The sequence below is a fragment of the Rhodanobacter sp. LX-99 genome (genome assembly GCF_018599185.1).
Lineage (GTDB): Bacteria > Pseudomonadota > Gammaproteobacteria > Xanthomonadales > Rhodanobacteraceae > Rhodanobacter.
Genome location: NZ_JAHFVL010000001.1, coordinates 224153 through 280789, shown reverse-complemented (window position 1 = coordinate 280789; position 56637 = coordinate 224153). Strand labels below are relative to the sequence as shown.

At 67.1% G+C, this 56637-nt stretch carries 45 protein-coding genes and 1 pseudogene (2 of these 46 only partly in view); 21 read left to right on the top strand and 25 right to left on the bottom strand.

Going from position 1 to position 56637, the window contains the following annotated elements:
- The 3 genes from KK131_RS01270 to KK131_RS01260 form a co-directional block, all read right to left on the bottom strand.
- Positions 1-2594 carry the 5' portion of a 2-oxoglutarate dehydrogenase E1 component gene (locus tag KK131_RS01270; RefSeq protein WP_214554714.1) on the bottom strand. It extends 247 nt beyond the left edge of the window, so 2594 of the gene's 2841 nt are visible here — the first part of the coding sequence; its start codon is at positions 2592-2594; the stop codon falls past the left edge of the window.
- A 300-nt stretch (positions 2595-2894) separates the two neighbouring features.
- A complete protein-coding gene (locus tag KK131_RS01265) occupies positions 2895-3845 on the bottom strand; it encodes a GNAT family N-acetyltransferase (protein WP_214554713.1) in 951 nt (316 codons plus the stop codon).
- Positions 3842-5038 (bottom strand): cupin domain-containing protein, encoded by a 1197-nt coding sequence (locus tag KK131_RS01260; protein ID WP_214554712.1) that lies wholly within the window; start codon positions 5036-5038, stop codon positions 3842-3844. The genes KK131_RS01265 and KK131_RS01260 overlap by 4 nt, the downstream gene beginning before the upstream one ends.
- A gap of 204 nt (positions 5039-5242) precedes the next feature.
- Between KK131_RS01260 and KK131_RS01255 the strand changes: the two genes are divergently transcribed.
- The 4 genes and pseudogenes from KK131_RS01255 (at position 5243) to KK131_RS01240 (ending at position 11353) form a co-directional block, all read left to right on the top strand.
- Positions 5243-7048 (top strand): assimilatory sulfite reductase (NADPH) flavoprotein subunit, encoded by a 1806-nt coding sequence (locus KK131_RS01255; protein ID WP_214554711.1) that lies wholly within the window; start codon positions 5243-5245, stop codon positions 7046-7048.
- 76 nt (positions 7049-7124) lie between these two features.
- Positions 7125-8825 (top strand): annotated as a pseudogene (cysI, locus tag KK131_RS01250) (assimilatory sulfite reductase (NADPH) hemoprotein subunit); the annotation flags it as partial.
- Positions 8822-9544, top strand: coding sequence for a phosphoadenylyl-sulfate reductase (locus KK131_RS01245; RefSeq protein WP_214554708.1), 723 nt, complete (start codon positions 8822-8824; stop codon positions 9542-9544). The pseudogene cysI and the gene KK131_RS01245, both read left to right, overlap by 4 nt.
- Before the next feature lie 54 nt (positions 9545-9598).
- Complete coding sequence (locus KK131_RS01240) at positions 9599-11353, top strand: bifunctional sulfate adenylyltransferase/adenylylsulfate kinase (protein ID WP_214554706.1); 1755 nt, start codon at positions 9599-9601, stop codon at positions 11351-11353.
- Here the strand turns inward: KK131_RS01240 and KK131_RS01235 are convergent.
- Positions 11321-12355, bottom strand: coding sequence for a LysR substrate-binding domain-containing protein (locus tag KK131_RS01235; protein WP_214554704.1), 1035 nt, complete (start codon positions 12353-12355; stop codon positions 11321-11323). The two genes, KK131_RS01240 and KK131_RS01235, sit on opposite strands and share 33 nt — an antisense overlap.
- 322 nt (positions 12356-12677) lie before the next feature.
- Between KK131_RS01235 and cysG the strand changes: the two genes are divergently transcribed.
- Positions 12678-14147, top strand: a complete 1470-nt coding sequence (gene cysG / locus KK131_RS01230) for a siroheme synthase CysG (protein WP_214554702.1) — start codon at positions 12678-12680, stop codon at positions 14145-14147.
- Positions 14148-14216: 69 nt separating this feature from the next.
- A complete protein-coding gene (cysK, locus tag KK131_RS01225) occupies positions 14217-15158 on the top strand; it encodes a cysteine synthase A (protein ID WP_214554700.1) in 942 nt (313 codons plus the stop codon).
- A 250-nt stretch (positions 15159-15408) separates the two neighbouring features.
- On the opposite strand, the gene KK131_RS01220 is transcribed toward cysK, so the two are convergent.
- Positions 15409-15792 carry a helix-turn-helix domain-containing protein gene (locus KK131_RS01220; protein WP_214554698.1) on the bottom strand — a complete coding sequence of 128 codons (384 nt, stop codon included), beginning with the start codon at positions 15790-15792 and terminating at the stop codon, positions 15409-15411.
- Positions 15793-15950: 158 nt separating this feature from the next.
- Between KK131_RS01220 and gstA the strand changes: the two genes are divergently transcribed.
- Positions 15951-16568: a glutathione transferase GstA gene (gstA, locus tag KK131_RS01215; RefSeq protein ID WP_214554695.1), complete on the top strand. Its 618-nt coding sequence runs from the start codon at positions 15951-15953 to the stop codon at positions 16566-16568.
- A gap of 202 nt (positions 16569-16770) precedes the next feature.
- Here gstA and KK131_RS01210 read toward each other — a convergent pair whose 3' ends face one another.
- Positions 16771-17571, bottom strand: a complete 801-nt coding sequence (locus KK131_RS01210) for a methyltransferase domain-containing protein (protein WP_214554693.1) — start codon at positions 17569-17571, stop codon at positions 16771-16773.
- Between the two features lie 238 nt (positions 17572-17809).
- Positions 17810-19177: an adenylosuccinate lyase gene (gene purB / locus KK131_RS01205; protein ID WP_214554691.1), complete on the bottom strand. Its 1368-nt coding sequence runs from the start codon at positions 19175-19177 to the stop codon at positions 17810-17812.
- Positions 19178-19421: 244 nt separating this feature from the next.
- Between purB and KK131_RS01200 the strand changes: the two genes are divergently transcribed.
- Positions 19422-20801 (top strand): class II fumarate hydratase, encoded by a 1380-nt coding sequence (locus KK131_RS01200; RefSeq protein ID WP_214554689.1) that lies wholly within the window; start codon positions 19422-19424, stop codon positions 20799-20801.
- Positions 20802-20891: 90 nt separating this feature from the next.
- On the opposite strand, the gene KK131_RS01195 is transcribed toward KK131_RS01200, so the two are convergent.
- From KK131_RS01195 to KK131_RS01175, 5 genes are read right to left on the bottom strand one after another with little or no spacing between them, the layout of a single operon-like run.
- Complete coding sequence (locus tag KK131_RS01195; protein WP_214554687.1) at positions 20892-21596, bottom strand: YggN family protein; 705 nt, start codon at positions 21594-21596, stop codon at positions 20892-20894.
- 32 nt (positions 21597-21628) lie between these two features.
- Positions 21629-22594, bottom strand: a complete 966-nt coding sequence (locus tag KK131_RS01190; RefSeq protein ID WP_214554686.1) for an ABC-2 transporter permease — start codon at positions 22592-22594, stop codon at positions 21629-21631.
- The gene (locus tag KK131_RS01185) at positions 22591-23448 is read right to left on the bottom strand and encodes an ABC transporter ATP-binding protein (protein WP_214554684.1); all 858 of its coding nucleotides are present in this window, start codon (positions 23446-23448) and stop codon (positions 22591-22593) included. The genes KK131_RS01190 and KK131_RS01185 overlap by 4 nt, the downstream gene beginning before the upstream one ends.
- Positions 23445-23819 (bottom strand): GntR family transcriptional regulator, encoded by a 375-nt coding sequence (locus tag KK131_RS01180; protein ID WP_214554682.1) that lies wholly within the window; start codon positions 23817-23819, stop codon positions 23445-23447. Before KK131_RS01180 ends, KK131_RS01185 begins: the two co-directional genes overlap by 4 nt.
- A gap of 2 nt (positions 23820-23821) precedes the next feature.
- A complete protein-coding gene (locus tag KK131_RS01175) occupies positions 23822-24163 on the bottom strand; it encodes a hypothetical protein (RefSeq protein ID WP_214554680.1) in 342 nt (113 codons plus the stop codon).
- Between the two features lie 264 nt (positions 24164-24427).
- On the opposite strand from KK131_RS01175, the gene KK131_RS01170 reads away from it, so the two are divergent.
- Entirely contained in the window at positions 24428-25213 is a 786-nt protein-coding gene (locus KK131_RS01170) for an SDR family oxidoreductase (protein WP_214554678.1), read from the top strand.
- A 228-nt stretch (positions 25214-25441) separates the two neighbouring features.
- Here KK131_RS01170 and KK131_RS01165 read toward each other — a convergent pair whose 3' ends face one another.
- Positions 25442-27109: an amidohydrolase gene (locus tag KK131_RS01165; protein ID WP_214554676.1), complete on the bottom strand. Its 1668-nt coding sequence runs from the start codon at positions 27107-27109 to the stop codon at positions 25442-25444.
- Between the two features lie 141 nt (positions 27110-27250).
- Entirely contained in the window at positions 27251-27835 is a 585-nt protein-coding gene (locus KK131_RS01160; RefSeq protein WP_214554674.1) for an FMN-dependent NADH-azoreductase, read from the bottom strand.
- A gap of 111 nt (positions 27836-27946) precedes the next feature.
- Here KK131_RS01160 and KK131_RS01155 point away from each other — a divergent pair, with 111 nt between their 5' ends.
- From KK131_RS01155 to KK131_RS01145, 3 genes are all read left to right on the top strand, one after another.
- Complete coding sequence (locus tag KK131_RS01155) at positions 27947-28921, top strand: LysR substrate-binding domain-containing protein (RefSeq protein ID WP_214554672.1); 975 nt, start codon at positions 27947-27949, stop codon at positions 28919-28921.
- Between the two features lie 61 nt (positions 28922-28982).
- Entirely contained in the window at positions 28983-30125 is a 1143-nt protein-coding gene (locus KK131_RS01150; RefSeq protein ID WP_284731457.1) for a pyridoxal phosphate-dependent aminotransferase, read from the top strand.
- A 2-nt stretch (positions 30126-30127) separates the two neighbouring features.
- Positions 30128-30928 carry an amidohydrolase gene (locus tag KK131_RS01145; protein ID WP_214554668.1) on the top strand — a complete coding sequence of 267 codons (801 nt, stop codon included), beginning with the start codon at positions 30128-30130 and terminating at the stop codon, positions 30926-30928.
- Between the two features lie 66 nt (positions 30929-30994).
- Here the strand turns inward: KK131_RS01145 and arsC are convergent, their stop codons facing one another.
- The 4 genes from arsC to KK131_RS01125 are packed head-to-tail and all read right to left on the bottom strand — an operon-like array spanning position 30995 to position 34741.
- Entirely contained in the window at positions 30995-31339 is a 345-nt protein-coding gene (gene arsC / locus KK131_RS01140) for an arsenate reductase (glutaredoxin) (RefSeq protein WP_214554667.1), read from the bottom strand.
- 32 nt (positions 31340-31371) lie between these two features.
- Positions 31372-32898 (bottom strand): pseudouridine synthase, encoded by a 1527-nt coding sequence (locus KK131_RS01135; protein WP_214554665.1) that lies wholly within the window; start codon positions 32896-32898, stop codon positions 31372-31374.
- Positions 32895-33758, bottom strand: coding sequence for an SMC-Scp complex subunit ScpB (gene scpB, locus KK131_RS01130; protein WP_214554662.1), 864 nt, complete (start codon positions 33756-33758; stop codon positions 32895-32897). Before scpB ends, KK131_RS01135 begins: the two co-directional genes overlap by 4 nt.
- Before the next feature lie 50 nt (positions 33759-33808).
- Complete coding sequence (locus KK131_RS01125; protein WP_214554660.1) at positions 33809-34741, bottom strand: ScpA family protein; 933 nt, start codon at positions 34739-34741, stop codon at positions 33809-33811.
- Positions 34742-35631: 890 nt separating this feature from the next.
- On the opposite strand from KK131_RS01125, the gene KK131_RS01120 reads away from it, so the two are divergent.
- Complete coding sequence (locus tag KK131_RS01120; protein WP_214556615.1) at positions 35632-36000, top strand: PilZ domain-containing protein; 369 nt, start codon at positions 35632-35634, stop codon at positions 35998-36000.
- Between the two features lie 71 nt (positions 36001-36071).
- Here the strand turns inward: KK131_RS01120 and KK131_RS01115 are convergent, their stop codons facing one another.
- Positions 36072-37757 (bottom strand): long-chain-fatty-acid--CoA ligase, encoded by a 1686-nt coding sequence (locus KK131_RS01115; protein ID WP_214554657.1) that lies wholly within the window; start codon positions 37755-37757, stop codon positions 36072-36074.
- Positions 37758-37899: 142 nt separating this feature from the next.
- Between KK131_RS01115 and KK131_RS01110 the strand changes: the two genes are divergently transcribed.
- Entirely contained in the window at positions 37900-38346 is a 447-nt protein-coding gene (locus KK131_RS01110; protein ID WP_214554655.1) for a hypothetical protein, read from the top strand.
- A gap of 77 nt (positions 38347-38423) precedes the next feature.
- On the opposite strand, the gene acnA is transcribed toward KK131_RS01110, so the two are convergent.
- Positions 38424-41165, bottom strand: coding sequence for an aconitate hydratase AcnA (gene acnA, locus KK131_RS01105; protein ID WP_214554653.1), 2742 nt, complete (start codon positions 41163-41165; stop codon positions 38424-38426).
- Between the two features lie 255 nt (positions 41166-41420).
- On the opposite strand from acnA, the gene KK131_RS01100 reads away from it, so the two are divergent.
- The gene (locus KK131_RS01100) at positions 41421-42371 is read left to right on the top strand and encodes a LysR family transcriptional regulator (protein WP_214554651.1); all 951 of its coding nucleotides are present in this window, start codon (positions 41421-41423) and stop codon (positions 42369-42371) included.
- 53 nt (positions 42372-42424) lie between these two features.
- Here KK131_RS01100 and typA read toward each other — a convergent pair whose 3' ends face one another.
- Both typA and KK131_RS01090 read right to left on the bottom strand, forming a co-directional pair.
- A complete protein-coding gene (gene typA / locus KK131_RS01095; protein WP_214554649.1) occupies positions 42425-44251 on the bottom strand; it encodes a translational GTPase TypA in 1827 nt (608 codons plus the stop codon).
- Between the two features lie 151 nt (positions 44252-44402).
- Positions 44403-45800, bottom strand: a complete 1398-nt coding sequence (locus KK131_RS01090; RefSeq protein WP_214554647.1) for a GntP family permease — start codon at positions 45798-45800, stop codon at positions 44403-44405.
- Positions 45801-45955: 155 nt separating this feature from the next.
- On the opposite strand from KK131_RS01090, the gene KK131_RS01085 reads away from it, so the two are divergent.
- From KK131_RS01085 to KK131_RS01070, 4 genes are all read left to right on the top strand, one after another.
- Positions 45956-48241 carry a TonB-dependent receptor gene (locus KK131_RS01085; protein WP_214554645.1) on the top strand — a complete coding sequence of 762 codons (2286 nt, stop codon included), beginning with the start codon at positions 45956-45958 and terminating at the stop codon, positions 48239-48241.
- A gap of 75 nt (positions 48242-48316) precedes the next feature.
- Positions 48317-49354: a PHB depolymerase family esterase gene (locus KK131_RS01080; RefSeq protein WP_214554643.1), complete on the top strand. Its 1038-nt coding sequence runs from the start codon at positions 48317-48319 to the stop codon at positions 49352-49354.
- 139 nt (positions 49355-49493) lie between these two features.
- Positions 49494-52802, top strand: a complete 3309-nt coding sequence (locus KK131_RS01075) for a PAS-domain containing protein (RefSeq protein ID WP_214554640.1) — start codon at positions 49494-49496, stop codon at positions 52800-52802.
- Positions 52802-54358, top strand: a complete 1557-nt coding sequence (locus tag KK131_RS01070; RefSeq protein WP_250887203.1) for a tetratricopeptide repeat-containing sulfotransferase family protein — start codon at positions 52802-52804, stop codon at positions 54356-54358. Before KK131_RS01075 ends, KK131_RS01070 begins: the two co-directional genes overlap by 1 nt.
- Positions 54359-54456: 98 nt before the next feature.
- Here the strand turns inward: KK131_RS01070 and KK131_RS17590 are convergent, their stop codons facing one another.
- Positions 54457-54555, bottom strand: coding sequence for a LuxR C-terminal-related transcriptional regulator (locus KK131_RS17590; RefSeq protein ID WP_345777233.1), 99 nt, complete (start codon positions 54553-54555; stop codon positions 54457-54459).
- A gap of 119 nt (positions 54556-54674) precedes the next feature.
- Entirely contained in the window at positions 54675-55169 is a 495-nt protein-coding gene (locus KK131_RS01060; RefSeq protein ID WP_214554638.1) for an Sbal_3080 family lipoprotein, read from the bottom strand.
- A gap of 169 nt (positions 55170-55338) precedes the next feature.
- Here KK131_RS01060 and KK131_RS01055 point away from each other — a divergent pair, with 169 nt between their 5' ends.
- Entirely contained in the window at positions 55339-55635 is a 297-nt protein-coding gene (locus tag KK131_RS01055) for a helix-turn-helix transcriptional regulator (protein WP_214554637.1), read from the top strand.
- 41 nt (positions 55636-55676) lie between these two features.
- On the opposite strand, the gene KK131_RS01050 is transcribed toward KK131_RS01055, so the two are convergent.
- Positions 55677-56336: a response regulator transcription factor gene (locus KK131_RS01050; protein WP_214554636.1), complete on the bottom strand. Its 660-nt coding sequence runs from the start codon at positions 56334-56336 to the stop codon at positions 55677-55679.
- Positions 56337-56488: 152 nt separating this feature from the next.
- Between KK131_RS01050 and KK131_RS01045 the strand changes: the two genes are divergently transcribed.
- Positions 56489-56637 carry the beginning of a 3-hydroxybutyrate oligomer hydrolase family protein gene (locus tag KK131_RS01045; RefSeq protein ID WP_214556614.1) on the top strand. The gene runs 1645 nt beyond the window's last position, so the window shows 149 of its 1794 coding nt (coding positions 1-149); the start codon lies at positions 56489-56491; its stop codon lies beyond the right edge, outside the window.

Below are 56637 nucleotides of genomic sequence, written 5' to 3'. Positions count from 1 at the left end.
AGTTCGGCGCCGACTTCGGCACGCGGGAACGGGTACAACTGTTCGACGCGCACGATCGCCACGTCGGCCAGTCCACGCTTGTCGGCTTCCTCCAGCAGGTCGTAGTAGACCTTGCCGGAGCACAGCACGATGCGCTTGACCTTCTTCGCCGCCAGCTCGCGATGCTCGCCGATCACCAGCTGGAAGCTGCCGTTGGCCAGTTCGTCCAGCGTGGACACCGCCAGCTTGTGGCGCAGCAGCGACTTCGGCGTCATCACGATCAGCGGCTTGCGCGCGGCGCGCAGCATCTGCCGGCGGATCATGTGGAAATCCTGCGCCGGCGTGGTCGGCACGCAGACCTGCATGTTGTCCATCGCGCACAGCTGCAGGAAGCGTTCGAGGCGCGCGGAGGAGTGCTCCGGACCCTGGCCTTCGTAGCCGTGCGGCAGCAGCAGCACCAGGCCGCACAGGCGGTTCCACTTCGCTTCGCCGGAGCTGATGAACTGGTCGATCACCACCTGCGCGCCGTTCGCGAAGTCGCCGAACTGGGCTTCCCAGATGTTGAGCGTGTCCGGATCGGTGGTGGAGTGGCCGTACTCGAACGCCATCACCGCTTCCTCGCTGAGCAGCGAGTCGATCACCTCGACGTCGGCGCCCGCGCGCACGGTGGCCAGCGGCATGTACGTGTGGCCGTCCTTCTGGTCGTGCAGTACCGCATGGCGGTGGAAGAACGTGCCGCGGCCGGAATCCTGGCCGACCAGGCGCATGTCGTGGCCGGCATCGACCAGGGTGGCGTAGGCGAGGTTCTCGGCGAAACCCCAGTCGGCGGGCAGCTCGCCCGCGGCCATCTTGCGGCGGTCGTCGTAGATCTTCGCCACGCGCGCCTGCAGGGTGAGGTCGGCCGGCAGGGCGAGGATCCGGCTGGAGAGTTCCTGCAGCTTCTGTTTCGGTACGCTGGTGTCTGTCGGCGCCGACAATTTGCCGCCGATGAACTTCGCCCAGTCGACATGGCCGTCGCGAACCGGCGCCGGATCGAGTTCGGTCATCGGCGCGCCGGCTTCCAGCCGCTCGCGATAGGCTTCGAACTGCTTTTGCGCGTCGCCTTCGGCCAGCACGTTCTCTTTCACCAGCTGCTGCTGGTACAGGTCGCGCGCGGTCGGACGCTTGCGGATGATCTGGTACATCACCGGCTGCGTGGCGGCCGGCTCGTCGGCCTCGTTGTGGCCGTGGCGGCGGTAGCAGACCAGGTCGATCACCACGTCCTTGCGGAACGTCTTGCGGAATTCGTACGCAAGCCGGGTCACCAGGATCACCGCCTCCGGGTCGTCGCCGTTCACGTGCAGCACCGGCGCATTGACCATCTTGGCCAGGTCGGTGCAGTACATGGTGGAACGGGCGTCCTGCGGATTGGAGGTGGTGAAGCCGACCTGGTTGTTGATGACGACGTGCAGGCTGCCGCCGATCTTGAAGCCGCGCGCCTGCGACATGTTGAACAGTTCCATGTTCACGCCCTGGCCGGCCAGCGCGGCGTCGCCGTGGATCAGCACGGCCATCGACTGCGTGTGCGCGGTGTCGCGGCGGCGGGTCTGGCGCGCGTGCACCGAGCCGGTCACCACCGGGTTGACGATCTCCAGGTGCGACGGGTTGAACGCCAGCGCCACGTGCACGCCGCCCTTGGGCGTCTTGACGTCGGCGGAAAAGCCCATGTGGTACTTCACGTCGCCGGAGTGGGCCGGGTCGTCGGGGTGGTCGAAGCGGCCCTCGAACTCGTCGAACAGGGTCTTCGGCGGCTTGCCCAGGATGTTGACCAGCACGTTGAGGCGGCCGCGATGGGCCATGCCGATCACCAGCTCCTTGATGCCGTTGTCGCCGGCGGCGCGCACCACGTCGTCGAGCATCGGGATCAGGCTGTCGCCGCCTTCCAGCGAGAAGCGCTTCTGGCCGACGTACTTGGTGTGCAGGTAGCGCTCCAGGCCTTCGGCGGCGGTGAGGCCGTCCAGCACGCGCTGCTTGCCGGCCTTGTCCAGGCCGCTCCGGCCGCTGGCCTGTTCGAGCCGGCTGTAGATCCAGTTGCGCTGCTCGTGGTTGCTGATGTGCATGAACTCGGCGCCGATCGTGCTGGCGTAGGTCTTCTGCAGGCGGCTCAGCAGTTCGCGCAGTTTCAGGCGCTGGCCGCCGCCGGCGTAGTTGCCGGTATCGAATTCGGTGTCGAGGTCGGCGTCGGAGAGGCCGTGGAAGGCGAGGCCGAGGTCCGGCGCCGGCATCTTCTCGGTCAGGCCGAGCGGGTCGAGATCGGCGGCGAGGTGGCCGCGCGAACGGTAGGCGGTGAGCAGGCGCAGCACGCCGGCCTGCTTGCGCGCGTGCTCGTCGCTCATCGGCACGGTGTCGACGCCGTTGTGGCGCTGCTTTTGTGCGGCCTCGATACGCGCAATGGCCGCGGCGTGGGAGACGTCTCCCGACTCGCGGCCCTTGAAGCTTGCAAAGTAATTGGCCCATTCGGCAGGTACTGCCGAGGTATCGGCCAGCCAGGCGTCGTAGAGCGATTCGACGTAATCGGCGTTGCCGCCAGCGAGTTGGGAGGAGTCGAAGAACTCGCGGATCAGGTTTGTAGTCACGTCACCACCGGCAGGGAAAGGATGCTTGCAGCCATCCGTGTGACCTTTGAAGTCGCGGTTTCCGGTCGGTTTTCAAGCCCGACAGGCCGCTTGTACGGATGACTGGGGAGAATCCGGACGATTATAGCCTTTGGCTGCTGCAACGCGGCAACCCGCGGGCCGTCCGGAATGGTCTGCCGGCGGGCATTTCAGACGATGGTCTAACGAGCATTTCGTCGCAGGCAGTGGTTTCATGCGCTTTGTCGCGGGCGCGGGCGGCCAGGCAGGCGAAAACTCCGGGCCAGCTGCGGTTCAGTCGGCTCAGATGCCCAGCGCCTGCAGCTCGCTGGCCGGTTCGGCGCGCTCCCACACGTCGTCGAAGTGCTGTTGCAGCGGCGCCTGGCTGGCGCGGTCGTGGCGGGCGGCGCGGCCCTGCGCGCGATCCGCCTCGGGCAGGAACAGGTAACCGCCGGCGTCGTTGAGCAGGTAGGCCGAGATGTAGGCCAGGTCGGCTTCCTCCACCGGCGTGCGGATCCGGATCGCACTGGACAGTCGCTGCGCCAGCGCGACCAGCCGATGATCGCTGCGCAGCGCGGCCGCCGGGTCGTGCAGCAGGATGCGGATCTGCGCGCCGTGGCCGGAGATCGCGATGCGCCGCAGTTCGGCCAGCTCTTCCGCGCTGGCGTAGGCGTCGTTGCCCAGCTGCGGCAGATGGATGGACAGCCGGTGCCGCGCGTCGCGCAGCAGTCCCAGTCGCGCTTCGGCAGTCTCGCCGCGCGTGCCGGCGGGCAGTATGCCGATGTCGCGCAGCGGTTCTGCTTCGTCGGTATCCGCGAGCAGGGTCAGGCGCATCGCCCGGTGCGGCAGGCCGGCGTCCTCGAACTCCTCGCCGTACGCGACGAAATCCTCGCGCTCGTAGAAGCCGATGGCGCTGACCTGGGCATCCAGCGCCACTTCCGGCCAGCCCTGCGCGCGGGCGCGGGCGACCAGTTCGCGCAACAGCGCCACGCCGACGCCGCGACCGCGCCACTCCTGCAGCACGGCCATGCGGCCGATCTTGTGTGCCGGCGTGAGCCGGCCGCAACCGATCGGCCGGCCGGCGTCGTCGCGCGCCAGCACGTGCCAGCAATCCCCGTCGAGCCCGTCGCGCTCGCGCTGTTCGGGCACGCCTTGTTCCTGGATGAACACGGTGCCGCGCAGGTCGAGCAGGGCGGTGCGCTGGTCCTCGCGTGACCAGTCGGCGACCTCGACGTGGAAGTCCTGCAGCTTCATCGGCGCCGGCGCGGCTTGCGCGGCAGCAGGTGGCCGTCGTTGACCAGGGCCAGCAACAGATGGCGTTCGACCGCGTCGAGCTTGCGGTCGACATGGAGCGCGCGCTGTCCGCACAACTGCTGCGCCAGCGCGGGCGTGGCGGGGTAGGCGTGGCCGCTGGCGTACAGCGTGCAGGCGGACTTGCCGCGGCTCCACGCCAGCCGCGACCAGGGATGGCGCAGCAGCTGCGCGCCGGCGTCGAGCTGTTTGGCCAGCGCGGCCTCGCCCAGCGGTTTTTCCGGCGGCGCCGGCGTCTGCGCGTTGCGGTAGCGCGTGATGAAGCGGCCGAACCAGTCGCGCAGCATGTCGTCGCGCAGGGCGGCGGCGAACGGCAGCGCATCCTTCAGGCGCTCGATCGCGGCGCGGTCGATCTCGCCGGTGGCGGTGGCCGGCTTCAGGTCCGGGTCGGCGTAGCGCAATTCTTCCGGCAGGTGCTCGGCGATGAAGTCGGCCAGGTCGCCGGTCAACTCGGCCTGCGACGGTGCGCGCATGCCGACGGAGAACGTCATGCACGGGCCGCCGAACGCCACGCCGTCGTGCGGCACGCCCGGGGGGAGGTACAGCATGTCGCCCGGTTCCAGCAGCCACTCGTGGGTCGGCTCGAAATGGACCAACTGCTTGAGCTCCACGTCGTGGTGGAACGCCTTCGGCGCCAGCGGATCGTCGCTGATCGCCCAGTGGCGCTGGCCCAGGCCCTGCAGCAGGAACACGTCGTACTGGTCGACGTGGGCGCCGACGCCGCCGCCGGGCTCGGCGTAGGAGACCATCACGTCGTCCACGCGCCAGCTCGGCAGAAAGCCGAAGTGCTGCAGCAGGCCGGCGACGTCCGCGTCCCACTTGTCGACATCCTGCACCAGCAGGGTCCAGTGGCTGTCCGGGGTCCTGGCGAAGTCGGCTTCGCTCAGCGGACCGGAGTTGACGTGCCAGCGGTCGCGCTTCTCGTCGTGCACGATCAGCCGGGCCAGCGCGGCCGGTTCGCAGGCGAGGCCGGCCAGGTCGTCCGGCTGCAGCGGTGGCTGGAAATCGGGGAAGGCATTGCGGATCAGCAGCGGACGTTTCTGCCAGTAGTCGCGCAGAAAGCGGGCGGGCGGCATGCCCAGCGGCTGCCTGGCGGAGCCGCGGACTTCGATCGGAAAGGAGGCTGGTTTGGTCATTCGCGCATTGTAGCCGCGCCGGGCGGCGGCGGTGGCGACAGACGGGCCTTGCCCCGGCAACAGGGTCGGCCGGGACGGCCACCCCGCGCCGGCAACCGGAACATAAGGCGGCGGCATAAGCACATGCCGACAGATCCTTTCCCATATGCCGCGTTAAAAAATAATTTGGACGTCAAGCCGTATAGACGTCCAAACGGAGATAACGTGAATTCTGTCGTTGCACCGGACCTTTCCTCAGCCACTCCAGCCGCGGAGAAGCTTGCCCGGCTGGCCCGGGAGCTGGACGGGTTGACCGCGGCCCAGCTGTACTGGGTCGCCGCGTGGAGCGCGGCGCAGGCCGAGCAGGCGCAGCGAGGCGGCCCGGCGGCCATCGCGCCGGCGGGCAAGGCGGCCGAGCGGCTGAGCATCGTCTACGGCAGCCAGACCGGCAACGCGAAGCGCATCGCCGGGCAGCTGGCCAGCCGCAGCGAGGCGGCCGGCCTGCCGGTGCGGCTGCTGCGTGCCGATGCCTATCCGCAGCGTGAGCTGGCGCAGGAACGCCACCTGCTGCTGGTGATCAGCACCCAGGGCGACGGCGAGCCGCCGGACGATGCACGCGGCCTGTTCGAGTTCATCACCGGCAAGCGTGCGCCGAAGCTGCCGGCGCTGCAGTTCGCCGTGCTGGGCCTGGGCGATTCCAGCTACCCGCAGTTCTGCACGATCGGGCGCCGGCTCGATGCGCGGCTGGCCGAGCTGGGCGCCACCCGCTTCAGCGCATTCGGCGAGGCGGACGTGGAGATCGAGGCGGTCGCCGCGCCGTGGACGGAGCAGGCGCTGGATCGGGTCCGCGAATTGCTGAAGCAGGTCGGCCCGCCGGCACGGGTGACCCCGTTGCATGCCGTGCCGAGCCGCAGTGCGTATTCCCGCGAGCAGCCGTTCGCCGCCGGCGTGCTGGCCAACCAGCGCATCGTGGGACGCGGCAGCGTGCGCGACGTGCGCCATGTCGAGTTGTCGCTGGAAGGCTCCGGCCTGCATTACCAGCCCGGCGATGCGCTGGGCGTGTGGCCGCGCAACCCGCCGGCGCTGGTCGAGCAGTGGCTGGAGGTTCTGCAACTGGACGGCGCGCAGGAGGTCGCCCACCAGGGCCGCACGCTGCCGCTGCGGCAATGGCTGGATCGCGAGCGCGAGATCACCCGGCTGCATCGCGGCTTCATCGCCGCGCTGGCGGCCGCCGGCGGCCACGATGCATTGGTCCAGTTGCTGCAGCCGGAACAGTCGACACAACTCGCCGCCGTGCTGGCCGACGACCAGCCGATCGACCTGCTGCGCCGCTACCCGGCGACGTGGCGGCCCGAGGCCTTGCTGGCCGCGCTGCGGCCGCTGGCCCCGCGGCTGTATTCGATTGCCTCCAGCCCGAAGGCGGTGGGCGAGGAAGTACACCTGACCGTGGCCGTGGTCGACTACGAAGCGCACGGCAGTGCGCATTGGGGCGCGGCTTCGGCCTTGCTGGCCGCGACCGCCGAGGACGGCAGGTTGCCGGTCTTCATCGAGCCGAACGAACGCTTCCGCCTGCCCGCCGACGACTCGCGCGACATCATCATGATCGGCCCGGGCACCGGCGTGGCGCCGTTCCGTGCGTTCGTGCAGGAGCGCCGCGAAAGCGCCGCCACGGGCCGCAACTGGCTGTTCTTCGGCAACCGCCACTTCGCCAGCGACTTCCTCTACCAGGTGGAGTGGCAGCAGGCGCTGCGGGACGGCTCGCTGCACCGGCTCGACCTGGCGTTCTCGAGAGACACCGAACAAAAAACCTACATCCAGCAGCGCCTGCGCGAGCAGGGCGCCGAGTTGCATGCGTGGCTGGAAGGCGGCGCGCATATCTATGTCTGCGGCGACTCCAAACACATGGCGCGCGATGTCCACGCCGCCCTGGTCGACGTGGTCGCGGTCCACGGCGGCCACTCCTCCGAGGCGGCGCAAGCCTGGCTCGGAGAACTCCTGCAACAGGGCCGCTATGCCCGCGACGTGTACTGAGATTTATTTCTGCGTTCATCCGTGAACGCGAGAGTCAAGAAGCGGCCATCCATGGCCGCACTCTTCAGAAAAGCACCCCATGACTTCTCATCTCGAACATATCAAGGCAGCCAGCCGCCATTTGCGCGGCACGATCACCGAAGGCCTGGCCGATCCGGTCACCGGCGCGATCGGCGACGACGACACCAGGCTGCTGAAGTTCCACGGCAGCTACCAGCAGGACGACCGCGACCTGCGCGAGGAGCGCCGCCAACAGAAGCTGGAGCCGGCCTACGCCTTCATGCTGCGCGCGCGCCTGCCCGGCGGCGTGGTGACGCCGGCGCAGTGGCTGGTGTTCGACCGCATCGCCCGCGACTACGCCAGCGGTTCGCTGCGCATCACCACGCGGCAGACGTTCCAGTGGCACGGCATCATCAAGCGCAGGCTCAAGCCGACCATCGCGGCGATCCACGATGCGCTGGCGACCACGATCGCCGCCTGCGGCGACGTGGTGCGCAACGTGGTCAGCACGGCGAACCCGATCGAGTCGGCCGCGCATGCCGAGGCCTACGCCTGGGCCACGCGGCTGTCCACCGAACTGGCGCCGAAGACGCGCGCGTACCACGAGATCTGGCTGGACGGCGAGAAGCTGCATGGCGACGCTCCTCCCGTGGAAGAGCATGAACCGCTGTACGGCGCCACCTACCTGCCGCGCAAGTTCAAGATCGGCCTGGCGATCCCGCCGCTCAACGACATCGACGTGTTCGCGCAGGATCTGGGCCTGATCGCGATCATCGAGCAGGGTGAGCTACGCGGTTTCAACATCGCCGTCGGCGGCGGCATGGGCGCCACCCATGGCGACGCCAGCACCTATCCGCGGCTGGCCAGCGTGATCGGCTTCGCGGCGCCGGAGCAGCTGTTCGGCGTGGCCGAGGCGGTGATCGGCGTGCAGCGCGACTGGGGCGACCGCGCCGAACGCCAGCACGCGCGGCTGAAGTACACGCTCGATCGCCACGGCCTGGACGTGTTCAAGGCCGAGCTGGAATCGCGTCTGGGTCATGCGCTGGCGGCGCCGCGCGCGTACCGCTTCGAACACAACGGCGACCGCTACGGCTGGGTCGAGGGCCATGACGGCCGCTGGCATCTCACCTTGCATATCGAGTCCGGCCGGCTCGCCGACACGGGCGAGCGGCGCTGGCTCAGCGGCCTGCGCGAGTTGGCCCGGGTGCACGCCGGCGACTTCCGCCTGACCTGCAACCAGAACGTGATCGTGGCGAACGTCGCCGCGCACGATCGCGGGCGCATCGACGCGATCGTGCGCGAGTACGGCCTGGACGGCTATGCGAAACAGAGCGCGATCCGCCGCCACGCGATCGCCTGCGTCGCGCTGCCCACCTGCGGCCTGGCGATGGCCGAAAGCGAACGCTACCTGCCGTCACTGCTGCCGCGGCTCGAAGCGCTGCTCGAGCACCACGGCCTGAGCGACGCGCCGATCCTGCTGCGCCTGTCCGGCTGCCCGAACGGCTGCTCGCGGCCGTACCTGGGCGAGATCGCCCTGGTCGGGCGCGGTCCGGGTCGTTACGACCTGCGCCTGGGCGCGGACTTCAGCGGCCAGCGCTTGAACCAGGCGTATCGCGAGAACGTGGACGAGGCGGCGATTCTCGCCACGCTCGATCCGTTGCTCGCGCGCTACGCCGCCGAACGTGCGGATGGCGAGGGCTTCGGCGATTTCCTGCTGCGCGCCGGCATCCTCGCGCCGCTGCCGTCGCGGCGCATTCCCGCCGAGCTGGTTGCATGAGCGCTGCGCTGCTCGAACAGGCGCCGCACGAGCCGCAGGCGCTGGCGGAATTGAACGCCATGCTGGCCCGGCTCACCGCCGAACGCCGGGTGGCCTGGGCGCTGGAACACGTTGCCGGCGAGCACGTGCTGTCGTCCAGCTTCGGCGCGCAATCGGCGGTGTCGCTACACCTGGTGACGCGGCAGCGGCCGTCGTTGCCGGTGGTGCTGATCGACACCGGCTACCTGTTTCCCGAGACCTACCGCTTCGTCGACGAGCTGACCGAACGGCTCGCGCTGAACCTCAAGGTGTATCGCGCGCCGCTCAGCCCCGCCTGGATGGAAGCGCGCCATGGGCGGCTGTGGGAGCAGGGCGTGGCCGGGCTCGATCGCTACAACCGGTTGCGCAAGGTCGAGCCGATGCAGCGCGCGTTGGCCGAGCTGGGTGCCGTCGGCTGGTTCGCCGGCCTGCGCCGCGGGCAGTCGCGCAGCCGTGCGGCGATCGAGTTCGCCGGGCACCGCCACGGTCGCTGGAAGTTCCACCCGCTGGCCGACTGGAGCGATCGCGACGTCGGCCACTACCTCGCGCGCCATGGCCTGCCGTACCACCCGCTGTGGCAGCAAGGCTACGTCTCCATCGGCGACAGCCACACCAGCCAGCGCTGGGAGCCGGGCATGGACGCCGAGGACACCCGCTTCTTCGGGCTCAAACGCGAATGCGGACTGCACGGCATCGCGTAACCCGACGGCCATCGCGCCGCGATGGTTTTCTCCCCCGACCGGACTATCGACACCATGAGCCACACCGCACTTGCTCCGAACCACGATCTTGCCGCCGACGCCCTGATCGCTCCGCACGGCGGGGTGCTGAAGGAACTGTACCTGCCGCCCGCCGAAGCCGAGGCGCTCAAGCTGCGCAGCGCCCGGCTGCCCGGCGTGGACCTCGATACGCGCCAGCTGTGCGACCTGGAGTTGCTGCTGAGCGGCGCGTTCTCGCCGCTGGAAGGCTTCCTCGGCCGGCGCGACTACGACCGCGTGGTGGAAGAGCTGCGCCTCGCCGACGGCACGCTGTGGCCGATCCCGATCACGCTCGACGTCAGCGAGGAATTCGCGGCGCAGCTGTCCACCGGCAGCGAGGTCGCGCTGCGCGACAGCCAGGGCGCACCGCTGGCGGTGCTGGAAGTGCACGACGTCTACTGGCCCGACCGCCTGCACGAGGCGAAGCGCGTGTTCGGCAGCACCGACCGCCTGCACCCCGGCGTGGCCGAACTGCTCGATCGCACCAGGCCGGTGGCGCTGGGCGGCCGCGTGCGCGGCATCCAGCGGCCGGCGCACTACGACTTCGGCGAGCTGCGCGATACGCCGCGCAGCCTGCGCGAATGGTTCGCAGCGAACGGCTGGAGCCGCATCGTGGCGTTCCAGACGCGCAACCCGATGCATCGCGCGCACCGCGAGCTGACCCTGCGCGCGGCGCAGCAGGCCGGCGCCAGGCTGCTGATCCAGCCGTCGGTCGGGCGCACCAAGCCGGGCGACGTCGACCACTACACCCGCGTGCGCTGCATCCGCGCGCTGCTGCCGCAGTACCCGGCCGACAGCGTGAAGCTGTCGCTGCTGCCGCTGGCGATGCGCATGGGCGGCCCGCGCGAGGCGCTGTGGCACGCAATCATCCGCAAGAACTACGGCGCCAGCCATTTCATCGTGGGCCGCGACCATGCCGGCCCCGGCAAGGATTCGCACGGCCAGCCGTTCTACGGGCCGTTCGAGGCGCAGCAGTTGCTGGAAAGGCACCAGGACGAACTGGGCATCCGGATCGTGCCATTCCCGGCGATGGTCTACGCGGCGAACCGCGATGCCTATCTGCCGTCGACCGAGGTGACCGCGGAAGACGAGGTGCGCGACATCTCCGGTACCCAGCTGCGCCGGCACCTGCACGAAGGCAGCGAGATCCCGGCCTGGTACAGCTTCCCCGACGTGGTGAAGATCCTGCGCGAGCGTCACCCGGTGCATGCGCCGCGCGGCTTCGCACTGTTCTTCACCGGCCTGTCCGGCGCCGGCAAGTCGACCATCGCGCAGGCGGTGATCGCGCAATTGCTGGAACACACCAGCCGGCCGGTGACCGTGCTGGACGGCGACGAGGTGCGCAAGCACCTGTCGCGCGGACTCGGCTTCTCGCGCGAGGATCGCGCCGCCAACGTCACCCGCATCGGCTACGTGGCCAGCGAGATCGTGCGCCACGGCGGCATCGCGGTATGCGCGCCGATCGCGCCGTATGCCGACGCCCGCGCCGAGTCGCGCGCGCTGGTCGAGGCGCATGGCGACTTCATCGAAGTCCACGTCGCCACTTCGCTCGAAGTGTGCGAGGCGCGCGATCGCAAGGGCCTCTACGCGCAGGCGCGTGCGGGCAGGATCGCCCGGTTCACCGGCATCAGCGATCCGTATGAGGTGCCCGAGCAGCCGGAACTGCGCATCGACGGCGATGCCGCCGAGCCGGTCGTGCTGGCCCGGCAGGTGCTGGCGCTATTGCGCAATCGCGGCCTGATCGATGGCTGAGACGGCGGCGCGGCGGTCGGGCCGCGCGACGACCGGGCGTTCCCGCCAGTGCGGCACGGCCGACCACTCGGCCGGTGCCGTATCGGCGGCGAGCGTGCGCACCACGTCGCGGCGCCCCAGGTGCGGCGCGAACTGCGCGATGAACTCCAGCACGTATTCGCGCAGCACGCTTTCCCGGCGCAGCACGATCCAGGTCGTGCATTGCGGGAACAGGTGGTCGGCCGCCAGCGTCTGCAGGTCGGTATCGCCGTCCAGCATCGCCATCTCGGCCAGCACGCCGATGCCGAGGCCTGCTCGCACGTAGGTCTTGATCAGGTCGGCGTCGCCGGCCGTCATCGCGATCTGCGGGTGCAGGCCGGCCGCCTCGAACGCGCGGCGCAGCGACGAGTCGGCCTTCAGCGAGGAGTCGTAGCTGACCAGCGGCAGCGTGGCCAGTTCGTCGAGCGAGGGCGGCTGCCCCTTCGCGGCCAGCGGATGCCCTTGCGGCGTCACGATCACCCGCTGCCAGCGGTAGGCCGGCAGCGCGATGCCGATGGACGGCGGCGCACCGGCGCTGCTGATCACCGCCAGGTCGACGCGGCCGGCCTCCAGCTGCGCCAGCACTTCGCCGTCGCGGCCCGGCTGCAGGTGCACGCTGACCTGCGGGTAGCTCTGGCTCAGCGCGCCGATCGCGGCGGGCAGGGCGAAGCGCGCCTGGGTGTGGGTGGTGGCGATGCGCAGCTCGCCGCGCGCCTCGTTGCGCAGGTTGGCGGCGATCGAGCGGATGTTGGCCGCCTCGGCGAGGATCGTGCGGGCGCGTTCCAGCACGTGCCGGCCGGCGTGGGTCACCGCGTCGAGGCTCTTGCCCTTGCGCACGAACAGCTGGAAGCCCAGCTCGTCCTCAAGCTGCCGCAGCTGCTTGCTCAGGCCGGGCTGGGTGGCGTGGACGCGCTCGGCGGCCAGCGTGATGTTGAGGCCGGAGTCGGCGATGGCAATCAGGTAACGCAACTGGATCAGTGTCATGGCGATGGTCTCGTGGGCAGTCGGGATCGCGGGATCGGGGCGCGGACGGAACACGGATACATCGCATGGAATGAACCGGCATCGTGCATGGCGCATGGGTGCAGGCGGCCAGCCTGACGCTGCGGGCGGATTCCTGGTGGCCTGGATATGCATGCATGATCAGACGTCTATACGTCTATTTGGTCGAATGGTCAAGCGTGGCGTCGTCCGGCATGGGTTATGCCGATACGGCATATGCACGGCCACACAAGTCATTTGTCGCGCCGGCGACGGCTGCGTAGCGTGGTTCCGTCTCCCTCGTACGCGAAGCGTTGCGGCCCGAATGAAGCTCTATCCGTTGTTTGCCGACCTGTCCCGCCGCGCCGTGCTGGTGGTGGGTGGCGGCGCGGTGGCCGAGCGCAAGGTGGCGGCCCTGCTCGGCGCGCAGGCGCAGGTCACGGTGAACGCGCCCACGCTCACGCCACAGCTGCAGCGCTGGGCGGCGGCGGGGCGCATCGCGCATCGCCGCGATGCGTTCCATGAGGCCTGGCTGGAGCGGGTCTGGCTGGTGGTGGCGGCGACTTCCGATGCCGAACTGAACCGGCTGATCGCCACGTTTGCCGAACTGCGGCGGATCTTCGTCAACGTGGTCGACGATGCGGTCTTGTCGAGCTTCCACGTGCCGGCGGTGGTGGACCGCGCGCCGCTGACCATCGCGATCTCCAGCGGCGGCGAGGCGCCGATGCTGGCGCGGCTGCTGCGCGAGCGGCTGGAAACGCTGCTCGACCATTCGCTGGGCGCGCTGGCCATGCTGGCGGCGCGCCTGCGCCGCCGCATCCGCCTGCGCCACCCGGACCTCGCGGCGCGGCGGCGCTTCTACGAAAGCCTGTTCGCCGGCCCGGTGGCGGCCTTGCTGCGCCAGGGCCGGCCGGATGAGGCACGGCTGGCGGCGGAACGGGCGCTGGCTGCGGCGCCGGCTGCGCCGGCGGGCTCGGTGGTGCTGGTGGGCGCCGGTCCCGGCGATCCGGGCCTGCTGACCCTGCGTGCGCTGCGCGTGCTGAACGAGGCCGACGTGATCCTGCACGACCGGCTGGTCAGCGCCGGGGTGCTGGAGCTGGCCCGGCGCGACGCCGAGCGGATCGAGGTCGGCAAGCAGTCCGGCCACCACCACACCACCCAGGACGGCATCCATGCGCTGCTGCTGCAGCATGCGCGGGCAGGGCGGCGGGTGGTGCGGCTGAAAGGCGGCGACCCGTTCGTGTTCGGCCGCGGCGGCGAGGAGCTGGAATTCTTGCGCGCCCACGGCATTCCGTACGAAGTGGTGCCCGGCATCACCGCGGCGGTGGCCTGCGCGGCCTATGCCGGCGTGCCGCTGACCCATCGCGACCACGCGCAGTCGGTGCGTTTCGTCACCGCGCACTGCCGGGCCTCGTGCGACACCTTGGACTGGGCCGCGCTGGCGCAGGAGCGGCAGACCCTGGCGGTCTACATGGGCGTCGCCGAACTGGACGTGCTGCAGGCGCAACTGGTCGGGCACGGCCGGGCGCCATCGACGCCGTTCGCCCTGGTCGAGAACGGCTCGCGGGCGGAGCAGCGGGTCGTCACCGGCACCCTGGCCAACCTGGCCGAGCGGGCGCTGGCCCACGGTGTGCGCTCGCCGGCTCTGCTGATCGTGGGCGAGGTGGCGGCGCTGGCCGGTTCGCTGGCCTGGTTCGGCGCGCCGCCGCTGGGCGCCACGGTGCATGGCATCCGTGCGCCGCGCGGGGCAGGATCGGCCGGCGAAGGCGTGCTGGCGGCGGGCCAGCGCGCTTGACGGAAATCTTCACCTGGGCGGGTGCATGATCGCGCGACGATTTTCCCCCAGCCTGCCGGAGCACGACCCATGATCCACGACAGCATCCTCGGCACCATCGGCAACACCCCGATCATCCGGCTCCAGCGCTTCGCCCCGAAGCACGTCGAGATCTACGTGAAGGTGGAGGCGTTCAACCCCGCCGGCTCGGTGAAGGACCGGCTCGCCCTGGCGATCATCCTCGACGCCGAGCAGCGCGGCACCCTGAAACCCGGCCAGACCGTGATCGAGGCCACCTCGGGCAACACCGGCGTGGCGCTGGCGGCGATCTGCGCGGCGCGCGGCTACCCGTTCGTGGCGGTGATGTCGGATACGTTCTCGGTCGAGCGGCGCAAGCTTATCCGCGCCTACGGCGGCAGGGTGCTGCTCACGCCCGGCGCCGCGCGCGGCAGCGGCATGGTGGCGAAGGCGCAGGAACTGGCGCAGAAGCACGGCTGGTTCCTCGCCCGCCAGTTCGAAAATCCCGCCAATCCGGCGTACCACCGGCAGACCACCGCGCCGGAGATCCTGCGCGACTTCGCCGGCCGCCGGCTGGACTACTTCGTCACCGGCTGGGGCACCGGCGGGACACTCACCGGCGTTGGCGAGGTGCTCAAGGTGGCGCGCCCGGAAGTGCAGATCATCGCCAGCGAGCCGACCGGGGCGGCGCTGCTCTCCGGCAAGGAATGGCAGCCGCACAAGATCCAGGGCTGGACCCCTGATTTCGTGCCGGCCGTGCTCAACCGCCAGGTGGTTGACCGCATCGTGCCGATCGACGACGTGCTGGCCCGCGACACCTCGCGCGAGCTGGCGCAACAGGAAGGCATCTTCACCGGCATCTCCTCTGGCGCCACTTTGGCCGCCGCCGTGCAGGTGGCGGCCGATGCGCCACCGGGCTCGGTACTGCTGGCGATGCTGCCGGACACCGGCGAACGCTACCTGTCGACCTTCCTGTTCGAGGGCGTCAACGAGGGGTCGGATGAGGTGGAGTGAGGCTTGTGCGCCGGACTCGGTGCTTGAATCAAGGCGTGTGAAGCGGCAGCGACTTGGATGAATGGCAGTGGGCTCGCCAGTGCAACGAAGGACCATCCATCTTGGTCTCGGTCTGCTGAAGTCAACGACTTGCCCCCTTTGATGCAGTCCAATTCCGCAGCCTGACCTCGCAGTGGTTGGTTGCGCCCGGAGACAGCCGCGGCATCGTTTCATTTGCGGGCATCGGAGGCAAGTCGCGTGATGGGACGCCTCAACCCATCGCGCGCCCCCGCTTCGCCAACGAAGCACGCGAATCCCATTCCGCAATCAGCTTCTGGCCCACCCGCGCCAGCGCATTGATCGCCGGCAGCAGTTCGCGGCCCAGTTTGGTGAGCGCGTATTCGGCGGAGGGCGGGGAAGTGTCGAGCAGGCGGCGGCTTACCAGGCCGCGCGATTCCAGTTCGCGCAGGCGTGCGCTGAGTACGCGGGCGGAGATGCGCGGGATATCGTGGCGCAGTTCGCCGAAGCGGCGGGGTTCGCCGCTCAGGTACCAGATCACGTTGGGCGCCCAGGCGCCTCGCAGCAGTGCCAGGCTTTCGGTGAGCGGGCAGGCGGGCGGTGGCGCGACCTTGCTCTTGCGTACGGGGAGGCCCATGCGAGGTGGCTCGGTAACCGGGGAGTTACCGCATTCTAGGACTAACCGACGGTTAGATGGTATCCAATGGTAACCATGACGTCGTAGCATGCGGGGCTCGGATGCATGCCGCTTGCCCGGCGCGCCATCCGTGTTCCCCACCCACATGGAGTCATCGCATGAAGCTCTATTACTCCCCCGGCGCCTGTTCGCTTTCCCCGCACATCGTGGCGCTGGAAGCCGGCATCGCGCTGCCGCTGGAAAAGGTCGACGGCAAGGCCAAGCGCACCGAAGGCGGCGCGGATTTCTGGCAGGTCAACCCGAAGGGCTACGTGCCGGCGCTGGCGCTGGACAACGGCGAACTGCTGACCGAAGGCCCGGCGATCGTGCAGTACCTGGCCGACCTCAAGCCCGAAAGCGGCCTGGCCCCCGCCAACGGCACGCTTGCACGCTATCGCCTGCAGGAGATGCTGGGCTACATCAACTCGGAGATCCACAAGAGCTACAGCCCGCTGTTCAAGCCCGACACGCCCGAGGCCACCCGCGCCGAGCGCAAGGCATACCTGCTCAAGCGCTACCAGCTGATCGAAGACGTGCTGGCGAAGCAGCCGTGGCTGCTTGGCGACCATTTCACCGCGGCCGACGCCTACCTGTTCACCGTCACCAACTGGGCCAAGCACGTCGACCTGGACCTGTCCGGCTTCCCGGCGTTGCTGGCCTTCCAGAAGCGCGTGGCCGAGCGGCCGGCAGTGCAGAAGGCGATGCAGGCAGAAGGGCTGATCAAGGCGGCCGCCTGATCGGTCATTGCGCAAACGCAAACGGCCGGCATCGCGAGGTGCCGGCCGTTCGCGTCTGGTGAGGTGGGACAGGTTGCTCGGGTGAGCTTTTTGCGAACAGGGCCGGGTTCACGGCCAGCACAAGCCTTCTGTTACGCAGTGAATGAACCTGAGCAGATGACCTGCGACACCTCGCGCCGGCTGGCACAGCAGAAAAGCATCTTCACCGGTATCGCGGCTTGCGTCCGCGAACGGAAATCATCGGTGGCTGTGAGAGGTCCAGCACACCAGCTCGCACGTTATCGAGGTGTTGCTCGATTTCGTCATCGGTGGCTATGCCATGGCTCAGCAGATCGTTTCGAATCATCGCTATCGTGGCAATTTCCAATGGCGCGCATTCCGGCAAAGTGATCGGGAAATAAGCCTCGGCTGCCATGTCTTCCATACCCGCGCTGCGGAACATTCGCGGCAGTTTTCGGCCGAAGGACAAGTCCGCTCCCCGGTTCGACAACAGCGCCCTGAATCCCACCCTGATCCTGTTGGCCAGCTCTTGCTCGGGGCCGTAGGCGTCGATGCAGCTCAACGGCTGGAGCGCAGGATCGGCATCCTCGATCACCAGCCAACCGCCGGGCTTCAGTGCGGAAATCATGTTACGGAATGCGCGTTCCCGCTCGGGAACGTGGACCAGAACCAGCCGGGCATGCACCAGATCAAATAATTCACCGGGCGGAGCGTCGTGGGCCACGTCATGGTTGCGTACTTCCACGTTTTGAGACGCCGCTTCCCTCGTCCAGGAGGCGTCGATGTCAGTTGCCAGTACGTGCCCGGCATGTCCAACACGCTCCGCGATCATTCGGACGAGTGCAGGTCCTCCGGCGCCCACTTCCCAGCAGCGCCATCCGTCAGCCATGCCGCAAGCATCAAACTGTCGAAGCGTGACCGGGTCGAACAGGGCGGACAGCGAGGCGAAGCGCTGAGCCGCCTCTGCCTTCCGGTTTTCCAGAAGGTAGTCAGTGTCGGACATGAATTCCTCGACGCTTGCGGGTTGATTTCTGGCTGCGAGCGATTGGTTTCATATTTGATTGTCGCGTGACGACCAACGCTGGAGCAGCACAAAACGGGGTCAGGTTCACTTACTGCTGCCGGGACCTCGAAAAATCCTGGAACGTCCGTCATTCCAGCTTTCGCTGGGATGGCGAGACTGAAGTGTGGTTATTCGAGGCGACCCACGAGGTGGCTGGGCGTCCGACAGACAATCGCGCTCAGATGTCCTTCGCTAGCCCCTCGGCCAAGCCGATGTAGCCGCCCGGCGTCAGCTCCAGCAACCGCTGCTTCGCCTCGGCCGGCAGGTCGAGCCCACCGATGAACTCGCGCATGGAGTCACGGGTGATGCCGTGCCCGCGGGTTAAGGCCTTGAGCTGCTCGTACGGCTCGGGCAGGCCGTAGCGGCGCATCACGGTCTGCACGGCTTCGGCCAGTACTTCCCAGCTGGCGTCGAGGTCGGCGGCGATGCGTTCGGCGTTGACGTTGAGTTTGCCCAGGCCTTTCTTCAGCGATTCCAACGCGACCAGGGTGTGGCCGAACGCGGTGCCCAGTGCGCGCAGCACGGTGGAGTCGGTGAGGTCGCGCTGCCAGCGGCTGATCGGCAGCTTCTCGGCGAAGTGGCCGAGCAGGGCATTGGCGAGGCCAAAATTGCCTTCGGCGTTTTCGAAGTCGATCGGGTTGACCTTGTGCGGCATGGTCGATGAGCCCACTTCGCCGGCCTTCAGCGTCTGCTTGAAATAGCCCAGCGAGATGTAGCCCCAGATGTCGCGGGCCAGGTCGATCAGGATGATGTTGGCGCGGCGCACGGCGTCGCAGTATTCGGCCACGCCGTCGTGCGGCTCGATCTGGGTGGTGTACGCGTTGAAGTCGAGGCCGAGGCTTTCCACGAAGCGCTGCGAGAACGCCCGCCAGTCGATTTCCGGATAGGCGATGGCGTGGGCGTTGTAGTTGCCCACCGCACCGTTGATCTTGCCGGAGATTTCCACTGCGGCAAGCTGCCGGCGCTGGCGTTCCAGCCGCGCCACCACGTTGGCGATTTCCTTGCCCAGCGTGCTGGGCGAGGCGGTCTGGCCGTGGGTGCGCGAGAGCAGCGGCAGCGCGGCGTTGGCGTGCGCGATCTCGCGCAGCTTGGCGATCACCGCGTCCAGCTGCGGCAGCAGCACCTGGCTGCGCGCGTCGCGCAGCATCAGTGCGTAGGACAGGTTGTTGATGTCCTCGCTGGTGCAGCCGAAATGCACGAACTCGCGGGCCCGGGCCAGTGCGGGGTCGGCGCCGATGCGCTCCTTGATGAAGTATTCCACCGCCTTGACGTCGTGGTTGGTGGTGGCCTCGATGGCCTTGATGCGCGCGCCTTCCTCGATGGCGAAGCTGTCGGCGATGGTGTGCAACTGCTTGACCTGGGTTTCCGTGAACGGCGGGAGTTCCCGGATGCCTGGCTCGGCGGCCAGAGCCAGCAGCCATTCGATCTCCACCTGCACGCGGCGATGCATCAGGCCGAACTCGCTGAAGATCGGGCGCAGCGCTTCGACCTTGCTGGCGTAGCGGCCGTCCAGCGGCGACAGGGCGGTGAGGGCGTGGGAGGACATCGGCAGGTTCCGGCGAAGAAACCGCCATTTTACATTGACAGCAGGCCAATGCTCGGCGGCTTATAGTGACGAGGCATGGCTGTCTATCCGTTCGGGCTGAGCGTAGCGCCGAAGGCGCGAAGTCGAAGCCGCTCCGATACCCTTCGACTTCGCCGCTGCGCGGCTACGCTCAGGGCGAACGGGCCTAGAAGGGCGTAGTGCTGTCTTCAGCATCCCATGGTCTTTTCCCGAAGGATTCCCCCCAATGAGCAACTTCCGCATCGAACACGACAGCATGGGCGAGTTGAAAGTCCCCGCCGACGCGCTGTACGGCGCGCAGACCCAGCGCGCGATCGACAACTTCCCGATCTCCGGCCTGCACCTGCCGCGCCCGTTCATCCGCGCACTGGGGCTGATCAAGGCCGCCGCGGCCGAGGTCAATCTGGCGATGGGGCACCTGAAGAAGAACCAGGCCGCGGCGATCCGCAAGGCGGCGCTGGCGGTGGCGAACGGCCAATACGACGCGCAGTTCCCGATCGACATCTTCCAGACCGGCTCGGGCACCAGCACCAACATGAATGCGAATGAGGTGATCGCGCACCTGGCGGTGCAGGGCGGCGCGAAGGTGCATCCGAACGACCACGTCAATTACGGGCAGAGCTCGAACGACGTGATCCCCACCGCGATCCACGTCAGCGCCGCGCTGACCGCCAGCGAGCAGCTGCTGCCGGCGCTGAAGCACCTGAAGAAGGCCATCGACAAGCGCGCGCGTGAATTGAAGAGCACGCCGAAAACCGGCCGCACCCACCTGATGGACGCGATGCCGATCACGTTCGGGCAGGAGCTGTCCGGCTGGTCGGCGCAAGTGGCCTCTGCCATCGAACGCATCGAGGACGCGCTGAAGCGCATGCGCCGGCTGCCGCAGGGCGGCACCGCGGTGGGCACCGGCATCAATGCCGATCCGAAGTTTGGCCCGGCCATCGCGCAGCAGTTGAAGAAACTGACCGGGGTGAAGTTCGAGTCGGCGCAAAACTATTTCGAGGGCATGGCCGCGCAGGATGCTGCGGTGGAACTGTCCGGCCAGTTGAAGACGCTGGCGGTGGCGCTGATGAAGATCGCCAATGACCTGCGCTGGATGAATTCCGGTCCCCTGGCCGGCTTGGGCGAGATCGAACTGCCGGCGCTGCAGCCGGGTTCGTCGATCATGCCGGGCAAGGTCAACCCGGTGATTCCCGAGGCCGTGGCGATGGTCGCCGCGCAGGTGATCGGCAACGACGCCTCGATCACCATCGCCGGCCAGTCCGGCAACTTCCAGCTCAATGTGATGCTGCCGCTGATCGCGCACAACCTGCTGCAGTCGATCGGCATCCTGGCCAACGTCAGCGTGCTGCTGGCCGACAAGTCCATCGCCGGCTTCAAGGTCAACAAGGCACGGGTGAACCAGGCGCTGGCGATGAACCCGATCCTGGTCACTGCGCTGAACCCGGTAATCGGCTACGAGAAGGGTGCGGCTACCGCCAAGCTGGCGTACAAGCAGCATCGGCCGATCATGGAAGTGGCGCTGGAAACCACCGGGTTGTCGAAGGATGAACTGAAGAAGCTGCTCGATCCGATGGCGCTGACCCGCGGCGGCATCCACGGTTGACCTTGAAAGACGTCCTGCAGGAGCCCGCTCGCGGGCGATGCTCAAAGCAACGGCATCGCCCGCGAGCGGGCTCCTGCATCCTGCATCGGGTCAGTCGGAGAATACGGCGAAGCCTTTCTTGCCGTCCTTGTCCTTCATGTCCCTGCCGCAATCATCAATGTCCTCCTGGGTCATCGTGGCGTAGGGCTTGAATGCGGGCAGGGCGGCGGCCAGTTTCTGCTGGGAGGTGAGCAGGCCGGGCATGCGCTTGCAGAGTTGCATGGCGGCGGCCTGGATCTGGTCGGTCTGCGGCTTGATGCTCGCCTCGATCTCCTTGTCGCTCTTGCCGGTGAACGCGCCCCAGATCGCCTGCTTCGCTGCGGCGACGCCGATGTCCGCGCCGCTTGCACCGATGTCCATGCCGGCCTCGGCGATGCCGATGATCTGCTGGCGGTAATCCACCAGCATGGCGTGCTGTTCCGGCGTAGCCGATACCGGCTTGCCGGCGATCACCAGCTCGCCTTGCGGGGTGATCACCGCCTTGGGCCGGGAGCCGTCGTGGTGGCGCGGGCCGTTGCCGATGTGGACGCCACCCACGTCGATGTCCTGGGTGACCAGTTCCTTCTTGGCCTGCTCGATGCCCTTGCGGACCTCGGAGGCGATCATCGAGGGAGAGGTCTGCTGGCGAACTTCCTTTGCAGCCTGGGCCATGTCGCTGGCGGCGCCCGAAGGGGTGGTGTCCTGCCCGGATTGGCTGCAGGCGGCCAGCGGCAGCAGCAGGAGCAAGGCGAGTGCGCTGAAAGTGACGGGTTTCATGAATGTTCTCCTTTCTCGAATTCGACCGGAAGTCAGCTGTCGTCGCGCCAGCGGCGGAACCAGACTGCGCCGGCGAGCAGGCCCAGGCCGACTACCACGCCGACCCACAGGTTGGCGGATGCCAATAGCTGGTAGGTGTTGGCCAGATCCATGAAGTCCATGCCCGGGTTGCCGGCGACGCTGTGTGCGATGTTGCCGTTGTGACCGAACATGCTGCCGGTGCCGGGGAATACGCTGAGCAGGCCGCGCTGCACGACGTTCTTCCAGAACCAGGTGGTCGGCAGGTCGAACAGTCCCATGATGCCGAACCAGCTCACCAGCAGGCCGGTGGCCACCGGCAATGCCACGGCCCACAGGAAGGGCTTGTTGCGTGCCCAGGCCGAGCAGAGCAGCAGCCAGCCCACCGAAGGCAGCGCCCACAGCACATACAGCGGGATGTAGCCGACCAGGTTGAACATGACCCGGAACGGATGGGCCAGCACCAGCAGCTGCCATACGTTCACGCCGTGGAAGGACAGCGTGACCGCCAGGATCAGCAACTGCAGCATGCCGACGATGATGCCCGTGATCACGGCGACGATCGGCGCAAGCACGGTGGCGCTGACGACCTTGGACAGCACGGTGCTGGTATCGGAGATCGGCAACGATTTCCAGAACAGGATGCTGCGGTCGCGGCGATCGTCGTACAGCGCACCGAGGCAGTAGAAAAACACCACAAAGCCCAGAACGACGATCAGCAGGCCCATCGCCGAGTACATCGCCACGTCCAGGGCGAGTCCGACCTGGCTCAGGTCGCCGGCGTCCATGTCGGCGATGACGCGTTGCAGGCCGCCGCTGGCGCCGAAGTTGATGCCGTGGCGCGCGCCGACCACCTCGGCGGTGATGATGCCCATGATGTTCAGCAACAGGAACACGCCGCCGGTGATGATCGGCGCCCAGAAGAAGCCGCCCCGGTGTTCCCAGAATTCGCGCTTCACAAGCCAGTAGAAGGTTTTCATGCGTAGGTTCCCTTCATGGTGGCGACGAACAGGTCGCTGATGGAGGGCCGGCGAGTTTCGCCCAGCTGCTCCAGCGTCGCGCGGTTCGCGCCGTCGAACAGAAAAATGCTCTTGCCGAAGACCTGGCGCTCGTCCAGCGGTTTCAGCTGGCGCGCGGCGTCGGCCTTGTCGGCCCCGACCATCACCTCGATGAAGCGATCGCCAACCGCGTCCATGTCGGCATCCAGCACGATCCTGCCGTCGCGGATGAACATCAGGTCGGTGAGGATGTGCTCGACTTCCTCCACTTGATGCGTGGTGACGATGATCGTCTTGTTCTCGTCGAAGTAGTCTTCCAGCAGGTGCTGGTAGAACTGCTTGCGGTAGAGGATGTCCAGGCCCAGGGTGGGTTCGTCCAGGATCAGCAGCTTGGCGTCGATCGCCATCACCAGCGCCAGGTGCAGCTGCACGATCATGCCCTTGGACATCTGCCGCACGCGCTGGTCGGGCTGCAGCTTGGTGCGGGCCAGGAACGCCTCGCACTTGGCGCGGTCGAAGCGCGGGTGCACGTTGGCGACGAAATCCACTGCCTGGCGTACCTTGATCCAGCGCGGCAGCACGGCCACGTCGGCGATGAAGCACACCTCGCCCATCAGCTTGTCGCGCTGCTTGCGCGGGTCGAAGCCCAGCACGTTCAGCTCGCCGGTGAAGTCGGTGAGGCCCAGGATCGCCTTCAGCGCGGTGGTCTTGCCGGCGCCGTTGGGGCCGATCAGGCCGACGATGCGGCCGGGTTCGATCCGGAAACTGGCGTTGTCCAGTGCCAGCGCCGACTTGTATCGCTTGGTCAGGCCACTGGCCGTGATCACCGCGCTCATGATTTCTCCTCCTTGTCGGTGCCGGTTTCGCGCAACAGCGTCTTCAGATCCAGCCCCAGCCGCTGCAGCCGGGCAAACAATACCGGCCACTCTTCGCGCAGGAACCGCTCGCGTTCGGATTTCAGCAGCGCCTCGCGAGCGCCTTCGATGACGAACATGCCCAGACCCCTCCGTTTTTCCACCAGTTGTTCGTCGACCAGTTCCTGGTACGCCTTCGACACGGTCAGCGGATTGATTTGATAGTCCGCGGCCACCTGGCGTACCGACGGCAGCGGGTCGCCCTCGTTCAAGGCGCCGTCCAGGATCATCGCCACCACGCGTTGCTGCAGCTGGCGATAGATCGGGACGCTGTCGTTCCAGGTAATGGTCATATTTATTCCTTGCTGATGCGGCCGAACTTGTTGCCAAACGAATAGTAGGGCATGACCAGCTGCGACCCGAGCAGGCTGAATTGCTCCGCATCGCTGGTTCCGTCCAGGTGTCCGATGGCCGGGATCGTGGCGACGCCCGCGACGCCGATGTCGTTCAGCAGGGCGGCGGTGCGCATTTCGGCTGCGCTGGGGCGAACCTGGACCGGGGCCAGGTCGATGACGGGGATGGTGCTGCTCTTGCGGGCCGGGGCCGGCTGGCTGTCGACGTTGTAGTTGACGGCGCTCAGGCTGGCGAAGGTGAACAGGACGGCGGCGACGCTGGCGATCAGGTTCTGCGCTTTCATGACGGGCCTCCTTAGTGACCTCGTTGAGTGGTGTTGTAGTTAACTATAACACTGAACTTTGAGCCGTCAATAGGCGAAATGCGATTTCGCAACATGACTGATGGCCTATATGGTCAGGCGACGGCCCGACGGCCCGGTAGCTGCCGCTGCATGCCACATCCGCGGCGGCCGCCGCGGATGTGGCATGCAGCGTGGGCCGGCGTCATCCCGCGGCCTTTGGCGAACATGGTTCAATGCGCGGATATCAGTCACGCGGAGGCAGGCATGGATCTCGAATTGCTCGACCGGGTCGTGGTGGTCACCGGCGCCAGCAAGGGCATCGGCCTGGCCTGTGCGATCGCGTTTGCACGCGAGGGGGCGAAGGTGGTCGGTGTTTCGCGCGATCCGGCGAACCTGCGCGCCGCGCAGCAGCAGCTCGAATCGCTCGGCCTGGCGATGACGGCGCAACCGGCCGACCTGAAGGACAGCGTGGCGGCACAACTGGTCATGGAGCGCATCGAACGCGACCATGGTCCGGTCGACGTGCTGGTCAACTGCGCCGGAGCCGCGCGCCGCGCGCCGCCGGATGAGCTGGATGCCGCCGCGATGCAGGCGGCGATGCAGGCGAAGTACTTCAGCTACATGCACGCGATCGACCCGGTGATCCGCCGCATGGGTGCGCGTGGCAGTGGCAGCATCGTCAACGTGATCGGGCAGGGCGGCCGCCAGGCCAATCCGCAGCACATCGGCGGCGGCGCGGCGAACGCCGCCCTGATGCTGGCCACGGTGGGCTATGCGAATGCCTATGCCGGCAAGGGCGTGCGGGTGAATGCGATCAACCCCGGCATCACCCGCACCGGTCGGGTCGACGAGGGCCTGGATGCGGCGGTCCGTGCCAGCGGACGGCCACGCGAGGAGCTGCTGACCGCGCAGCTCGCCGATATTCCGCTGGGCCGCATGGCCGAGCCCGCGGAGATCGCCGACGTGGCGGTGTTCCTGGCCTCGGCGCGCGCCAGCTACGTCACCGGCGCGATCATCCCGATGGACGGCGGCAAGACTTCGACGATCTAGGCCGAGCGGCCCTTCGACTTCGCCGCTGCGCGGCTACGCTCAGGGTGAACGGTGGAGGGTGGCGGCAACGGTGACCCGTTCGCCCTGAGCGTAGCGCAGCGCACGCGGGGAGCGGCCATGGATGGCTGCGGCTTTGAGGAGCGAGGAAGTCGAAGGGCCCGCTCGCGGCTTGCATCGACACAAAAGCCGGCTTCGCAGCCGGCCTCTGTGGTCTCCAATATTGCGCGTTCAATCCTTCGCCGCGTACACCTGCTTGCCGCCGACCCAGGTCTGCAGCACCTTCGTCTCCCAGATCTTGCTCGCGGGGTCCTTGAAGATATCGTGGTCGATCAGGATGAAGTCGGCCCACTTGCCCGGCTCCAATGTGCCCAGGGTCTTTTCCGCATGCTCCGCGTAAGCCGCATCGAGGGTGAACGCGCGTAGCGCCTCGGCCGGCGTCATGTCCTGGTCCGGGTACCAGCCGCCCGGCGGCTGGCCGGCGTGATCCTCGCGGGTGATCGCCGAGTACAGTCCGTAGAACGGGTTCGGCGATTCCACCGGGAAATCCGAGCCGCCGGCGACGATCGTGCCCTGCTTGAGGAAGCGCTGCCAGGCGTAGGCACCCTTGATCCGCTCGTGGCCGATGCGGTCTTCCGCCATGTTCATGTCGGAGGTGGCGTGGGTCGGTTGCATCGAGGCGATCAGCTTGAGCGGCACGAAGCGCGGGATGTCCACGAGCGAGACGATCTGCGCGTGCTCGACCCGGTTGCGCAAAGCGATGCCGTCGGGGTGGGCCTTGTAGGCTGCCGCGTAGCTGTCCAGCACTTCGCGGTTGGCGTGGTCGCCGATCGCGTGGATGGCGACCTGGTAGCCCTTGCCCAGCGCCTTGCCGATGTCCGCGGTCAGTTCTGCAGGCTTCAGGAACAGCAGGCCACGGTTGTGCGGATCGTCGGAGTAGGGCGCGAGCATCGCCGCGCCGCGGCTGCCCAGTGCGCCGTCGGCGAACAGCTTGACTGCGCGCACCGTGAGAAAGTCGTTGCCGTAGCCGATCAGCGGGCCGTCCTTGCTGATCGTGTCGAAGTCGTCGCCGGTGCCCAGGATCATCGCGTAGATGCGCGCAGTCAGCTTGTGCTGGTCGGCGTACTGCCGGTACAGCTCGTAGTTGGCCAGGTCGATGCCGGCGTCGCCGACGCCGGTGAGGCCGACGCTGGCCATCTCGGCCAGCGCGGTATCCAGCGCGGCGACCTTCTGCTGCGGGGTCGGCGGCGGCACCTTCGCGTTGATCAGCGCGGTGGCGCCGTCGACGAAGACGCCGGCGGGATTGCCGCCGGCATCGCGTTCGATGCGTCCACCGCTGGGATCCTTGCTGGCTTTGTCGACCCCGGCCAGCTTGATGGCGGCGCTGTTGGCCCAACCGGCGTGGCCGTCGACGCGGCTCAGCCAGACCGGGCGGTCGGCGACCGCGGTGTCGAGTTCCTTCGCGGTAGGAAAGCGGCCGAGCTTCCAGATCTCCTGGTTCCAGCCGCTGCCGAGGATCCACTTCGCCTCGGGGTGCGCCGCCGCGTAGGCTTTCACTTTCGCCAGCGCCTCGTCCAGCGACTTCGTGCCGACAAGGTCGACGTTGTTGCGTGCGTAGCCGAGCTCCAGCACGTGGCCGTGGGCGTCGATCAGGCCGGGCAGCAGGGTCTTGCCGTGGCCGTCGATCACCTTGGCGTCGCCGGCGCGGCTGGCCAGTTCGGCATGGTTGCCGGTGGCGACCACCTTGCCCTGGTCGACCAGCAGCGCCTGGAAATGCTGCAGCTTGCCGTGGCTGTCCAGTGTGTAGCCGTTGACGTTGTCGACCAGCAGGTCGGCGGCCTGCACGGCCGGCGCCAGCGCCAGCAGGGCGAGCAGGGACAGGCGTAGCGAGTGTTTCATGCGCGGATTCCCGTGACGGATGAATCCGCAGTGTGTCGGTCCGTGCGCGGTTTTTCCAGCAGGGCGGTCGCGGCTCGCCCGCCGCGTGACGCAAACGCCCTCTTCAGCAGGAAGAGGGCGTTCGCCCGGGGGCAGGGTGGATCAGGCCGCCTTGGCGACCAGCGTCCCGATCGCGCTGCGCGCGGACTTCAGCGCCGCAGCCTTCTGCTCGTCGCCGATCGCGATGCCTTCGGCGCGCACGAACTCGACGTCGTCGATGCCGATGAAGGCAAATGCCGCACGCAGGTAGGGTTCCTGGAAGTCCATCGCGGCGGCAGGCGTGTCCTTGCCGTAGAAGCCGCCGCGGCTGGAGGCAATGATCACCCGCTTGCCGCCGGCCAGGCCCTCGGGGCCGTTCGCCGTGTAGCGGAAGGTCTTGCCGGCAACCAGGATGCGGTCGAGCCACGCCTTGAGCTGGCTGGAGATCGCGAAGTTGTACATCGGCGCGCCGATCACCACCATGTCGGCGGCAAGGAACTCTTCCAGCATTTCGGTGCCCAGCACGGCGGCGGGGTCGCTGGCGTCGGCCACCGGGGTCCAGTGCGGCAGCGGCTGTGCGGCCAGATCGTGATAGCGGATGGTGAGGCCGGGTGTGGCGCGCTTCAGCTCGGCTACGATATCGGCGGTCAGCTGGCGCGACACCGAATAACCACCCAGCGCGCTGGAATCGATATGCAAGAGTTTCATGGAAAGCTTCCTGGTCAGGCCAACAATTGGCGATGGAATCAGGATATATTTGAAACAATGCCTCGATAAGATGGCAGTTATCGAACTTATCGTTCTTTGATGGAAACGATCATGACCGTATTGGGCGGTGCCCTGCAGGACCTCAACGATCTGTACTTCTTTGCCGCCGTGGTCGAGCACGGCGGTTTTTCCGCGGCCGGCCGCGCGCTGGGCGTGCCGAAGTCGCGCCTGAGCAAGCGCGTGGCCCAGCTGGAGGAACGGCTGGGCGTGCGCCTGCTGCAGCGGACCACGAGGCGCTTCGTGGTGACTGAGGTCGGCGAGCGCTTCTACACGCATTGCCGCGCCGTGCTGGAAGAGGCACAGGCAGCGCAGGACGCGGTGGACGAATTGCGCGCCGAGCCGCGCGGCATGGTGCGCCTGAGCTGCCCGGTGTCGCTGGCGCAGACGGTGCTGGCGTACGTGCTGCCGGATTTCCTCGCGCTGTACCCGAAGATGCAGGTGCGCGTGCTGTCCAGCGACCGCCGGGTCGACGTGATCGGCGAGGGCTACGATCTGGCGGTCCGCGTGCGCAGCAAGCTGGACACGGATGCGAACCTGGTGATCCGCACATTCGGCCAGTCGCGTACCAAGCTGGTGGCCAGCCCCGCCTTGCTGAAAGCCCAGGGCCGTCCGGCCACGCCGGATGAACTGGGCAAACTGCCGGCACTGTCGATGCGCGAGCACGAAGGTGCGCAAGTGTGGGAACTGATCGGTGCGAACGGCGAGCAGGTCAACGTCGAGGTGCAGGCGCGCCTGATCACCGGCGACTTCGCGGTGCTGCTGGAGGCGGCCCGCCGCGGCATGGGCGTGGCGTTGCTGCCGGAGTTCGTCTGCGCGCCGGCGATCACCCGCGGCGAACTCGAGGTGGTGCTGCCGGAGTGGAGCGTGCCCGAGGGCACCATGCATTTCGTCTACCCCAGCCGGCGCGGCATGCTGCCCGGCGTACGCGCGCTGGTCGACTTCCTGGCCGAGCGGCTGCCGGCCACCACCTTGCTGAAGCATGAGCAGTGCAAGCAGCGCCCGCTGGATGAACTTCCCTCGACGTGATGCACACGGTGGCCCCGATGCAGTACGCTGCCGGGTTTACGGACATTTATACGGCCAAATGATGATCGCTACCAAACTCCCCAAAGTCGGCACCACCATCTTCAGCGTGATGAGCCAGCTCGCGCTGGAGCACAAGGCGGTCAACCTGGGTCAGGGTTTCCCCGACTTCGAGCCGCCGCAGGGGCTGCGCGATGCGCTGAGCCGCGCCATGAACGAAGGCCGCAACCAGTACGCGCCGATGCACGGCATCGCCGCCCTGCGCGAGCAGATCGTGCTGAAGACCGAGCGGCTGTACGGCCGCAGGCTCAATGTCGATACCGACATCACGCTCACCTCCGGCGCCACCGAGGCGATCTTCGCGGCGATCGCCGCGACGGTGCGCGCGGGCGAGGAGGTGATCGTGTTCGATCCTGCCTACGACTGCTACGAGCCGGCGATCGAGCTGCAGGGCGCGCGCGCGGTGCACATCCCGCTGACCGTGCCGGCGTTCGCGATCGACTGGCAGCGCGTGCGCGACGCGGTGACGCCGAAGACGCGCATGATCATGATCAACAGCCCGCACAATCCGTCCGGCGCGGTGCTGTCGTCGGCCGATCTGGAGGAGCTGGCGGCGATCGTGCGCGATACCGGCATCGTGGTGTTGTCCGACGAGGTGTACGAACACATCGTCTACGACGGCGCGCAGCACGAGAGCGTGCTGCGCCATCCGGAGCTGGCCGGGCGCAGCATCGTGATCTCCTCGTTCGGCAAGACCTATCACTGCACCGGCTGGAAGGTGGGTTATGCGGTGGCGCCGGCCGCGCTGAGCGCCGAGTTCCGCAAGGTGCACCAGTACCTCACGTTCTGCACCTTTCATCCCGCGCAGGTGGCGTTCGCCGAGTTCATGGCCGGCACGCCGCAGCACTATCTGGAGTTGCCGGCGTTCTACCAAGCCAAGCGCGACCGCTTCCGCGCGCTGCTGGCGCCGTCGCGCTTCAGGCTGCTCGACGTGCCGGGCGGTTACTTCCAACTGGTCGATTATTCGGCCATCCGCGACGAGGACGACCTGGCCTTCAGCAAGTGGCTGGTCGAACACGCCGGCGTGGCGGCGATTCCGTTGTCGCCGTTTTATGAGCGCGCGCCGGACACGCGCCTGCTGCGGCTGTGTTTCGCCAAGAGCGACGCCACGATGGAAGTGGCGGCGGAGCGGCTATGCCGGCTCTGATCATGCAACCCCTGAGGGTCTCGCTGGTGCAGGGCGCCACCCGCTGGCACGACGCGCCGGCCAATCGCGACTACTACGGCGCGCTGGTGCGCCAGGCCATCGGCAGCGATCTGATCGTGTTGCCGGAGACCTTCCTGTCCGGCTTCAGCAACGACATCCAGGCCAGCGCCGACAGCATGGACGGCGAGGGCGTGGCCTGGCTGCGCGCGCTGGCGGTCGAGGTGGGCGCGGTGATCTGCGGCAGCCTGGCGATCCGCGAAAACGGCGTCGTCTACAACCGCCTGCTGTGGGTGCGGCCGGACGGCAGCTTCGAGCAGTACGACAAGCGCCACCTGTTCCGCATGGCCGGCGAGCACACCCGCTACGGCAGCGGCAGCCAGCGCCTGGTCGTGGAACTGAAGGGTTGGCGCATCCTGCCGCAGGTCTGCTACGACCTGCGCTTTCCGGTGTGGCTGCGCAACCGCCGGTTGGCTTCGGCCAGTGGCGGCATGGATTACGACCTGGCGTTGTTCGTGGCGAACTGGCCGGCGCCGCGCCGGCAACCCTGGCGCACGCTGCTGCGCGCGCGGGCGATCGAGAACCTCGGCTACGTGGTCGGGGTGAACCGGGTCGGCGTGGACGGCAACGAGATCCCCTACGCCGGCGACAGCGCGGTGATCGATCCGGTCGGCGAACCGCTGGTGGAACTGGGCGCGCAGGAGCAGGTGGTGACCGTCGTGCTCGATCCGGCACCGCTGCTGGCGCATCGCGAACGTTTCCCGGCGTGGATGGACGCCGACGCGTTCTCGCTCGATCCGGGTTGATCCACCCTTCAGCGTGGACAAAAAAGCCGCTCATGGGCGGCTTTTTTGTCGGGAACTCACGTCGGCTCAGAGTATGGCCAGCACCGCTTCCGGCGGACGGCCGAGTGCGGCCTTGCCGTTGGCCACGACGATCGGACGTTCGATCAGCTTCGGGTGCGCCACCATCGCGGCGATCAGGGCAGCGTCGTCGAGTGCGGGGTTGTCCAGGCCGAGCGCCTGGTACTCCATCTCGCCGGTGCGCAGCAGTTGGCGCGCGGTCATCCCCAGTTGCTTCAGCAACTGGGCCAGTTCGGCCGCGCTCGGCGGCGTGTCGAGGTAGTTGACCACCTCGACTTCGCCGCCGTGTTCCTCCAGCAGCGCCAGCGTGGCGCGCGACTTGGAGCAACGGTTGTTGTGGTAGATGCGCACCATCGTTCAATCACTCTCCATGGTCGGGCCGGGGCTCAGCGATTGCCCGACCGGTTGCCGCCACGACCCGGCGGACGACCACCGGCCGGACCGCCATGACGAGCGCCGCCTTGCGGGCGGTTGCCGCCCTGGCCCTGCGGTCGGCCGCCGGGTCGATTGCCGCCTTGGCCCTGGCCCTGCGGCCGCGCCGGGTTGCCATGCGCGCGATTGCCCTGGGCCTGGCCTTGCGGGCGAGCGCCACGATTGCCCGGTGCACGGTTGCCGCCCAGGCCGGGGCCACGCGACTCGCCGCCGAAGCCGCTGTACGGACTGCCGGCAGCACGGCCTTCACCGCCGCTGCGTGCGCCGAACGACTTGCCACCCGCCGGACGGCGATTGCCGGCCGCGCCGCCGGCGTTCCCGCGCGGTGCGCCGGGACGACTGCTGCCGTCACGGCTTTCGCCGGCGAACCAGGTGCGCACCGACGGTAGTTCCTGGCCCGGCGCCACGCGCCGACCCTTGCCGCCGTGCCGGCCGGCCGCTGCGCCACGTTCGGGGCGGACCAGGTTGCCGTTGACTTCCTTGCCGTCGCGGCGCGGCGGCTTGCGGCCGCGGGTGGGTTCTTCGCGGATGCGGTCGTAGGCGCGCAGTTCGCGCGCCTCGTCCTGGCCGCCGGTCCAGGCGGTGCTGCTGCCGCGTTCGGGGCGGTATTCGGTGACGCTGCGATTGGCACGGCGCTGGTGCAGCACCGGGCTCAGCGTCAGCACCGGCTGCGGCACGCCGAGGCCGGTGGTCTGGCGCAGCTGCTTGACGCTTTCCGCGTCGAGCGCTTCGCACTCGCCGCGGCGCAGGTTGCGCGGTAGCTCGATCTTGCCGTAGCGGATGCGCTTGAGGCGGCTGACCAGGAAACCCTGGGAATCCCACAGGCGGCGCACTTCGCGGTTGCGGCCTTCGCGGATCACCACGCGGAACCAGCTGTGGCTGCCGCCGCGGCTGATCACGGCGATCTCGTCGAAGCGGGCGGGGCCGTCTTCCAGCTCCACGCCGGCCTTCAGCCGCTCGATGATCTCGTCCGGCACTTCGCCGTGCACGCGGCACAGGTATTCGCGCTCCAGGCCGCTCTTCGGGTGCATCAGGCCGTTGGCCAGTTCGCCGTCGGTGGTCAGCAGCAGCAGGCCGGTGGTGTTGATGTCGAGCCGGCCCACGGCGACCCAGCGCGCGCCCTTCAGGCGCGGCAGCTGTTCGAACACGGTGGGGCGGCCGTCGGGATCGTCGCGGGTGGTCAGCACGCCTTCGGGCTTGTGGTAGATCAGCACCTCGGTGTCGTCGCGGCTGTCGGTGGCAACGACGAACTGCTTGCCGTCGATGACCACGCGGTCGCCAGCCTTGACACTCATGCCGATCTCGGCAGGTGCGCTATTGAGTTCGACTTCGCCGGACTGGATGCGCTGTTCGAGCATGCGGCGCGAGCCGAGGCCGGCGTTGGCCAGCACCTTGTGCAGGCGTTCTTCCAGCGCCGGGGCGTCGGTGTCGATGCGCGGTTCGCGCTTCAGGGATAAAACGGATTTTTGCGGCGCAGTCATGCGCGGTACTCCTCGGGATCTTGCTCGGCGGTGTCGGGTTCGACGTCCGCGGCGGGGTTCGCTGCCTCGTCGGCAGTGGTTGTCAGGGTCTCGGCGGGCAGGCTCATGTCGGAGCCTGCTTCGTCGGATTCGGAAGTGGCCGGCGCGTCGGCGGCGGTCGCGATGGCGCTGTCGTCGGCATCGGCGGCGTCCGCGGATGCTTGATACTCGGTGTCGTTCATGTTGCTGCCGCCGGCTTGTTCATCGGCGGGAGCCTCCTCGTCCGGATCGATCGGCAGGTCGCGCACGATGCGGGCGGGCAGGGGATCCGGCTCGAAGCGCAATTGCGGGTCCTCCATGTCGCGGATTTCCGACAGCGGCGGCAACTGGTCCAGCGATTTCAGGTTGAAGTAGTCGAGGAAGGCGCGGGTGGTGCCGAACAGCGCCGGCTTGCCGGGCACGTCGCGGTAGCCGACGACGCGGATCCACTCGCGCTCCTCCATCGTCTTGATGATGTTGGACGACACCACCACGCCACGGATCTGCTCGATCTCGGGACGGGTGATCGGCTGGCGGTAGGCGATCAACGCCAGCGTTTCCAGCAGCGCGCGCGAATAGCGGCTGGGCCGCTCGGTCCACATCCGCGAGATCCACGGGTGCACGTCCTGGCGCACCTGGTAGCGGAAGCCGGAAGCCACCTCCTTCAGCTCGATGCCGCGGCCGCTGCAGTCCTCCGCCAGCGCCTCGAGCGCCTTGGCGATCTGCTCGCGGTTGACGTCGTCGGCCTCGTTGAACAGCTCGCCCAGCTGCTGCGCGGTCATCGGCTGGGTGGAGGCCAGCAGGGCGGCCTCGATGATGGGTTTGAGTTGCTCGATCTGCATAACCTTGGGTTCGGATGCCGGTTTGATCGGTACCGCTCAGTGGATGTCGTTCATTCGCCGGACGATTCGATCAGTGCCGACTCGCCCGCTTGTGCGTCGTCCGCCGGTGCGTCGACGGGTTCTTCGGCGTGGCTCACCTTCGCCTTTACGTATATCGGCGCCAGCGGCTCTTCCTGGACGATCTCGACCAGCATTTCCTTGGCCAGCTCCAGCATTGCCAGGAACGTCACCACGATGCCGAGGCGGCCTTCGCTGATGTCGAACAGGCTCTCGAAGCGGTGGAAGCTGCTGTCGTCGAGCCGGCTCAGCAGTTCGCCCATGCGCTGGCGCACGCTGAGCGCCTCGCGCTTGATCGCGTGATGCCCGAACAGTTCGGCCCGGTGCATCACGTCCTTCAGTGCCAGCAGCAGCTCGGTCAGCTCCAGCGGCGGCGGCAACCTGATCACGTTGCGTTCGCCCACGTCGGCATGCACCGCCACGCTGTCGCGCTCCATCCGTGGCATGGCCTCGATGTCCTCGGCCGCCCGCTTGAACCGCTCGTACTCCTGCAGGCGCCGTACCAGTTCGGCACGGGGGTCCTCTTCCAGCCCTTCCTCGATCGGGGGCCGCGGCAGCAGCAGCCGCGACTTGATCTCGGCCAGGATCGCGGCCATCAGCAGGTATTCGGCCGCCAGCTCCAGTCGCATCACGTCCCGCATCAACTCGATGTAGGTCATGTACTGCCGGGTGATCTCGGCGACCGGGATATCCAGGATGTCCAGGTTCTGCCGGCGAATCAGGTACAGCAGCAGGTCCAGCGGACCCTCGAACGATTCCAGGATGACCTCGAGCGCGTCCGGCGGGATGTACAGGTCCTGCGGCATCTGCAGCATCGGTTGGCCACGCACGATGGCCAGCGGCATTTCCTGCTGTTGAGGTACCGACGCAAACGCGTCCTGCGGTGCGGTAACCGGGCTCTGTGGCTCGACGGGCTCAGTGCTCATCAATGCATGTCATGGGGCCGTCTTCAGCGGCTGGCAGTGCGTTCAACATGATCGGAGTCATTCACAAGCCGACGCGGCATGGGATGTCCGTACTCGGAACGCGGCGGTGAGGCGGCATTCCCGGGGTACTGCGTTCTTCACACTTGTTCGGTCCATGCGCGGTGGACGCCACCGTCACGACGGGCATGACGAAGCCACTCGATGGTGGTTCGGTCAGGCAGGTCTCCAGCGACCATCGCGCGCCCACTGCGGGTTGTCAGCCACGGCAACGACGCCAAGCGAGCCAGGGAGGGCGGGAAACGACGCCACCGGCTGTTCACTGGTCAGTTCGAGAGCGGTCGAATGGACGCCACGGGTGCCGGAAGTGCTCGGCAAACATTTTCCATGGAGCCACGCGTGGGTCAAGAGTAGCGGTTAGCCGGCACCAAGTCCAGCGCGAGCCAACCGACGCTGCCGCGGTTGGCGGCGATGGCGATCCGGTGCGCTTGCCTGTTTCGCGCGGGTGTTCTCGACGGGCACAATACGCGGATTGTGCCCGGAAAACCGATGCGTCCGGTACGGAAAGGGCGGCATGTGACCTAATGTGTCGAAATGAGCCGGGCCGGCGTCAGCGTCGCGTTCGTCGACCGTGAACGGAGTGATGGACGATGTCCTGACGGCACGAGTGTGGTGCGGATTCCGGCCGAGCCCGGATCGCAATGCGGTCCGATGCGATGGCGGCGCCGTCCGATGAGGCGGCGGGATGGCACGACGATTGCTTGGAAACGGTTGGCAATCCCGACCAACGCGGCGCAACGGCGTTGTCGGCGAAGGATGCAGCAGAAAGATTTCAGGACGATGTTGAACACAGCGCTCTTGCCGGGCGCAAGCGCAAACAGGTGGTGGAGCTGATGGCAATCGACAAAAACGGGCAGGATGGCAGTGGACCGGAGCAGTTGCGTCCGGCGCGCATGCAGATCGAGACGACGGTGCTGATGAGCAGCAACGGCGAGTCGCATCCGACCGAGCTGGTGGATATCTCGGCTACCGGCGCACTGCTGCGCCGCCCGTTGGGCTGGTCGGGCCATGTCGGGCAGAGCTGGGTACTCGACATGATCTTCGGGAACAATTTGCATATCCACCTCGAGGCCGTGGTGGCGCGCATCTCCGATCACCACATCGGTTTTTCGTACAGCCGCATTCCCGAGGACAAGCAGGTGCCGTTGTGGAACCTGCTGGGCGGCTACGCCGATATCCTGGAGTACTGGAAGGACGGTTGAGCGAACTCGGCCGCCGCATGAAAAACGCCCGCATACGCGGGCGTTTTCGGTTACGGATACCTGAGGGGAACTCAGGCCGAGGCTTTCTTTTCGTCACGCAGCTCGCGGCGCAGGATCTTGCCCACGTTGCTCTTCGGCAGGCTGTCGCGGAACTCGATCAGCTTGGGCCGCTTGTAGCCGGTGAGGTTCTCGCGGCAGAACTGCTTGAGCGCTTCTTCGGTGAGGTTCGGGTCCTTGCGCACCACGAACAGCTTCACCACCTCGCCGGAATGCTCGTCGGGCACGCCGACCGCAGCCACCTCGAGTACGCCGGGGTGCTGCATCACCGCGTCCTCGACCTCATTCGGGTACACGTTGAAGCCGGACACCAGGATCATGTCCTTCTTGCGGTCGACGATGTAGAAGTATCCGTTCGCGTCCATCTTCGCGATGTCGCCGGTGTGCAGCCAGCCGTCGGCGCCGAGCACCTTGATGGTCTCGTCCGGGCGGTTCCAGTAGCCCTTCATCACCTGCGGGCCATGCACCATCAGTTCGCCGACCTCGCCGACGGGTAGCGGCGTGCCGTCTTCCGACCAGATCGCCACGTTGGTGGACGGCACCGGCAGGCCGATCGAGCCGTTGTATTCCTTGAGGTCGAGCGGATTGATGCAGACCGCGGGCGAGGTCTCGGTCAGCCCGTACGCCTCGGCCAGGGTGCAGCCGGTGATCTTCTTCCAGCGTTCGGCCACGGCGCGCTGCACCGCCATGCCGCCGCCCAGGGTCAAGTGCAGCTTCGAGAAATCCAGTTCGGAAAAACCGGGCGTGTTGAGCAGGCCGTTGAACAGCGTGTTGACGCCGGTCAGCGCGGTGAAGCCGGACTTGCGCAGTTCCTTGACGAAGCCGGGCATGTCGCGCGGGTTGGTGATCAGCCAATTGAGGCCGCCCAGGCGCATGAACACCAGGCCGTTCGCGGTCAGCGAGAAGATGTGGTACAGCGGCAGCGCGGTGATGATCACCTCTTCGCCGGGCTTGACCAGGTCGGTGCCGATCCAGGCGGCGGCCTGCAGCATGTTCGCCACCATGTTGCGGTGGGTCAGCATCGCGCCCTTGGCCACGCCGGTGGTGCCGCCGGTGTATTGCAGGAAGGCGATGTCGTCGTGGCTCAGCGTGACCGGCTGCAGCGGATGCGCCGCGCCGCGCGCCAGCGCGTCGCGGAAGCGCACGGCCTGCGGCAGATCGAACGCGGGCACCATCTTCTTCACGTGCTTCAGCACGAAGTTGATCAGCGCTCCCTTGGGGAAGCCGAGCAGGTCGCCGATGCCGGTGGTGATGACGTGCTGCACCTCGGTCTCGGCCACCACGTGCTGCAAGGTGCCGGCGAAGTTGTCCAGCACCACGATCGCCTTGGCGCCCGAATCTTCCAGCTGGTGCTTCAGTTCGCGCGCGGTGTACATCGGGTTGGTGTTGACCACCACCAGGCCGGCCCGCAGCGCGCCGAACAGGGCGATCGGGTACTGCAATACGTTCGGCATCATGATCGCGATGCGATCGCCCTTGCCGAGCTTGAGCACACCGGTGAGGTAGCCGGCGAACTGGCGGCTCATCTCATCGATCTGGCCGTAGCTGAGCTGACGGCCGAAACTGGCAAACGCCGGGCGGTCGCGGAAGCGGGCGAAAGCTTCCTCCAGCACCGCCGGCACCGAGGCATACTGACTGACATCGATCTGCTCCGGCACGCCGGCTGGATAGTTCTCCAGCCACGGACGTTCATTGCTCATGCTTTGGGTTCCCTGTTTGTCGATGACCACGAGTCGGATGGTGGAATCAGGATGGCGGTAGCATCCATCATGGACCATGCGCCAGTGGATTGGAGCATACGCCCGCGTATAGCGGCAAGCCGCACTGCAGCGAGTTCCGTCGATGATTGCACCGAGAAAAATCACCTGTGCGTTGGTCGCTCTCACGCTGTTCGCACTGGCGCTGTCGGCCTGCCGGCGCACGCCGGACGAAGAGCGGGTGCGCGCGGCCATCGCGTCGGTCGCGCAGGCGGCCGAAGCAGGTTCGGCCGGCGATGTGGGCGCCTCGCTGAGCGAGAACTTCGACGGCAATGCCGGCCAGCTGGACCGACGCGGATTGACCGGCATGGTCAGGCTGCTGTCGCTACGCGGCGAGCACGTCGGCGTGACCATGGGGCCGGTGTCGATCGAGCCTCGCGGCGAACGGATGGTGGCGACCTTCACGGTCACGCTGACCAGCGGCGGCCGACTGTTGCCCGACCAGCTGGGCCTGTACCAGGTCGAATCGGCGTGGCGCAAGGAAGACGGCGAATGGCGCTGCTATACGGCCAGCTGGAAACATTCGCTGTAACGATTCGCTGAGGCTCTCACGAAAAAAACCGCCCCGGAAGCCGGGGCGGTTTTTCGTTGCAGGAGTCACGCCGAAATTCAGGCGGCCTTCTTGCCGGCCAGCTGACGCAGTACGTACTGCAGGATGCCGCCGTGACGGAAGAACTCGCGCTCCTTCGGGGTCAGCAGCATCACGTTCACGCTGAACTGCTTCCTGTTGCCGTCGGCGGCGGTGGCCGTGACGGTGGCGTTCCTCGAATTGCCATTGTCGAGGCCGGTGATGTCGAACGTCTCGTTGCCGCTCAGGCCCAGCGATTTTGCATTCTCGCCATCCTTGAACGTGCACGGCAGCACGCCCATGCCGACCAGGTTGGAGCGGTGGATGCGCTCGAAGCTTTCGGCGATCACCGCCTTGATGCCCAGCAGCAGGGTGCCCTTGGCGGCCCAGTCACGCGAGGAGCCGGTGCCGTATTCCTTGCCGGCAAGGACCACCAGCGGGGTCTTCTCTTCCTTGTACTTCATCGCCGCGTCGTAGATCGACATCTGTTCGCCGCTGGGAATGTGGCGGGTGAAGCCGCCTTCCACGCCATCCAGCAGCTGGTTCTTGATGCGGATGTTGGCGAACGTGCCGCGCACCATCACGTCGTCGTTGCCGCGGCGCGAGCCGTAGGAGTTGAAGTCGATCGGCTGCACGCCGCGCGAGATCAGGAAGCGCCCGGCCGGGGAATCCTTCTTGATCGCGCCGGCCGGCGAGATGTGGTCGGTGGTGATCGAGTCGCCGAACAGGCCCAGGCAACGCGCGGCGTGGATGTCCTCGACCGGGGTCAGCGCCATGGTCATGCCGTCGAAGTAGGGCGGGTTCTTGATGTAGGTGGAGGCTTCGTCCCACGCGTACAGGTCGCCATCCGGCGAGTCGATCGAACTCCAGCGCTCGTCGCCCTTGAACACGTCGGCGTAGTTCTTGCGGAACATGTCCGAAGTGACCGCACCCGCCATCAGGTCGCTGATTTCCTGGTTGGTCGGCCAGATGTCCTTGAGGAAGACGTCCTTGCCGTCGGCGCCCTTGCCCAGTGGATCGGTGCTCAGGTTGATGTCGAGCGAGCCGGCCAGCGCGTAGGCGACCACCAGCGGCGGCGAGGCCAGGTAGTTCATCTTCACTTCGGCGTGCACGCGGCCTTCGAAGTTGCGGTTGCCGGAGATCACCGCGCCGACGGTGAGGTCGCCGTCGCTGATCGCCTTGCTGATTTCCTGCGGCAGCGGGCCGGAATTGCCGATGCAGGTGGTGCAGCCGTAGCCGACCAGGAAGAAGCCGAGCTTGTCCAGCTCGGTCAGCAGGCCGGTCTTTTCGAGATAGTCGGTGACCACCTTGGAGCCCGGCGCCAGCGAGGTCTTCACCCACGGCTTGGACTTCAGGCCCCTGGCGGCGGCCTTCTTCGCCACCAGGCCGGCGGCCAGCATCACCGCCGGGTTCGAGGTGTTGGTGCACGAGGTGATCGCGGCGATGACCACGGAGCCGTCATGGACATCGAATTCCTCGCCGTTGCGCAGCACGTGCTGGCCGGGCGATTTCGCGCTTTTTTCGCGGCCCACGGCGGTGCCGCCGCCCTCGTTGGCGAAACGCGCCTCGGCACCGTTGCGGTTGACCGTGGTGGCGCCGAGATTCTCGTGGAAATTCTTCTGCACGTCGGTGAGCAGCACGCGGTCCTGCGGGCGCTTCGGGCCGGCCATCGACGGCTTCACGTCGGCCAGGTCCAGTTCCAGCGTGGCGGTGAATTCGGCGTGCACGCTGTTTTCGTCGTGCCACAGGCCCTGCGCCTTGGCGTACGCCTCGACCAGCGCGACCTGCTCGTCGCTGCGGCCGGACAGGCGCAGGTACTTCAGCGATTCGGCGTCGATCGGGAAGATGCCGCAGGTGGCGCCGTACTCCGGCGCCATGTTGCCGATGGTGGCGCGATCGGCCAGCGGCAGGTGCTGCAGGCCCGGGCCGAAGAACTCGACGAACTTGCCGACCACGCCCTGCTTGCGCAGCATCTGCGTCACGGTGAGCACCAGGTCGGTGGCGGTGGCGCCTTCCGGCAGACGGCCGGACAGCTTGAAGCCGACCACCTGCGGAATCAGCATGGAGGAGGGCTGGCCGAGCATGGCCGCCTCGGCCTCGATGCCGCCCACGCCCCAGCCCAGCACGCCCAGGCCGTTGATCATGGTGGTGTGCGAATCGGTGCCGAACACGGTGTCCGGGTACGCCCACAGCTGGCCGTCGACTTCGCTGCCCATGACCACGCGGGCCAGGTGCTCCAGGTTCACCTGGTGCACGATGCCGGTGCGCGGCGGTACCACCTTGAAGTCGCTCAACGCTTTCTGGCCCCAGCGCAGGAAGCTGTATCGGGCCTGGTTGCGCTTGAATTCGATATCGACGTTGCGCTCCAGCGCGTCGGCCGTGCCGAACACGTCCACCTGTACCGAGTGGTCGATGACGAGTTCCGCCGGCGACAGCGGGTTGATCAGGGTGGGGTCGCCGCCCAAGGCCTTCATCGCGTCGCGCATCGCGGCCAGATCGACCACGCAGGGCACGCCGGTGAAGTCCTGCAGCAGCACGCGCGCCGGCATGAAGGCGATTTCGGTATCCGGCTCCTTCTTCGAATCCCATGTGGCGACCGCTTCGATTTCCTTCGCGGTGACGTCAGTGCCGTCTTCGTGGCGCAGCAGGTTTTCCAGCAGGATCTTCATCGAGTACGGCAGCCGCTTCAGGTCGAAGCGCTGGCCCAGCTTGGTCAGGCTGGCAAAGGCGTATTTCCTGCCGTTGACCTCGAGGGTGTCGCGTACGGAAAAGGTGTCTTTCATGGTGCTGCTCCTGGCTGATCCTGCGGCTGGGATGATCGAACGATGACGATGGGGAGGTCGCCGGCCCGGCAAAAAAGCAATTATCGCCCAAACCCTGCGCGGCCGCGAACCGGTGTGCCGCCGGGAGGGCGGTGTGCACGGCTTGCGGGCGTCTGTCGGGTTGCGCGCCGGCGGGTACACTGCGCCAACGCTCGCGGCCGACAACACCGCACAGGATGGGCCCGATGACCACCGCACGCAAACGCCTTTGATGACATGCAGCATTCGATGATTTCGATGGGCCTGGCCGCCGTCTCGCTGCGCGATCTCGCGCTGGTGCAGGCGGTGCATCGCCACGGCAGTTTCAACAGTGCGGCACGGGCGATGCACATCAGCCCGTCGGGGTTGTCGCACCAGGTGCAGAAGGTCGAGCAGGCGCTGGGCGCGCCGCTGTTCGAGCGCGGCGGCCGGAAGATCGTGCCGACCGCCGGCGGCCAGCGGCTGCTGCAGCAGATCGATGCGGTGCTGGCTGCGGCCGAACACCTGCAGCAGGTCGCCCGCGCCGGCGAAGTCGCCTTCGGCGGCGAGCTGCGGCTGGGCGTGCCGGCCTCGCTGGGGCCGTACCTGTTGCCGCACCTGATCGCGCCGTTTCCGCAGCATTTCCCGGGCGCGCGGCTGGGCATTTCCGAGGGCAAGCCGCGCGGCCTGTTGCGCCGCTTGAGCGAAGGCGAACTCGATGCGGTGCTGGCGCCGCCGGCAGCGGCGGTCAGCGGGATCGCCTCGCGCCCGCTGTTCTTCGAGCCGTGGGAACTGATGCTGCGCGCCGACCATCCACTGGCCGGCCGGGACAGCATTGCGCTGGACCAGCTCGATCCGGCCGAGGCCACGCTGATGGCCGAAAGCCATGCCGACGGCCTGCACTGCGAGGGCAGCGAGCACGGCCACGTGCAGGACGTCAGCCTGGAAAGCCTGGCCGCCCTGGTCAGCCTGCGCGGCGGCTACGCGCTGGTGCCCGCGCTCGCGCACGAGCGGCTGGCCTCGATGCCGAACGTCGCGCTGGCCAGGCTGAAGGGGCCGGCGTCGGGCCGCGAGATCGCGCTGTACTGGCGCGATGCCTCGCCCTGGCACGACGACCTGCAGGCGTTCGCCGAACTGCTGCGCAAGCTGGCAAGGCAGCGGCCGGGGTTGCGCGTGATGGGCGCGAAAGCGAAAACTGCGTCGGCCTGACAGCAGAAGGCCGCCTTGCGGCGGCCTTCCGTTTCATCACCTGAGGGCCCGGCTCAACCGCGCGAGGCGCGCTTGCGGTCGTTCTCGGTGAGGTGCTTCTTGCGCAGGCGGATCTCCTTCGGGGTGACCTCGACCAGCTCGTCGTCGTCGATGAAGTCCAGCGCCTGTTCCAGCGTGAACTTGATCGCCGGGGTCAGCTGGATCGCATCGTCCTTGCCCGAGGCGCGCATGTTGGTCAGCGGCTTGGGCTTGATCACGTTGACGGTGAGGTCGTTGTCCTTGGCGTGAATGCCGACCAGCTGGCCTTCATACACGTTGTCGCCCTCGGCCGCGAACAGCTTGCCGCGATCCTGCAGCGGTCCCAGCGAATACGCGGGGGTGGTGCCGCCGGCGTTGGCGATCATCACGCCATTGAGGCGCTTGGCGATCTGGCCTTCTTCCTTCGGACCGTAGTGGTCGAACACGTGGAACAGCAGGCCCGAGCCCTGGGTCAGGGTCTTGAACTGGTTCTGGAAGCCGATCAGGCCACGCGCCGGAATCTCGTAATCCAGGCGCACGCGCCCCTTGCCGTCGGACTCCATGTTCTTCAGCTGGCCCTTGCGCACGCCGAGCCTTTCCATCACGGCACCCTGATGGACTTCTTCCACGTCGACCACCAGTTGCTCGATCGGCTCCATCTTCTGGCCGTCGATCTCCTTGATGATCACTTCCGGGCGCGACACGGCCAGCTCGTAGCCCTCGCGGCGCATGTTCTCGATCAGCACCGACAGATGCAGCTCGCCGCGGCCGGAGACCAGGAACTTGTCGGCATCGGAGCCTTGCTCGACCTTCAGCGCCACGTTGTGCACCTGTTCGCGATCCAGACGCTCGCGCAGCTGGCGGCTGGTCAGGAACTTGCCGCCGGACAGGTCCTTGTTGCCGGCGAACGGCGAGTTGTTGACCTGGAAGGTCATCGAGATCGTCGGCTCGTCGACGGTCAGCGCGGGCAATGCTTCAGGTGTATCCAGCGCGGTGACGGTGTCGGAGATGGTGAGGTCGGCGATGCCCGAGATCGCGACGATGTCGCCGGCCTCGGCGCTGTCCTGCTCGATCCGCTCCAGGCCGAGGAAGCCCAGCACCTGCATCACCTTGCCCTGGCGCTTCTTGCCGTGGCGATCGATCACGGCGACCGGCATGCCCTTCTTCAAGGTGCCGCGCTGGATGCGGCCGATGCCGATCACGCCGACGAAGCTGTTGTAGTCGAGCTGGCTGATGCGCATCTGGAACGGGCCGTCCGGATCGACGTCCGGCTTGCTCACGTGCTGCATGATCGCTTCGTACAGCGGGGTCATGTCGCCTTCGCGCACGTCGTCGTTGAGGCCGGCGTAGCCGTTCAGCGCCGAGGCGTAGACGATCGGGAAGTCCATCTGCTCCGGCGTGGCGCCCAGGCGGTCGAACAGGTCCCACACTTGCTCGACGACCCACTCCGGACGCGCACCCGGGCGGTCGACCTTGTTGATCACCACGATCGGCTTGAAGCCCATCGCGAACGCCTTCTGCGTCACGAAGCGGGTCTGCGGCATCGGGCCGTCCATCGCGTCGACCAGGATCAGCACCGAGTCGACCATCGACAGCACGCGCTCCACCTCGCCGCCGAAGTCGGCGTGTCCCGGGGTGTCGACGATGTTGATGCGATTGCCCTGCCAGGTGATGGCGGTGTTCTTGGCCAGGATGGTGATGCCGCGTTCCTTTTCCTGGTCGTTCGAGTCCATCACGCGCTCGGCCAGCACGGTGCGCTCGCTGAGCGTGCCGGACTGCTTGAGCAGGCAATCGACGAGGGTGGTCTTGCCGTGATCGACGTGGGCGACGATGGCGATGTTGCGCAATTTTTCGATGGACATGGGATCGACTCGGGCGGCTCGGTGGCCGTCACGCAGGTTTTTGAAGGGCGAATTGACCGATTATACGGACTTGCGTGACAACTTGCCCGTCATTTCGATCGCCCGTTCAGCCGGCCTCACGGCCGCGGCCTGCGGGATGCCGTCGGCGCGGTTACACCACGCCGAGGAAATAGTACGCCGCGATCACCACCAGCACCGCCAGGGTCTTGATCACGGTGATCGCGAAGATGTCCTTGTAGGACTGCCGGTGGGTCAGTCCGGTCACCGCCAGCAGGGTGATCACCGCGCCGTTGTGCGGCAGCGTGTCCATGCCGCCGGAGGCCATCGCGGCGACCCGGTGCAGCACTTCCATCGGGATGCCGGCGGCGTTCGCGTTGGCGATGAAGGTCTCCGCCATCGCGCCCAGCGCGATGCTCATGCCGCCGGAGGCCGAGCCGGTGATGCCGGCCAGCGCGGTGACGGTGACCGCCTCGTTGAGCAGCGGGTTCGGGATCGTGTGCAGCGCGTCGGCGACCAGCTTGAAGCCGGGCAGGGCGGCGATCACCGCGCCGAAACCGTATTCGGAAGCCGTGTTCATCGACGCCAGCAGCGCACCGCCGACCGCGGCCTGGCTGCCGGCGGCCAGCTGCCGGGTCACCGCACGCCAGGCGAATACCAGCACGCACAGGATGCCGGCCAGCAGCGCGCCCTCGACCGCCCAGATCGCGGCGACCTTGGATACTTCCTGCACCACCGGCTTGGCGTTGCCGACCACGCTGGGCAGGAACGACTGGGTTTCGCCGTAGGCGCGCGGGATCAGGTCGGTGAACAGCTTGTTGCACGCGCCCACCAGTACCAGCGGCAGCAGCGCCACCAGCGGATGCGCCAGCCTGCCGCCTTCGAACGGAGCCGGCTCGTTGACCAGGTTGTCGCCATAGCCCTCGCCGGCCGCGGCGGCCTTGCGTCGGCGCCAGTCCAGGTAAGTCAGGCCGATGACCAGGATGAACAGCGCGCCGATCGTGCCCAGCCACGGCGCCGCCCAGGTGTTGGTGCCGAAGAACGACGTGGGGATGATGTTCTGGATCTGCGGCGTGCCCGGCAGCGAATCCATGGTGAAGGTGAACGCGCCCAGCGCGATGGTGCCGGGGATCAGCCGTTTGGGAATGTCGGACTGGCGAAAGAGTTCGGCGGCGAACGGGTACACCGCGAACACCACCACGAACAGCGACACGCCGCCGTAGGTCAGCAGCGCGCACACCAGCACGATCGACAGGATCGCCCGGCTGCGCCCGACCAGGCCGATGGTGGCCGCCACGATCGACTTGGAGAAACCGGAAAGCTCGATCAGCTTGCCGAACACCGCGCCCAGCATGAACACCGGGAAGTACAGCTTGAGGAAGCCGACCATCTTGTCCATGAACAGGCCGGTGAACATCGGCGCCACCAGCGACGGGTCGGTCAGCAGCACCGCGCCCAGCGCGGCGATCGGCGCGAACAGGATGACGCTGTAGCCGCGATAGGCCGCGAACATCAGGAAGCACAGCGCAGCCAGCACGATCAGAAACGCCATCCGTGAATCTCCCCACCACGACTTGGCGCCGAGTATCCCGGACGCCCCATGCCGGCGGCACTGTACGAAGGTACAAGTGCCGCCGGCGCACGGCGCCGCCTACTCTCCCCTCATCGGCATCCGCGCGAGCGATGCATTCACTGCAAGGGGACGTCATGAAACGCACGCATCTGAGTTCGGCGATCGGTCTGGTTCTGGGGCTGGCCTTCATCGTGCCGCTGCACGCGCAGCAGGCGAACGAGGGCGCCGGTGCCAAGCCGACGGCAGCGAAACAGGCCGAGGCCAAGCAGTTGCAGGAAGTGACGGTCAGTGCGCGGCGCCGCGACGAATCGCTGGAGAAGGTGCCGGTCGCGATCACCGCGTTCAGCGGCGAGGACATGAAGGACCTGCAGGCGAACAGCGTCGACGGCCTGCAGGGTGCGGTGCCGAACATGAACATCGTGCAGGGCCGCGGCTCGTCCTCGGCGGTGAACATCTTCATCCGCGGCATCGGCCAGCCGGATGCGCTGCAGACGTTCGACCCGGGCGTGGGCATGTACGTCGACGACGTCTACTACTCGCGCATCCAGGGCGGGCTGATCAGCCTGTTCGACGTCGAGCGCGTCGAGGTGCTGCGTGGCCCGCAGGGGACGCTGTACGGCAAGAACTCCACCGGCGGCGCGGTCAAGGTGGTGACGAAGAACCCGGGCGACAGCACCGAGGGCTCGGTCGAGGCCGGCTTCGGCAACTACGGCCGGCGCGAGGGCAAGTTCTATCTCGGCGGTCCGCTGGGCGGCGCATGGTCGGCCTCGATCGCCGGCGGGGTGACCCAGACCGACGGCTACGTCACCGATCCGTCCACCGGCCACAAGTACAACGACGAGGACACCAAGTCCGTGCGCGGCAAGCTGCGCTACCACCCGTCGGAAAACTTCGACGCGGTGCTCAGCCTCGACTACACCCGGCAGGACACCGGGTTGACCCTGGGTCAGCCGGTCTCCGTGCTGAAACGCACCGACCTGGTGTTCGGCTCGGTGCCGCTGTACACCCCCGATCCGGACCAGAAGTACGACTTCAAGACGCGCACCTCGTTCGGTCCGGGCAAGGGCCAGCAGCTCGAGCACAAGGGCGCCGCGCTGAACCTCGGCTGGAAGCTGTCCGACCAGTGGAACCTCAAGAGCATCAGCGCCTTCCGCAAGCTCGACAGCCATTCCTACATCGACATCGACGCCTCGCAGTTCGAGCTAGGCGACGTGCTGGTCGATTTCCATCAGAAGCAGGCGAGCCAGGAACTGCAGCTGCAGTACGACAACGGCAGCAACCTGCAGGCGGTGTATGGCCTGTACTGGCTGCGCGAAACCGTGCCGTCGCACCAGGAAGCTTATGCCAGCGACCTGTTCGCCCTGGCCGGCACGCCGATCACCTTCCTGCGCACCATCGACGACGACCTCACCACCACCACCTACGCCGGCTTCGCGCACATGAACTGGGAGTTCGTGCCGAGCTGGACGCTGGCCGCCGGCGTGCGCTACAGCAGCGACCACAAGGACTACGACCGCACCACCAGCACGTTCTGGGGCGCGCCGTTCAGCGCGATCAACGAGACCGTGGCGTTCAGCGCGAACAAGCGCTGGAATGCGTGGACGCCCACCGTCAGCCTGCAGAAGCAGCTCGATCCGCAGACCATGCTGTACGCCTCGGCCAGCCGCGGCTTCAAGTCCGGCGGCTTCAACGGCCGCGCCAACACCGCCGCCGAAACGAAGAGCGCCGAGTACAACCCCGAGTACGTGTGGACCTACGAGCTGGGCATGAAGTGGCGCTCGGTCGACAACAAGCTGCAGGCGAACCTGGCCGCGTTCCACAGCGACTACACCGACTTCCAGGCGCGCGTGTCGGAAGTGCAGAACCCCGGCGCGATCACCCCGACCTTCGCGTTTCCGGTGATCAACGCCGCCAAGCTTAAGATGGACGGCATCGAGTTTGAAGGTGCCGCCGTGCTGGGGCAGGGCACCCGCCTGTCGGCCCAGGTCGGCTACATGGATGCGCGCTATGCCAAGTTCGTCGACCACCGGCTCGACCCGAGTGACCCGTTGTACAACCCGGAACTGCACAAGCATGTGCCGTTCTCGCCGACCTGGACGTCGCGGGTTGCAGCCACGCAGGCCTTCAACCTGGGCGACGGCAGCGCCATCACCATCGGCGCGGACTGGTCGTACCGCAGCGAGACCTGGTTGAGCGTGGACAACTACGACGCGCTGAGCCAGAAGGCCTATTCGGTGACCGGCCTGTTCGGCATCTACGATTCCGCCGACGGCCACTGGCAGTTCCGTACCGGCGTGCGCAACCTGGGCGACAAGGTCTACAAGACCGACGGCCAGGAGTTCTCCAGCGTAGGCAACATCCGCACGGCGTATTACGGCATGCCGCGCAACTGGTACGCCAACGTGCGCTACAACTTCTGATGCACGGCTTCTGCCGGGCGAGCCTTGCCCACCCGGCGTGACGTCTGGACTGGAATGACCGAACGGAGCGGACCGATGAACACCCGATGGGTAACCCGCCTGCTGTGGCTGGCCCTGCTGGCCAGCGCCGGCAGCGCCTGCGCGAAAGATGCCGGTTCGAGCCTGCCCGGATTGAAAATCGATCCGGCGCGCACCGCCGTGGTCGGCCTCTCGTCCGGCGCATACATGGCGGCGCAGATGCAATTGGCGTATCCGGAACTGTTCCCGAATGCAGCCCTGGTTGCCGGCGGCCCTTACGGCTGCGCCGGCGGCAAGCTGGACGTGGCACTGGGCAGCTGCATGAAGGGCACGCCGGCACCGGACGTGGCGGCGCTGGTGGCCAATGCCGCGAAGCGCTCGGTGTCAGGTGAGATCGGCGCGCTGAAGGACCTGGCCCACGCCCGCGTCTACCTGCTGCACGGCAAGGACGACGCGCTGGTCGCACCGGCGGTGGCGGAGGCCGGCGCGCATTTCTACGAGCAACTGCGTGACGGCACGCCGGGCCTGAAGAACATGCAGGTACATGACGATGGCCAGCGTGCGTTCGCGCACAACCTGCCGGTGGCCGGCAGCGGCGACGATTGCGACAAGTCGGTGGCACCGTATCTCGGCCACTGCGGCTTCGACGCCGCCGGCGAGATCTTCGCGCAGATGTTCGGCAAGCCGGCGCGTGCGGCGATCCAGGCGCGCGGCGAGCTGCGCGCGTTCGACCAGGATGCGCTGCGCCCCGAGGGTACCGATGCCTTCATGGCCGACACCGGCTATGTCTACCTGCCGCCGGATTGCCTGGCCGGCAAGCCGTGCGGCGTGATGGTCGCGTTCCACGGCTGCAAGCAGAATGCCGACGCGGTGGGCAAGGCCTTCGTCGAGGGTGCCGGCTTCAACCGCTGGGCCGACGTTTATGACGTGGCGGTGCTATATCCTCAGACCCGCGCAAGTTTCGCGCCCTTGAATCCGCAAGCATGCTGGGACTGGTGGGGATATTCCGGAGCCGACTACGACAGCCGCTACGGCGTGCAGTTGCGCTGGGTGGTGAACGCGGTGCGGGCGCTAGGGGTGCCAGTAGGGCATTGATGGCTGCTTCTGCTCCTCTCCCTGCGTGCAGGGGGAGGTCGGGAGGGGGTTGTCCGAGCTTGCGCAAAGATCAAAAGCACCCCGCCGCAACCCTCCCCTGCAAGCAGGGGAGGGAGTACGGCTGCCCATGGATCCCGGCATGCTGAGCGCCAGCGTCATCGCGTTTGCCGCATTGTGCTGGCTCGCCCTGCTGTTCGGCGTGGCACTGCTCGGTGAGCGCCGCCCGCAGCTATTCGAAAAACGCTGGGCCATCGTGTATGCGCTGTCGTTGGCGATCCACTGCACCTCGTGGACGTTCTACGGTACGGTGACCCAGGCCAGCCGTTCGGGCTGGTGGCTGCCGCCGACGTTTGTCGGGGCGATCCTGATGTACCTGTTCGCGCTGAAGTTCCTCGGCCGGCTGGTGCAGCTGGTGCGCGAATACAACGCCGGGTCGCTGGCCGACCTGATCGCGGTGCGGCTGGGACGGCATTCCGGGCTGGCGGCGCTGGTCACCGCGGTGGTGGTGATCGGCATCGTGCCGTACATCGCATTGCAGCTGAAGGCGGTGGCGATGAGCTACGGCATCCTCAGCCGCGGCCAGCTGGCCGAATCCAACCCGTGGCAGGACAGCGCGCTGTACGTGGCGTTGCTGATGGCGCTGTTCGCGATGCTGTTCGGCACGCGGCGCGCGTCGACGATGGCGCACAATCGCGGGCTGGTGCTGGCGATGGCGTTCGAGTCGCTGTTCAAGCTTGGCGCGATGCTGGCGCTGGGCACGCTGCTGTTCACCGCCTTGCCGGCAGGCTTGCCCAGCTATATTCCGCCGCCGCCGGACAGCGGCGGTTTCCCGGCGTTGATCCTGCTCGGCGCGCTGGCGATGTTCACCATGCCGCACCAGTTCTACGCGGGCATCGTGGAGTGCCGCGACGACGGGCAGCTGCGCACCGCGCGCTGGCTGTTCCCGCTGTACCTGCTGCTGATCTCGCTGCCGATCCTGCCGCTGGCGCGATTGGGCGATGCGTGGCTGGGGTCGAGCGGGGTGTCGTCGGACATGTACGTGCTGGCGTTGCCGCTGGCGCGCGGCGAGCATGGCCTCGCGTTGATCGCGTTTCTCGGCGGCCTGAGCGCGGCCACCAGCATGGTGGTGATCGCCACGCTGGCGTTGAGCTTGATGGTGGTCAACCACTTCATCGCGCCGCTGCGCGTGCGCGCCGGCTGGGGGCGCGACGAGCATGGCGACCTGCGCGGTGAACTGCTTAACCATCGGCGCGTGGCGATCTTGGTGCTGATCCTGCTGGCGTGGGCGTACAGCCGCGTGCTGGCGCGCAACGAGGTGCTGGCCGATATCGGCGCGATCTCGTTCTCCGCGCTGGCCGGGCTCACGCCGGCGCTGCTGGCGGCGGTGTACCGGCCGCAGCTGGGTTCGCGCGCGGTGATGGCCGGGCTCGCCGCAGGCACCCTGGTGTGGATCTACGCGGTGCTGCCGACCTTGTTGCCGGTGGCGCCGGCATGGCTGCACGGCGGTCCGTTCGGTCTGCATTGGCTGGCACCCGATGGCCTGCTCGGGCTGGGCAACTGGAACCGGCTGGGTCGCGCCGTGGTGGTGAGCCTGCTGGTGAATATCGTGGTGATGCTGGCGGTGGCCGGTTCGCGTTTCGGCAGGGCGGCGCGCGCGGTCAGCGTGGGTGATGTCGGCTTGGTCGAGCTGCGCGCGCTGGCGATGCGCTTCCTGCCGTCGGAACGGGTCGAGCACCTGTTTGCCAGCGCACCGTCCGTGGGACCTGCCGGCAGTGCGCGGGTCGCCGAGGTCGAACACGAGCTGGCTGCGGTGATCGGCGCCGCTTCGGCGCGATTGCTGCTGGAAGTGGTGCACCGACAGGGCCGCGACGACCTGGACACGGTGGTGGCGATCGTCGGCGAGGCGGCGCAGGACCTGCGCTTCAACCAGCGCGTGCTGGAGGCGGCGCTGGAGAACATGAGCCAGGGCATCTGCGTGGTCGACGCCGAACTGCACCTGGTCGCCTGGAACACGCCGTACGCGCGTCTGTTCGACTACCCGTCCGAACTGCTGCAGGTAGGCCGCCCGGTCGCCGAGCTGACCCGCCACAACATCGACGCCGGCATGCTCGGTCCCGGCGAAGTGGACGCGCGCGTGCAACGCCGGCTGGCGCACATGCGCGCCGGCACGCGGCACCTGTCCGAGCGGCGCTTCCCCGGCGGCACCATCGTCGAGATCCGCGGCAACCCGATGCCCGGCGGCGGCTTCGTGGCCACCTTCACCGACGTCACCGCGTTCCGTCAGGCCGAGGCCGCGCTGAAGCGCGTCAACGAGACGCTGGAACTTCGCGTGGAAGAACGCACCCGCGAACTCGCCGCGGCCTCGGCCGAGGCGCAGGCCGCGAACGAGGCGAAGAGCCGCTTCCTCGCCGCGGTCACCCACGACCTGATGCAGCCGCTGCACGCGGCACAGCTGTTCGCCCATGCGCTCACCGAACGTGGCGGCGATGCTGCCACCGCACAGCATCTCAACGGCGCACTGGCCGCCACTGAAGGCCTGCTCACCGGCTTGCTCGACGTGGCCCGGCTCGAAGGCGGCCGCCTGCATCCGCAGCCGCGCGCGTTCGCGCTGGCCGAGGTGCTCGATCCGCTGGCCGCCGAATTCCGCGCCATCGCGCTCGACCGCGGCGTGCGGCTGGACGTGGTCGGCACGCGTGCCTGGGTGCATTCCGATCCGCAGCTGCTGCGCCGGGTGCTGCAGAACTTCCTGTCCAACGCTTTGCGCTACGCCGAACATGGCCGCGTGCTGCTGGGCGTGCGCCGGCGTGGCGCTCATTTGCGCGTCGAGGTGTGGGACAGCGGTCCCGGCATCGCGCCGGAAGAACAGCAGCTGATCTTCCAGGAATTCCGCCGCGGCAGCGCCGCGGGCGGGCAGGGGCTCGGGCTTGGCTTGTCCATCGCGCAGCGCATGGCCGACCTGCTGGGCCATCCGCTCGGCCTGCGCTCCCGGCTTGGCCGCGGCAGCGTATTCCACCTCGACGTGCCGGTCGCAAAAACCGTAGCGCAGTTGCAGCCGGCCGCCAGCGCGCAGCAATCATTGCCCGCCGGTCGGGCCCTGCTGCTCGACAACGAACCAGCCGCTCTCGCCGCGCTCAGCAGCCTGCTGACCGGTTGGGGCTGGCACGTGCATGCCGCGCGCAATGCCGAGCAGGCGCTTGCTGCGCCATGGCGGCCCGACCTGCACATCATTGATTTCCACCTGGACGGCGGGCACACCGGGCTGGAGGCATGGCAGCAGCTGAATATGCGGCACGTCGACGTGCCGACCGTCATGCTGACGGCTGACCGGGACGGCGAGTTGCGCCAGCGCCTGCTGGAGGCCGGGATAGGCGTGCTGTACAAGCCGCTGAAGCCGCTGGCGTTGCGGCAAATGCTGCAGCGGGTGGCGGCAGGCGCGATGCGTGCGTGATGCGTTTCAGGCGAAATCTCTTGCGGCGCGCCGATGCTTGCCTCGGACGCGGTGAATTCGCGGCTGCCGGCGATGTACTCGAAAGGGCGTTGATCCTGGTGCCGGATCACCCGGAATTGCTGCGCCGGCAAGCGGTGGCATTGCACATGCAGGGGCGCTTCCAGGAGGCCGCGGCTGTATTGCAGCAGGTTCTTCGCGCTCGCCCCGACGACGCCACGGTGTACAACAATCTTGGTAGTGCGCTCGGTGCGGCCGGCAACATGTCGGGTGCGGTAGTGGCATTGCGGCGGGCCTGTGAACTGGCGCCGCAGCGCGCCAACTACTGGTACAACCTGGCCAAGGCGCTCGAGGGCGTTGCCGACGCTGCCGAGGCTTGCACGGCGCTGACACGCTTTCTTGAGCTGGAGCCGGAAGATGCGGAGGCCCGCATCCTGCGTGCCGATTCGTTGAAGACGCTCGGTCGACTCAAGGAGGCCGAGGCAGACCTGCGCCATGTGCTGGCCCGGCATCCGGATTCCATCGAGGCGTGGACGCCATTGGTCAGTCTGAAGGCGGCGCGGCTGAGCGAACACGATCTTGCCGAGATCAGACGTGTCCATTCACTCCCGGGCATAAGGGAGGACTACCGCATCTCGCTCGGCTTCGCCTATGGCCAGGCGCTCGAGGCGAACCAGCGTTATGCCGAGGCGTTTGAGGTCCTGGTCGAGACGAATGCAGCCAAACGCAGGCACATTCAGTGGGATCCTGCCCGGACCAGCCGTTTCGTCGATGACACCATGCAGGCATTTCCGCAGCCATTGCCACATGCGCCGGATTCCAGGCGTGGCCACGAGGTAATCCTGCTGTTCGGCATGCCGCGCTCTGGCTCGACCCTGATCGAGCAGATCCTCAGTGCCCATCCTCAGGTCGAGGGATCCGGTGAGATCAGCGACCTCGGCGTTGTGCTGCATGAAGAGTCAGTGCGCCGCGGCATGGACATTCCGCAGTGGGCACCGATGGCAACGGCTGAGGATTGGGCCAGGCTCGGTAATGCCTATCTCGAGCGCACGGCACATTGGCGTCGGCAACGACCGATCTTCACCGACAAGGAGTTGGGCAAGTGGCAAGTCGTCGGTGCAGCACGCGCAATGCTGCCCGGGGCGCGCTTCATCCACTGTCGCCGCGATCCGGTGGAAACCTGTTGGAGCTGCTTCAAACATGAGTTCAAGACAGACCAGCTCTACAGCTACGATTTTCGCGAGCTGGCTGCTTACTGGCGCGACTACGATCGCCTGGTGCGTTTTTGGCAGGCGCAGTGCCCGGGGCTGATTTACGACTACGTCTACGAGGAGCTCGTCGAGCGGCCCGAGGCGGAGATGCGCCGTTTGCTCGATTTTTGCGATTTGCCGTTCGATCCAGCCTGCCTGCGCTTCCATGAGGTCGATCGCGATGTGCGTACTGCCAGTGCGGGACAGGTGCGGCAACCGCTCAACCGGAACACCGCACAGGCCGGACACTACGGTGCTCTGCTGGATCCATTGCGCTCGGCGCTCGGTTTGCCAGTCGTCGCATCCTGACGGGTCGGTTCGGCCCTCAGACGATTCGACCGGGTTCCCCCGGCTCCAGCGACTTCAGCCGCATCCCCGCCCGCCTGCGGTTCCTCACCCGCAGTTTCTCAAAGATCGCCGTGACGCGCCTTCACCGTGCGCTCCTGGATGCCCAGGCGACCGGCGATCTGCTTGTTGGGCAGGCCTTCCGCGAGCAGGGCAAGCACACGGGACTGCTGTTCGGTGAGTCAGGCGAGGCGGGCGGGGCAGGTGAAAGCCGGGCCGAGGAGGCCAGTAATTCGAAATCCAGGGAAGAGGTGTTGTTGGAGCTGCAATCCGACGCCGCCTATTGCGCGGGCATACTGGCCAGCATTTGATTGACTAGTTCGATGATTTTGTTGTGCCCGTTGATGAACTTTGCTGGGTTGGCTCCTCCTCGACCGGAGTTGTAGACCGCTCGGGCCAACTCGCTCGTACCGTTTGAGGATGTCATCCATATGTTCGCGTAGTACATATACAACGCGAGGTCCCAAGTCCAGTTCGCGACATACAGGACCATCGCGTCGCATCCCTGCGCTTGTTGCATTTGCCAAGTCGGGTACCAAGCGTTGAACTTCTCTTCATAGACTCCGGGTATGACCCGGGGAGTCAGACCGTGGTTTTTGAAGCCTTCGTCAAGTGCGTCCAGCACGCCTTCTTTTACGGCTGTGTTGTTGACGATGCAGACTTGTTGTGGCCTGTAGGTAATTGGCTTGACCTCTTGCTTGATAGAACACCCTGTGAGGAATACGCAGGGAACTACCGCCCCGAAAACGGCCAGTTTCCGGATGGAATCTTTCATGCTCATATCACTCCCCCTGTTGCGCTCTGGACGAACGCCGCGCCATCGAAATACCGCTTGATGGGCGTGGCGGCACTCTCCTGCTGCTACCGCCAGGCAGGTTACACCTGAACATCAGGTATTTGAAAGGGCAACATAGGTTTGGTGCGCAGCTATCAAGTGCGCCGCCATGCCCCGAGCAAAAAAATCCATCCACAAGCCCGAGTTTGTCTGGGTGCTGGAGCTGTTGAAGGAAGTCCGATCCCGGGCAGGACTGACTCAGGCGGAGCTGGGGCGAAGCCTGGGGCGTCCTCAGACTTACGTGTCGGACTGCGAACTCGGGGTTCGTCGTCTCGATATTCTGCAGGTACACGAATGGTGCCAAGCCTGCGGCACAAGCTTGTCGGCGTTCGCTCGTCGATTGGACAAGCGCCTCGCCGAGGCACTGCCGGGATCGATGCAGGTTCCATCGTATCAAGATCGGTAACGAGCAGACTTGGAAAGCCCGAAACAGTTGGGTGGCGTTGCTTACCCAGCCAGGCCCGGCTCTCCTAGTTCCAACGACCGCAACAGCATGCCCGCCTGTGTGCGGTTCCGCACCCGCAGTTTCTCGAAGATCGCCGTGACGTGCGCCTTCACCGTGCGCTCCTGGATGCCCAGGCGATCGGCGATCTGCTTGTTGAGCAGGCCTTCCGCGAGCAGGGCCAGCACGCGGGACTGCTGTTCGGTGAGGCGGGCGAGGCGGCTGGCGAGGTCGGTGTCGGCGGGGTCGACCGGCAGGGCGGCGACGGCATCGGCGAGATCGGGCGGCAGCCAGCTGCCACAGTCGAGCACGCTGCGGATCGCCGCACCGATCTCGGCAGGGCTGGCGCTCTTGGGGATGAAGCCGGCGGCGCCGTGGTCGAGTACGCGGCGCACGATGCGCGGTTCGTCGTGGGCCGACACCACCAGCACGGCCACGCCGGGATGCTGGCCGCGCAACGCGGCGAGGCCGGACAGGCCTTGGCTGCCGGGCATGTGCAGGTCGAGCAGGACCAGGTCGGTATCCGGCTCGGCGGCCAGCGCGTCGAGTACGCCGGGCAGGTCGGCCGCTTCGCGCACGCTGCAATCGTCGAGGTTTTCGCTGGCGGCCAGGCGCAGCGCGGCGCGGAACAGCGGGTGGTCGTCGGCGATCAGCAGGTTGGTCATGTTGCCGAAGTTAGCGGGCTGCCGCGGCCGCGTCGAGTTCGGCGCATGGACTTTCGTACGATGGCGGCCGGCGATGCGCTTGTTATGGTGAGCCGATGAAGAGACCCGCCTGCATTTCGAGCCTGCTGTTCTTGTCCGCGCTGGTATCCGTCATGCTGTCGGCCTGTGCCGGCAACATGACGAGGAAGGACTCCGCCATGCGTGAGGTCGATTACGGAGAAGTGCAGGTGACCGAGCATCGCGGTCACGATGATCTGTTGAGCGCGGGCCTGGGCCTGGTGGGTCTGGCCGGTTTGCCGTC

What these genes read in the sequence shown, in the direction of transcription:
- KK131_RS01265 (WP_214554713.1), bottom strand. Translation starts at nt 3,845, where the DNA reads ATGAAGCTGCAGGACTTCCACGTCGAGGTCGCCGACTGGTCACGCGAG.
- KK131_RS01260 (WP_214554712.1), bottom strand. Translation starts at nt 5,038, where the DNA reads ATGACCAAACCAGCCTCCTTTCCGATCGAAGTCCGCGGCTCCGCCAGG.
- KK131_RS01245 (WP_214554708.1), top strand. Translation starts at nt 8,822, where the DNA reads ATGAGCGCTGCGCTGCTCGAACAGGCGCCGCACGAGCCGCAGGCGCTG.
- KK131_RS01240 (WP_214554706.1), top strand. Translation starts at nt 9,599, where the DNA reads ATGAGCCACACCGCACTTGCTCCGAACCACGATCTTGCCGCCGACGCC.
- KK131_RS01235 (WP_214554704.1), bottom strand. Translation starts at nt 12,355, where the DNA reads ATGACACTGATCCAGTTGCGTTACCTGATTGCCATCGCCGACTCCGGC.
- cysG (WP_214554702.1), top strand. Translation starts at nt 12,678, where the DNA reads ATGAAGCTCTATCCGTTGTTTGCCGACCTGTCCCGCCGCGCCGTGCTG.
- cysK (WP_214554700.1), top strand. Translation starts at nt 14,217, where the DNA reads ATGATCCACGACAGCATCCTCGGCACCATCGGCAACACCCCGATCATC.
- KK131_RS01220 (WP_214554698.1), bottom strand. Translation starts at nt 15,792, where the DNA reads ATGGGCCTCCCCGTACGCAAGAGCAAGGTCGCGCCACCGCCCGCCTGC.
- gstA (WP_214554695.1), top strand. Translation starts at nt 15,951, where the DNA reads ATGAAGCTCTATTACTCCCCCGGCGCCTGTTCGCTTTCCCCGCACATC.
- KK131_RS01210 (WP_214554693.1), bottom strand. Translation starts at nt 17,571, where the DNA reads ATGTCCGACACTGACTACCTTCTGGAAAACCGGAAGGCAGAGGCGGCT.
- purB (WP_214554691.1), bottom strand. Translation starts at nt 19,177, where the DNA reads ATGTCCTCCCACGCCCTCACCGCCCTGTCGCCGCTGGACGGCCGCTAC.
- KK131_RS01200 (WP_214554689.1), top strand. Translation starts at nt 19,422, where the DNA reads ATGAGCAACTTCCGCATCGAACACGACAGCATGGGCGAGTTGAAAGTC.
- KK131_RS01195 (WP_214554687.1), bottom strand. Translation starts at nt 21,596, where the DNA reads ATGAAACCCGTCACTTTCAGCGCACTCGCCTTGCTCCTGCTGCTGCCG.
- KK131_RS01190 (WP_214554686.1), bottom strand. Translation starts at nt 22,594, where the DNA reads ATGAAAACCTTCTACTGGCTTGTGAAGCGCGAATTCTGGGAACACCGG.
- KK131_RS01185 (WP_214554684.1), bottom strand. Translation starts at nt 23,448, where the DNA reads ATGAGCGCGGTGATCACGGCCAGTGGCCTGACCAAGCGATACAAGTCG.
- KK131_RS01180 (WP_214554682.1), bottom strand. Translation starts at nt 23,819, where the DNA reads ATGACCATTACCTGGAACGACAGCGTCCCGATCTATCGCCAGCTGCAG.
- KK131_RS01175 (WP_214554680.1), bottom strand. Translation starts at nt 24,163, where the DNA reads ATGAAAGCGCAGAACCTGATCGCCAGCGTCGCCGCCGTCCTGTTCACC.
- KK131_RS01170 (WP_214554678.1), top strand. Translation starts at nt 24,428, where the DNA reads ATGGATCTCGAATTGCTCGACCGGGTCGTGGTGGTCACCGGCGCCAGC.
- KK131_RS01165 (WP_214554676.1), bottom strand. Translation starts at nt 27,109, where the DNA reads ATGAAACACTCGCTACGCCTGTCCCTGCTCGCCCTGCTGGCGCTGGCG.
- KK131_RS01160 (WP_214554674.1), bottom strand. Translation starts at nt 27,835, where the DNA reads ATGAAACTCTTGCATATCGATTCCAGCGCGCTGGGTGGTTATTCGGTG.
- KK131_RS01155 (WP_214554672.1), top strand. Translation starts at nt 27,947, where the DNA reads ATGACCGTATTGGGCGGTGCCCTGCAGGACCTCAACGATCTGTACTTC.
- KK131_RS01150 (WP_284731457.1), top strand. Translation starts at nt 28,983, where the DNA reads ATGATCGCTACCAAACTCCCCAAAGTCGGCACCACCATCTTCAGCGTG.
- KK131_RS01145 (WP_214554668.1), top strand. Translation starts at nt 30,128, where the DNA reads ATGCAACCCCTGAGGGTCTCGCTGGTGCAGGGCGCCACCCGCTGGCAC.
- arsC (WP_214554667.1), bottom strand. Translation starts at nt 31,339, where the DNA reads ATGGTGCGCATCTACCACAACAACCGTTGCTCCAAGTCGCGCGCCACG.
- KK131_RS01135 (WP_214554665.1), bottom strand. Translation starts at nt 32,898, where the DNA reads ATGACTGCGCCGCAAAAATCCGTTTTATCCCTGAAGCGCGAACCGCGC.
- scpB (WP_214554662.1), bottom strand. Translation starts at nt 33,758, where the DNA reads ATGCAGATCGAGCAACTCAAACCCATCATCGAGGCCGCCCTGCTGGCC.
- KK131_RS01125 (WP_214554660.1), bottom strand. Translation starts at nt 34,741, where the DNA reads ATGAGCACTGAGCCCGTCGAGCCACAGAGCCCGGTTACCGCACCGCAG.
- KK131_RS01120 (WP_214556615.1), top strand. Translation starts at nt 35,632, where the DNA reads ATGGCAATCGACAAAAACGGGCAGGATGGCAGTGGACCGGAGCAGTTG.
- KK131_RS01115 (WP_214554657.1), bottom strand. Translation starts at nt 37,757, where the DNA reads ATGAGCAATGAACGTCCGTGGCTGGAGAACTATCCAGCCGGCGTGCCG.
- KK131_RS01110 (WP_214554655.1), top strand. Translation starts at nt 37,900, where the DNA reads ATGATTGCACCGAGAAAAATCACCTGTGCGTTGGTCGCTCTCACGCTG.
- acnA (WP_214554653.1), bottom strand. Translation starts at nt 41,165, where the DNA reads ATGAAAGACACCTTTTCCGTACGCGACACCCTCGAGGTCAACGGCAGG.
- KK131_RS01100 (WP_214554651.1), top strand. Translation starts at nt 41,421, where the DNA reads ATGCAGCATTCGATGATTTCGATGGGCCTGGCCGCCGTCTCGCTGCGC.
- typA (WP_214554649.1), bottom strand. Translation starts at nt 44,251, where the DNA reads ATGTCCATCGAAAAATTGCGCAACATCGCCATCGTCGCCCACGTCGAT.
- KK131_RS01090 (WP_214554647.1), bottom strand. Translation starts at nt 45,800, where the DNA reads ATGGCGTTTCTGATCGTGCTGGCTGCGCTGTGCTTCCTGATGTTCGCG.
- KK131_RS01085 (WP_214554645.1), top strand. Translation starts at nt 45,956, where the DNA reads ATGAAACGCACGCATCTGAGTTCGGCGATCGGTCTGGTTCTGGGGCTG.
- KK131_RS01080 (WP_214554643.1), top strand. Translation starts at nt 48,317, where the DNA reads ATGAACACCCGATGGGTAACCCGCCTGCTGTGGCTGGCCCTGCTGGCC.
- KK131_RS01075 (WP_214554640.1), top strand. Translation starts at nt 49,494, where the DNA reads ATGCTGAGCGCCAGCGTCATCGCGTTTGCCGCATTGTGCTGGCTCGCC.
- KK131_RS01070 (WP_250887203.1), top strand. Translation starts at nt 52,802, where the DNA reads ATGCGTTTCAGGCGAAATCTCTTGCGGCGCGCCGATGCTTGCCTCGGA.
- KK131_RS01060 (WP_214554638.1), bottom strand. Translation starts at nt 55,169, where the DNA reads ATGAAAGATTCCATCCGGAAACTGGCCGTTTTCGGGGCGGTAGTTCCC.
- KK131_RS01055 (WP_214554637.1), top strand. Translation starts at nt 55,339, where the DNA reads ATGCCCCGAGCAAAAAAATCCATCCACAAGCCCGAGTTTGTCTGGGTG.
- KK131_RS01050 (WP_214554636.1), bottom strand. Translation starts at nt 56,336, where the DNA reads ATGACCAACCTGCTGATCGCCGACGACCACCCGCTGTTCCGCGCCGCG.